Here is a 57,671-nt window from a genome sequence, read left to right as displayed (position 1 = left end):
TGCGAGGAATTATCAAACACCTGAAAGGTATCTCCGATGAAGATATTGTAAAACTGAATCTACCGACTGCTGTGCCTTATGTATTCGAATTCGATGATGATCTGAATTTGATGAAGGATTATTTTCTGGGAGATCCGGAGGAGATAAAGAAGTTGATGGAAGCGGTGGCGAACCAAGGAAAGAAATGATTAAAGATTAAAAAGAGGAATGATGAAGGGAGCGTTCATCATTCCTCTTTTTATTATCCTGCCAGTTCGTGAAATATCGTAATGCTCAGAAATATTCCGATTGCTAGGCAGAGTGCTATTAATATCCAGTTGGTATATTTGGCACTTGGTTTTGTTTCCTTATGCAGATTCTGGTCGAAGTAGTTCTTGAAGAAGAGATAGATGGCAGGTACGGTTGCACTGGCCAACAATAAATCTTCCGGAATTTTGTAGACGTAAACTTTGGAGAAAGCTATGAGTGCCCAGTGACAAAGGAAAAGGATCACCAATAGATTGACCTTACGGGAAAACGCCAACAACAATCCGATAGTGAATACGGCTACGGAACAAGGCATCACACAGGTAGTCATCATCGGGAATTCCATGCCCCGTGCCCATGAGAGGAGAGGGTAAAGGAACGGCATGGCATACAATATGTAAGTCAGCTTGTCATATTTATGGTAACGTTCAAACGGAGTATAGTTCGTAATGAGGTCCCATAGCCAGATAAGTGCGATTATGCCCCAAAATATGGCAAGTATATAATTGTAATTCCGGTCACCACAATAAATCATGTAGTAGACGATAGAAATCCAGCTATTTAAAAACACCATATATCCCTTCATCAGCCGCTTGACTAGTAGTGTCGGTTTCTGATAGAGAAGTATGGTCAGCAAGATGCCTACAACGGTTATAACGATCTGGGCTATCCAGGTTCCTTCATTATATTGTGCGATTGTTTTCCAAAAAACTTCCATACGCAATCTTTAAATTTTTAATTTTCAACTTTTATTTTTTCTCGTGTCTTGTCATGGAGAAGGCCCGTTTGATGAACAGGAACAACGGTATAGTAGCGCCCACTGCCAACATGAAGATAACACTACAGGTAATGATTGAATTCGTAAATAAGTCAATCAGATATTTTTCCTGTAATTCGGGCACTTTCAGGTTCTGCATGAACATGATGAGCGAGAATACTATTTTGTAGGCATACATACCCGGAATCATTGGTAGCAGTGCAGGGATATATAGCACAGTCATAGGGCAATAGATGCGTTTTCCCAGAACCAAACTTCCCATACCGATACTGAAAGAAGCACATAGGGACGCAGTAGCAATATCCACTCCCAGATACGTCATCAGGCAGAAGCGCAGGGCATGACCGATGGCGGCAAGCAAAGCAATGGAAGGGAAAGCACGCAAAGGAGGATCTGAAATCGCTCCGAAACCGATAGCGGCGACAGCGGCGAATATGCCGTCTGTAAGTATATCGACAAGCATCATAATAAACTATTTCTAATTAACATAAGAGTACAGGAAAGTCCTACAGAAATACATAGTACCAGCAATAAAGCCTGAATAAGGCGGGTGCATCCGGTGAGTACGTGCCCTTCTACAATGTCGATAACACCATTCAGCAGAGGTACTCCGGGTACCAGGTAAAGAACGCTTGTAGCGATGGCAATTTCGGCGGTGGTTTCCAGTGTCAAAGCTGAAGAAGCAACCATGGAAGCGATGAATGCAGAGACTATGAAAACAAGGTAATGGTTGATTTTCTTTTTCTGCATAATTTGTTTGACGTAGAAACCTATGAGAGTGGCAGAGAATACAATGAGACGTGCAGTCCAGTCGCCACCGAACAAGGCGCAGAATGATGCATTGGCAAATCCCACTAGGAACAGTGTGCAAAGTGGGTCCATTTTGGGGCGTGCAATGATTTTCTCGTATTTTTCCCACAGGGTGTCGAGAGGCAGATGATTGTCATAAGCTTCCCAGCTAAGCGCGCTCAGTTCGGCATTCAGTTCAAAGCTGATGGGAAAAGCGGGGATGATGGCTACTTCATTATAGACTTCAGTGCTGTCAATGTCGCATACGCTTACTACCATGGTCTTTTGAAAAAGGCTCATTTTCACGTCTACATCCAGTGACTTTCCGATGCGGCGAGTGTTTCGTATCACGCGAGAGGTGTGTACACCGGAACCCATAAGACGATTGGCATACTCCAGTAAAAACCGGGTAATTTCTTTTAATTCGTTTGGCGAATTCATATTATAAAAATGTTATCCTACTATTATACCTATTCTTGAAAAGCGCCGCAAAGGTACGGCTTTTTGAGAAAACAAAAAAGTGATGCAAGGTATAATTACAGGAATTTTTGAGAAGGTGGGCAGGGAAGGAGATGCATCAGAAGCATCTCCTTATGTTTGCTGATTATTAAGCGATACGAGGTACAGGGTTATAGTTGTAGGCCACTACCTCTTCTGTCTGCAATGAAGCCTGTACATCGATCAGACGCTGGTTTTTACTTCCGCGGAAGCACAGGCTTTCATCCCGCAGTTCTTGTTTGAATTTTCCATCCACCAGTACATCTATGTATTGCAATAGTTTGGTCTGTAGAGGGTTACGCAGCAGAGTTTCAAATGTATATCCAGTATAGCACCAGATATTTTTACCGCTTTTTTCCTTAATGGCGCATGCCAGTTCTGCAAATCCTTCCGGCTGGTACATCGGGTCTCCGCCACTGAATGTTACGTCTGCAAAGTCGTCGGCAAGTACTTTTTCCAATATTTCGTCTGTTGACATCCAATGCCCCCGGTCGATATCCCAGGATTCAGGATTGTGACAGCCCGGGCATCTGTTCGGACATCCGGCAGCATAAATGGAGGTCCGGAAGCCCGGACCGTCCACTGTGGTATCTTCTATAATATCAAGAATGGAAAGCATGATTCAATTAAAAATTACTTAGTTATGAATGACACGGTCGTTCAGTTCCGCCAATTTAGCGTTGTTCCAGCGGTCGGTAGTACCCACCAGATAACCGGTGATACGCTGTAATTTATCGATGTGGGTGCTTCCGCATTTAGGGCAAGCTTCCAGATTCGGAGTTGAATTTTCGTAGCCGCATTCCAGGCAACGGTTACGGTTATGGTTTACTGAACCGTATCCGATGTTATACTGATCCATCATATCCACTACACGCATGATAACTTCGGGGTTATGTGTTGCATCACCGTCTATTTCTACATAGAAGATGTGTCCGCCACGTGTCAGATCGTGATACGGAGCTTCCACTTCAGCTTTATGACGGGCACTGCACTTATAATATACGGGTACATGATTGGAGTTCGTATAATAATCCCGGTCTGTAATGCCTGGCAATACCCCGAATTTCTTACGGTCGGTACCTGTGAACTTACCTGATAAGCCTTCGGCAGGCGTGGCCAGCACACTGTAGTTATGGTGATACTGTTCGGAGAACTGGTTGGCACGATCGCGCATATAGGTTACTATCTTCACTCCCAGTTTTTGTGATTCTTCCGATTCTCCATGATGTTTTCCTGTAAGGGCTACCAGGCATTCTGCCAGACCGATGAAACCGATACCCAGTGTTCCCTGATTGATGACAGAAGCAATCGTATCGTTAGGTTTCAGCTTTTCGCTACCCACCCATAAAGCAGACATTAACAGCGGAAATTGCTTGGCAAATGCTGTTTTTTGGAATTCCATGCGTTCGTGGAGTTGGCGGGCTGTAACTTCAAGCATTGCATCCAGTTTGGCGAAGAATTTGGCTATACGCAATTCTTCGTCTTCTATCTTCATGCATTCGATGCCCAAGCGTACGATGTTGATGGTGGAGAAAGAAATATTTCCGCGTCCGATGGATGTTTTCGGTCCGAAACGGTTTTCGAATACACGTGTGCGGCATCCCATGGTTGCCACTTCGTGCTGATAACGCTGAGGATCGTCCGCTCTCCATTCTTCACTCTGGTTGAATGTAGCGTCCAGGTTCAGGAAGTTCGGGAAGAAACGGCGTGCGGTTACTTTGCAAGCAAGTTGGTAAAGATCATAGTTGCGGTCTTCCGGTAGATAACTTACGCCACGTTTCTTTTTCCATATCTGGATAGGGAAGATGGCAGTCTCGCCATTGCCTACGCCCTGATAGGTGCTTTTCAGTAACTCGCGGATGATGCAACGTCCCTCGGCTGATGTATCCGTGCCGTAGTTGATAGAGCTGAATACGACTTGATTGCCTCCGCGTGAGTGAATGGTATTCATATTATGGATGAATGCTTCCATGGACTGGTGTACACGTGCTACAGTTTTGTTGATGGCATGTTGTACAATGCGTTTTTCGTCGGACAAGCCATCCAACGGCTGTTGCAGGTAGTCTGTAAGTTCCTTCTGATAAAGATGTGAATAATCTTTTCCGTTCAGCTCTTCCAGATTCTTGATTTCTTCGATGTAGCTGTTGCGTACATAAGGTGCCAGATAAAAATCGAATGCAGGAATAGCCTGGCCACCATGCATTTCGTTCTGGGCAGTTTCCAGTGAGATACATCCCAGGATACTTGCTGTTTCGATGCGTTTGGCAGGACGTGATTCGCCATGTCCGGCAGAAAAGCCACAGGACAAAATGCGGTCCAGCGGGTGCTGAACGCATGTCAGACTTTTGGTAGGGTAGTAGTCCTTATCATGAATATGCAGATAATTGTTGTGTACAGCTTCCAGTACCTCGTCGCTCAACAAATAGTCGTCTACAAACGGTTTGGTGGTTTCACTGGCAAACTTCATCATCATGCCCGCCGGAGTATCGGCGTTCATATTGGCATTTTCCCGTGTCACATCGTTGGACTTGATCTCTATAATCTCCAGAAACATATCACGCGTCTTGGCTTTGCGGGCAATGCTACGCTGGTTGCGGTAAGCAATATACTTTTGTGCCACATCTTTCCGGCTACTTTTCATCAGCTCCATTTCTACTGCATCCTGAATGGCTTCCACCGTCATTTGTGCACTTCCTTTGAAAGATATATGATCTGTTATCTGGCGTATCAATTGTAGATCTTCACCTTTGTCCGTGTGTAACATTGCTTTACGGATCGCAGTTACTATTTTCTCTTCATTAAAGCCAACTATGCGTCCGTCTCTTTTGATTACAGTCTGTATCATGGTCTCATTCTTATTAATTTAGTTATCCATTTAAATTGGGAATACAAAGGTATAAACTTATCTGTGAGTTTTTGTTTTTGGAAAACTTTTGTGTGTATAAAATATGTTAATCAATTGGTAATCAGTGGTTTTTTTGAAAGAAATGGAAACTTTTTGTTTTATGCGTCTTTTGAAAGTTGTTCAAAATGGAAAATCCTATGTAGTAGATAGATACAAAAAACCTCCCCTGCTACATGTGTATGTAACAGGGGAGGTTATACTATAAAAATAATTTCTGAATAGAGAATATTCTTTCCCGTACGAAAATTATTTCAAAACTTCTGCCAATTTTGTTTGCAACTCTTCACCGTGCAGTCCGCGTGCGATGATAGTTCCTTCACCGTCGATCAATACAGTGTGAGGAATGCTGCTTACTGCATACAACTGAGCGCCTTCGCAATTCCAGTATTTCAGGTCAGACATTTGCGGCCAAGTGATGTTCAGTTTCTCGATAGCATCTTTCCATGCTTCGCCACTTTGATCCAAAGATACACCTACGATTTCGAAACCTTTGTTCTTGTATTGAGCATAAGCTTCTACCAGGTTCGGCATTTCGCGACGGCAAGGACCACACCAGCTTGCCCAGAAGTCGATGAGTACCACTTTGCCTTTACCTACATAGTCAGACAGTTTCACCGGTTTTCCATCAGGAGTTGCCATTTCGAAATCTGTGAACTTCTGGCCTACAGCAGTAGCTTTCATCTTTTCTACGTTTCCTTTGATCTTGATGATTACTTCATCGTTAGCAAATTCAGCGGGAATTTGCGGCATCAACGGATCCAGTTCGTCTACTTCAAGGTAGTAGTAGTTATTCTTCAGCAAATGAACGCCCACCAGGTTAGTGATATTCTTAGCAATACCTGCCTTAGTGATTTCCATTGACTTTTCTTGCAGATCGTTCATTTCCTTCATTTTGGCTTCACGCTGCTCGTCAGTCAGTGTAGTATCTGACATGGATTCATATATAGTCATCATTTGCTTGTTCAGATCATTCAGTTGAGCTCTGATTTCCTGATAAGCATCGTTGCTCGGCGTACCGGTAGCAGAGTCATTATCGCGGGTCAAATTGATCTTGATATTACCGTTTTCAAGGAAGAAGTCCATCAGGATACCTTCTTTTCCTGCCGGTCTGTAGGTTACGTAACGGTTTGCAGCAGTATCTTGTACGCCTTTAAAGGTGAATGTACCTTTGGTGATTACTGCGGAGTCTACTTTTACAAGATTTCTTCCGTCTACTTTTTGCAAAAATACAGTGTCGCCGTCAGCTCCACCCTCTACGGTTCCGGTTACCACGTAACCTTTGTTTCCGCTACAGGCAGCAACGATGGCAGCCACAGCGAGCAGATAGATAAATTTTTTCATTGCTTTTATTATTAAGTAAAAATATATGGCTACAAAGATAGTCAATAAAAAATCCCCTCCGGCATAACCGGAGAGGATTTTATAGTTTTAATCCCATTTTTTGTAATCGTACTGTGCTTACTATTATTCAGCAGCAGCTTCAGCAGCGGGAGCCTCTTCAGCAGGAGTCTCTGTTGCCTCTTCAGCAGGAGCTTCGGCAGCAGCTTTTTCTGCTTCTTCAGCAGCTTTCTTTTCAGCCAATGCTTTTGCTTTTTCAGCATTTACTTTCTTTTCAGCTTCCAGACGTGCTTTTGCTTCAGCTTTTTTAGCTTCTTCGTCTTTAGCTTTCAAAGCAGCCAGACCGCTTTGTTTGTTGTTCTTCCAAGCTTCGAATTTAGCTTCTGCTTCAGCTTCGCCAAATGCGCCCTTGGTAACACCACCCATGAGGTGCTTTTTCATGTAAACGCCTTCGCGTGACAAGATGTTACGAACAGTGTCAGTCGGTTGTGCACCTTTCATAACCCAGTCAAGTGCGCGGTCGAACTTCAAATCTACTGTGGCAGGATTGGTGTTCGGATTGTACGTACCAATCTTCTCAATAAATTTACCATCACGTGGTGCTCTTACATCTGCAATAACGATAGAGTAGAAAGCGTAGCTCTTACGTCCATGTCTTTGCAATCTGATTTTTGTTGCCATTTTAAATAATGTTTTAAATAAATGATTTGAATTATGCTACTATCTCGTAATAGCGGCTGCAAAGGTATGGTTTTTATTTTGATTGACAAAGAGTTCGCTCGTTTTTTCTATGAGGCCGTTGTATTTCGGGCAATTGTATTACCTTTGTCGCCACGAAAACGATAACTGCTATTATGAAGCAAAAACTACTACTTGGAACTATTATTGCGTTGTTATTTGGAGCTTGTGGCCGTACTGACGTTCGTTTGCACCGTGCGGATGAACTGGTAGAACAAAACCAGAAAGACAGTGCAAGCCTGATACTTGCCGGAATAAAGCACCCGGGATCTTTTTCTAAATCCGATCGCGCCCTTTATGCTTTGCTGGCTGCCGAAGTGGCCCGTAATGAGGAGCGTTTGGATGAAATCGACACTTTGCTTACTGTAGCTTTGGATTATTACCGTGCTTCTGTGGATAGTGTGCATCTAGTTCGTACCTTGTTTTGTGCGGGGCAGGTGGCACGTTCTTTTCAGCGCAATGAAGAGGCGATGAAATTTTTTCTGGAGGCTTTGCCCTATTCGGAGGGGCAACAAGTGGGTGATTACTGGCGGTATTTAGTAAATACCTGGGCGGGGATAGTGGCAGCAAAAGAACGTCTGTTTGAGGATAAAATACGATATTCGCAGAAAGCGCTGGAGATAGCCCGTCGCATGAAGAATGCTTCCTATGAATGTCTTTCACTGGGAGACATCGCTTACGGTCACCTCTTCTCCGGCCGGTATGACAGTGCCTTGCATTATACTGAAGTCATGCACGAAATTGTTCTTCGTGATTCTTTGACGAGCCAGTTACCTTATATATATATACGCGTTTTCAGGGAATTTATACTCAGAAAGGAGACTATGCCCTTGCTTTGCAATATGTGGATAAGGCTCTCCGGCATCGTGCACCCGCGGATTCTGTGAATATCACCGGCCATTATGCCGAAAAAGCCGCGATGTTCGGTAAACTGGGACAATATGATTCTGCCTACTATTACTTTCATAAATCCGAACCTTGTCCTGACCCTTTCACCCAGGAAGCCCGTTACTATAATATGGCAGATACTTACTATGCCATGAAGCGTTATAAAGATGCTTATGAATACCTTTTGCGATACACTCAGATAGATGACTCCATAAAAGCTGCCACCAAAAGTTCCGAATTGATAGCTTTGCAGAGTCTTTATCAGCATGAACGGCTTCGGGCGGATAATCTGCGTTGGCGTGCGCAGGTGGCCGAGCATAAACACCGGGTGTATTGGATTATAGCCGTATCCGTAACTCTTCTGTGGGTGGCGGGAGGTATTTATTTGATTTTTTACCGTCGTAATCGTCGCCGTCTGATTATCCAGCAGAAGCAGCTTATCGGTCAGCAGGAACAAATCATTGCCCAGCAAGAGGAACTGCGCCATCGCAGTGAAGAACATCTGGGGAATTTGCAAAAGATAAATGAGCTTCAGCAGAAAGAGGGAGAATTGAAATGCGCCTTTTTCCGGCAACTGAATTTTAGCATTTTGCAGCAAATTGGGGAGATCAGAAAGAACGGTAACATCATCTTTTCGGATAAGGACTGGGATGTGATAACTGAGAATGCCGATGCTATATTCAATAATTTCACTTTGCGTTTGCAGGACTCTTATCCCGAACTGAACAAAGAAGATTTGCGCTATTGCTGTATGGTGAAAATGCAATTATCACAGTCTGAAATGGCGCAGATCATGCACCTGGAAAAGGATTCCGTCAAGAAGCGCCTCAAACGTATTCGCGTTGATAAAATAGGCTCGGGGAGTGGCATGACTTTGGAAGAATTACTGCGGAATTTCTGATTTGTCCCCCTGGCTTTTAAAGAATAAATTCTACTTATTTAACTGAATGCCAGACTTGTAGTTGGTGCTTTTTATCCTCTTATTTGTCCCCCGGTTTTATTTTCCGGTTTCATTGTTACCCCTTAATTTTGCGGCATAAACAAAATTAAGAACACACATGAGTATGACAATGAAAAAAGTTTTAGCTATATGCCTATTACTGGTATGTACTTTTCCTCTATTAGCTCAGAAAATCTATCAGGTTAATGAGGTTTCCGAAATAAATCTGGGTGACGGACGCTTTCTCTACCGTGATGCCAAAAAGGAAAGACCTTTGAACGGTGAATTCCGTATAATCGATGGCTATCGTTCGCAATATGTGCAGGCGGAATTCAAGGAGGGTATGTTCGATGGAAAATATCAGGAATATTCCCGCAATGCACTTCGTCGGGAAGGTTCTTATAAGGAAGGGCGTAAAAACGGTTTATTCCGCGAATATGTGGGCGGGGCACTTACCCAGGAGTACACTTTCCGCAACGACACCCTTGATGGGGCGGTTATTTCTTATTTCCAAAATGGAAAAGTATCCCGTTCTGCATTCTTCAAAAACGGTAGGGAGCATGGCAATTTTAAAGAATATAACCATGAGACCGGTGAAGTGCGCTCGGACAATAACTATGAAGATGGTTTGGAGCATGGCCGGCAGTGGGCTTATCTGCAAGCCAGATACGACTATACCAGGACTTATACCTGTGAGCATGGCAAACGTATGGGAAAGTATGAGGAGCGCTTTGTTGATACAGACACTCCGAAGGTGCTGGGGCAATATGAGAATGGGATGAAGACCAGCTGCTGGTTGGAATTCAATGACCTGGGTGATACGCTTTCTGTTGAAAACTATGCAAACGACTTGCTGGATGGTGAAAAAGTAGTCTTTGCCGGTGGTGTACGCGAAGAAATACAGCATTACAAAGCCGGAAAGAAAGACGGACTTTTTGTTCTATTGGATTGTTCTACCGGTAAGCCAAAACGCGAAACGAATTATAAGAACGGACGGAAAAATGGTATGGAGCGTGTTTGGGTAACCAGTAACCGTAATGATTTCATTGAGACTTATACTTATGTCAACGACCGTAGGCATGGCCCATACGAAGCTGTTTATCAGGGAGACAAGCAGCAGAACATCAAAGCGGGTACTCTGAAAAGTAAAGGGCAGTACCGGAGTGACAGCCGCTCGGGACATTGGATCTCTTATGATACCACCGGAAAGATTGAGAAAGAATGGGATGAATAAAACACTTATTATAAACTATTTAAAAATTGAATGTAAAATGAAAATCTTAGTATCATTATCTGTTGCAGGTCTTTTGTTGCTTGCTTCGTGTGGCGGTAAAGGCAAGGATGCAGCCTCTATGAGTTATAGTCAGGAAGATGCGAATGAAGTTATCGCTTACTACAACATCACTGTCGATTTGATGAAAAAACTCGTAACGACGGATGACATTTCCAAAACGCTGGCGTACATGAAAAAAGACGGTAAAGGCTTTGTTATAGCTCCCATCGTCAATCGCTCTTATTTTCAGGCTAAAGATACGACGGCATTACTAAATCCGGGCAACTGCTTCCCGGATGCGGTACGTGATAGTTTGAAAATGCTTTGCCTGGCTTATATGGATGCGTCAAACAAAGTGTATGCTAATTATGAAGAGTATTGCCAATATATTAAGGCAGAAGACTATAAGGACGACAAGTATGCCAAGGGGCGTGAAATAGCTGCCGATCAGGAAGAACAGGGAAAGCGGATACAGGAACTTCGTACGCAGATTTATGCTTTGGTGACGCCTTATGCCGATAAGGCAGAAGAGGCGACTTTAAAGGATAATCCTCTGAAAGATCATATCATGGCTGGAAAAGCATTGATTTCTTCTTTGGAGGCAGTGCTTGAAGGTTATGATTCGGATGTTGCCAAAGAGCGAATGCAGTCTTTGTATAATGCTGTGAATACTCAGAAAGAGGCGGCTTCAAAGGTAGAGAAGTTGAAAGACTATTCCAGTGAAATGATGAGTTATGAAGACATGGTTAACGATACTGATAAGTTCCTGGGTGAGCTTCGCAAACTGTTGCGCAATGGGAAGTTTACCGAAAGCGGATATAAGGAATTGCTTTATAACTATAATCATGTAATCGACGATTACAATCGCTTCATAAATTGAGGGTTATAGCATTAAAAAAAGGATGGATTTCATCAAAAATCCATCCTTTTTTTAATAACGTATTATCGTGAGAATAATTAATTCTTCGGTAATGCTTCTTTAACTACCATCGGACGGCCTGCATATTCTGCACCGTTCAATGCATTGATAGCGTTAGATGCTTCTGAAGAATCCGGCATTTCGATGAATGCGAATCCTTTAGATCTTCTTGTTTCACGGTCAGTGATGATTCTTACTGAGTCTACTGTTCCGTACTCTTCCATAACTTCTCTTAAATCTGATTCTTTAACCCTGTAATTCAGGTTACCTACATACAAATTCATAAATCTAAATAAAATAATAAATTAATAATTCAATAAACAAAGTTTTTGGAAGTTGTTAGGTCAGAGATGGAAATACTCAATACAGAGGAAATACATACGTGAAATAATCAAATCAAATAAACTTCTTTATTGTTCGGGCACAAAGTAACGCATTCTATTTCAATAATGCATCATCTTTTACCATATTTTTTTGCGATAATTTCATTTTTTGCCGAATATGGGCGAATATTTACGAATATCGTTTCGGATATCTCACTAATATTGCCAATAATGCACAAATTCCCATTGTAAACGGATAGTACAAGCTGCCGATGATACTGATGGGAGAGATGCCTGCCAATCCGGCGGCAATGAGTAGTTGCGCACCGTAAGGAATGATGCCTTGTACCAGGCAGGAGAATGTGTCCAGGATGCTGGCCGTCTTCCGGCGATCCAGGTGGAAACGTTGGGCAATGTCTTTGGCTATCGGTCCGGTGGTAATAATGGCGATGGTGTTGTTTGCCGTACAGAGGTTGGCGATGCTGACAAGTGCGGCGATGCTCAGTTCCGCCCCTCGTTTGCCTTTTACATGGCGCGTCAGGCGGGAGATGATGAAGTCGATTCCACCATTGTAACGGATCGTTTCCAGCATACCACCGGCAAGCAGGGTGATGATAATCAGTTCACCCATTCCTGTGATGCCGGTTCCCATGGAGCCGAACCAGTCAAAGAAAGCTGAACTCAAGTCTGTTCCGCTTGTGAAGATACCGATGATACCTGTACTCAGGATACCTAAAAGCAGGACTAACATTACATTTACCCCTGCCACAGCTGTGCCCAGCACGATGAGGTAGGGGATAACCTTTATCCATTCTATCTCTTGTGTTTGTGCAGGAGCTGTGATGGACAATCCCTGGAATATATAAATGCAGAGCACAATCAGTGCTGCCGGAACCACAATCATGAAATTTACGCGAAATTTGTCCCGCATCACACAATCCTGTGTCTTGGTGGAAGCTATGGTGGTGTCCGAAATAAACGAAAGATTATCTCCGAAGAATGAACCGCCCACTACAATGGCAACCATATATGGCAGGTCGATTCCGGTCTTTTCCGCTAATCCGATGGCTACAGGGGTGAGGGCTACAATCGTTCCCACACTGGTGCCTATGGAAAGTGAGATGAAACATGCGGCTATAAAAATACCTGCCAGTAGCAGGTTATCCGGCAGAATACTCAATGTCAGATTTACTGTGGCATCGATTGCTCCCATTTGTTTGGCGCTTTGCGCAAAAGCTCCGGCAAGAATGAATATCCATATCATCAGTATGATATTCTTGTTGCTCGCCCCCACGGAGAATTGATACACCCGTTTTTCCAGGCTCAGTCCGCGCGTCAGTACAATGGCATAGCAAGATGACAGAAGAAATGCGACTGTAATGGGTACTTTATAGAAATCATTTACAATCAGTGACGTCACCAGGTAAAGGCATAAAAATACTGCCAGCGGGCTTAGTGCCCACCATCCACCCTTTCGTTTATTTGTTGTATCTGTCATCTTAATATATATTTATGAATAAAGTGTGATAAAGGAATAGGGTGATAAGGTGATAGAGTGATAAGGTTGTAATGTGATAGGGCGATAAAGTAGCTGCGCTATATATCACAGGGCATTACCCCGCTATCACCTTACCCCCCTATCACCCTACCACCTTATCACCTTACCACTCTCTTATTCCTTTATTAATTCGCTGCAAAATTATAAAAAAACAAAGAGCGGAGCAAAATAGTTTTTGCCCGCCCTCTATCTCTTAATAGTCAATTAGCTATCTTCTAATTGTCAATTGTCCATTGTCAATTTATAGCGTTACTCCCGTTTTGAAGATCGCAATTTCCTTGTAACCTTTCTTTTCGTTGTTTACGAATTCTCCGCTTGCTACTTGGATTATATAATCAATGAACCGTTCACAAGTCTTTTCCATCGGTTCATTTTCTACGATGACTCCTGCGTTGAAATCAATCCAGCCCGGTTTGTTTTTTGCCAGTGTGGAGTTCGTTGAAATCTTCATGGTCGGTACGTAGGTTCCGAACGGAGTTCCGCGTCCTGTGGTGAACAATACCATGTGGCAACCGCAGGAAGCCAGTGCTGTGGCAGCAACAAGATCATTTCCCGGTGCCGACAGTAGGTTCAGACCTTTCACTTTCAGACGTTCACCATACGGTAATACGCCTTCCACATAGCTCTTGCCACATTTCTGCGTACATCCCAGTGCCTTGTCTTCCAGGGTAGAGATACCACCCGCTTTGTTTCCCGGAGATGGGTTTTCGCCTACCGGTTCGCCATGTGAGAGGAAATATTCCTTGAAGTCATTAATCAGTTTCACTGTTTCTTTAAATAGTTCCTCGTTGCGGCAACGGTTCATTAATATGGTTTCCGCACCGAACATTTCCGGAACTTCCGTCAATACGCTTGTACCGCCTTGTGCCACCAGGAAGTCGGAGAACATTCCCAGTAACGGATTGGCTGTGATACCTGAGAAGCCGTCCGAACCACCACACTTCAAGCCCACGCGCAATTCACTCAGAGGAACATCCACGCGTTCGTCTTTGCTTGCTTTTTCGTATAACTCGCGCAGCAACTTCATACCTTCTTCGTACTCGTCGCCCACCTTTTGAGTAACCATGAATTTTACGCGATCTTCATCGTATTCTCCCAGGAATTCGCGGAATACATCCGGCTGATTGTTTTCACAACCCAAGCCCACTACCAGAACTGCACCGGCATTGGGATGCAATACCATGTCACGCAGAATCTTCTTTGTATTTTCATGGTCGTCACCCAACTGTGAGCAGCCATAATTATGCGGATAAGCCATGATTGCATCCACACCCTTGCCACCTGTTTCCCGGCGCAAACCTTCGGCCAGTTGGTTGATGATACCGTTCACGCAACCTACAGTCGGTATAATCCAAACTTCGTTACGAATACCGACGTCGCCATTTTTGCGGCGATACCCTTTGAATGTCAGATCTTTGTGCGGAATATCCAGCGTAACGCTTGTCGGATTGTAGGTATAGTCCAGCAATCCTGCCAGGTTCGTCTGAATATTATTTTCGTTCATCCAGTCCCCTTGTTTCTTTGCCATACGTGCATGGCCGATAGGGTACCCATATTTAATGACGTTTTCGCCCTCTGCAAAATCTTTTAATGCAAATTTGTGTCCGGCGGGTACTTCCTCGTTCAGAGTGATTTCCACTCCGTCCACAGTGAGTTTTTCTCCTGCTGGCAGCGTTACAATAGCTACGGCTACATTATCAGCAGGGTTGATTTTAAGGTACTTAGTTTCCATAATTACTCTTATTATTTATTATGATAAAATTCAATATTTTCCTTCGTCAACAAGTCAATCGGCATAAAGTTCTCTCTTGGAATTTCCTTTTTGAAAATCAGGTAATCACATAGCGCCTTGATTCCGTCGAATCCCTGTAACTCCGGCTGTTGGGCTATGAGGAAAGATACGCTGCCCTCCATCAGACATTTCACGTTACGTTCCAGCAAGTCATACCCCATCAGGTTAAAAGCTGTTTTTCCTTGTTTCAACAAGTACTCTCCAACGATGTACACTTTTGAATTGAAAGTGATACCATTCTTCACGTTCGGATGTTTTCTGAAAAAGTCGTCCAGCATCTGTGCATCATCACTGTCCCGCTTGGCATGTAAGTCCAGTTCCCAAATGCGGCAGTGGGGGTGATGCTTCAACATATACTCCCGGAAACCGATTTCGCGGCGTTCCTGCTGGTTAGATCCCACAATACCCTCGTTTATCTTGCGGAAGATTACTACTTCCTGCTCGTTTCCTGCAAGTAGCATCAGCATTTTGGCGGCGAAGTATCCGCTTTGGTGAGAATTCTGTCCAAAGAAGGAAAGGGCGGGTTGATCTTTCAGATTTGAGTCTATATATATATAAGGTGTAGAACGTCGGTTCAATTCCTCCGTGAAAGATTTCGTATGCTGCGGCACGGTGGGGGCAAACATGACGCCGTCCGGTTCCTGTTCCAAGATGCCTTGGGCAACATCTACGAATGAATGATAATCGAACGGATCGTAATAGGAAAGGTCTACGGAAATATTGAAATCCGAATACGCTATCAGTGCATCGTGAATGCCGGCTTCTACCGCAGTCCAGTATTCGCCTTCCTCATGTTGCGGCAGCAGGCAGGAGAATGCGTATTTCTTGTTGGATGCCAGTGCGCTGGCGTACATATTAGGCTGGTAGTCCAGTTGCTTCAGGATTTCTTCCACCCGTTTCCGGCTGGCTTCCGATACACCGCTACGGCCGTGTATCACACGATCTACTGTCCCCACTGATACATCCGCCATTTTGGCGATATCCTTGATTCTAATTCTTTCTGCCATCAGGTTATTTACAATTTACAATGTACAATTTACAATTCTGTGGTTTATCATTTACGCATTTCACAAGTTATCATTTACACATTTACCATTTATCATCTGCGCTTTTTACAAGTCACTGCCTGTCTCAGCTTTCATCTGCATAGCCAAATTGTACATTGTAAATGGTAAATTGTACTTCCTCTTGTGCTCGCACACAATAATAATCTTAATATTTTCAGCACAAATATATGACAATTTTTGTAATTACGAAAATTGTTGTATCTTTGTGCCCGCACACGAAGACTATGAAGAACGAACCGTATTTTAGTTTACTCTCCATAGTATCAAGTGATTAAGGCTATTTTTGGCTCTAAAATGATAATTTGAAAGTTCTAAATTAATCACATATTAAAAAATAAATAAGATTATGGGAAAGAAAGTCGTTACATTAGGCGAGATCATGTTGAGACTGTCCACTCCGGGAAACACTCGTTTTGTTCAGTCTGATTCATTTGACGTAGTATATGGTGGTGGTGAGGCAAACGTTGCTGTCAGCTGTGCCAACTACGGACATGATGCTTACTTTGTGACTAAATTGCCGAAACACGAAATCGGACAATCTGCTGTAAATGCATTGCGCAAATATGGTGTAAAAACAGATTTCATTGCCCGTGGCGGCGATCGCGTGGGTATCTACTATCTTGAAACAGGTGCTTCCATGCGTCCCAGCAAAGTAATCTACGACCGTGCACATTCTGCTATTGCTGAAGCTGATGCAGCTGATTTCGACTTCGATGCTATCATGGAAGGTGCCGATTGGTTCCACTGGTCAGGTATTACTCCTGCTATCTCCGATAAAGCTGCCGAACTTACCAAATTGGCTTGTGAAGCTGCAAAGCGTCACGGTGTTACGGTTTCTGTTGACCTTAACTTCCGTAAGAAACTCTGGACAAAAGAGAAAGCTCAGTCTATCATGAAGCCTTTGATGCAGTATGTAGATGTTTGTATTGGTAACGAAGAAGATGCAGAACTCTGCTTGGGCTTTAAACCCGATGCTGACGTAGAAGGTGGAAAGACGGATGCTGAAGGCTACAAGGGCATCTTCAAGGCAATGGCTAAAGAATTCGGCTTTAAATATGTAATCTCTACTTTGCGTGAATCATTCTCTGCAAGTCACAATGGCTGGAAGGCAATGATTTACAACGGTGAAGAATTCTATGAATCCAAGCGTTATGATATCAACCCGATTATCGACCGCGTAGGTGGTGGTGACTCTTTTTCTGGTGGTATCATCCACGGTTTGCTGACGAAACCTAATCAGGGTGCAGCTCTTGAATTTGCAGTAGCCGCTTCTGCTTTGAAGCATACTATCAATGGTGACTTTAACCTTGTATCAGCCGAAGAAGTGGAAGCATTGGCTGGTGGTGATGCAAGTGGACGCGTGCAACGCTAAAAAATAATCCTTAAAATTAAAAAGAAACATGGCTAAGTTTGATAAAATAGCAGTATTAAATAAGATAGGTTCTACCGGCATGGTTCCTGTATTTTACCATAAAGATGCAGAAGTTGCAAAAAAGGTAGTGAAAGCTTGTTACGAAGGTGGTGTTCGTGCATTCGAATTTACCAATCGTGGTGATTTTGCTCACGAAGTATTTGCAGAAGTTGTGAAGTTTGCGGCAAAAGAATGCCCGGAGATGGCAATGGGTGTAGGCTCTATTGTAGATCCTGCGACGGCTGCCCTTTATTTGCAATTGGGTGCTAACTTTGTTGTAGGTCCGTTGTTCAATCCTGAAATCGCTAAGATTTGCAACCGCCGCTTGGTGGCTTACACTCCGGGATGCGGAAGTGTGTCGGAAGTTGGCTTTGCACAAGAAGCAGGCTGCGATCTCTGCAAGATATTCCCGGGTGATGTTCTCGGTGCAAAACTTGTAAAAGGCTTGCTGGCTCCGATGCCTTGGTCTAAGTTGATGGTGACCGGTGGGGTAGAACCTACTCAGGAAAACTTGACTTCCTGGATTAAAGCAGGTGTATTCTGCGTAGGTATGGGTTCAAAACTCTTCCCTGGCGATAAAGTTGCTGCGGAAGATTGGGCTTATGTTACTGAAAAATGTAAAGAAGCGCTGGCTTATATTGCAGAAGCCAGAAAATAAGATATTTCATTTTGTTTAAAGGTGTTTAAAGGGGACAACCATTGGAGTTGGCAGATTGTTGCTACTCCAATGGTTTGTTTTTTTATAATATATATGTTTTTTTCGACAAGCTGTTTTTAGAATTTATCAGGTTTTATAGCCTCTATTCGGGAAGCTCTCATTAAATCACTCTTCTTACTGATAAACTTGTATATTTTATACTGCTTATCTTCTTATAAGTTGTATATGCTACTTCTTTATCTGAACAAAAACTTGTATATCTTGTTATTTGTATTTATATTTGTAGCCAAATAAGAGTTTGTCGAATTGTAGTACTAATATATATAGGTATGAAACAACGAAAGATGAAACAGATTGTGTTCCTGTCCCTTATGTCAGTGCTTCTACTGGGTAGCTGCACGGATAGAGATGTGTATCAGGGAGGAGGAGAGGAGACCGGTAAGAATACCCCTCTCAAGCCTTCGGAAGTTTTTGACTTCAGCATGATGCAGCAGGTAAAAGTAAATGTGGACTACGGGTTTACAAGTGATTATTATATCACTTTTGACCTTTATAGTCAAGCCCCTATGAAGGAAGAAAATGATTCATGGGTAAAAGATGAATCACTGTCTCCCGTTTACTCGGCTCCTACTGACAAGAAAGGACGATATTCAGGTACAGTTGAAATCCCTTCAGATATTACGGAAGTATGGCTCTACACTGATTATTTAGGTGCTATTTCACCGGTTAAGTTGACTATTTCTAATGGTGAGATAAACTATAATCAGAAAGCGTACATTGCTGCGTTGCAAGCTAAGACAAGAGGTACAACGGCCGGTGGCTACAAGTACCTGGATGATTGGAGCATTCTGCCTGGAGTGGATTGGGACATGTATGGTATGCCTAATAATGTGGAAGCTGATTTAAGTATTCCGCCGGCCGCTACCTTGTATAGCATCAAAGAAATCTACGCTAAGAAAGCTGGAAAGACGATAAAGGACTTTTATCCGGCATGGTTCGAAGGTAATATCACGTCCGAAATTAAAATTATTAAAGAGACAGAGTTGAGTCTTGTCTTCATTGCAAGTAGTGCCAGCTGGAATAATGCTGTAGGCTATTTCTCTTATCCTACAGGTTCGATTCCGACTCCGGATAATGTTAAGAAAGTGATAGCATTTCCTAATGCTTCCGCTATTTCTAAAACATCCGATGGTCAGCGTGCAGGGGCATTACTGTGCGGACATGAAGTGAAACTTAAATATTGGAATTCTGAAAAACAGCAGTTTGAAGATAAATTTCCTGCTAATGTTTCGATTGGTTGGTGTCTGGAAGGAAACGGATTTAATAATGGTGATATTGTGAGACGCTCCTATGGTGGAACCCGCTATTCATACAGTTCGATGAACTCGGATAATTCACAACGTGTAGTGGCACTGCGTGATTCGGAAACAGATCAACTTGTAGCTATCGGTTTTGAAGACAACGTCGATTTTGATTATTGCGATGCAACATTCTATCTGAAGATTGCAGAATCGAGTGCCATTGATCCGGGTGGCCCGGAATTGCCTCCGGTGAATCCTCCCAGCAATGTTACCACTACTTATAAGGGAACTTTAGCTTACGAAGACCAATGGCCGGCACAAAGAGACTATGACATGAATGATGTGATGGTAACTTATCAATCGACTCTTTACCGGAATGTTCTAAATAGTAAAATATATAAGATTGTAGACGAGTTTACCCCTCTCCATAGTGGCGGTACACACATTTGCGGTTTTGGATATCAACTCCATAATCTTGCACCCGATAGAGTAAGAAGTATCGAAGTTTCGGGTCCTGACGGTTGGAAAATAGAGACGGATCAATCGCATCCTACTGTAATCCTGTTTGATAATATGAAAAGTGTTTTAAATCAGAAGTTTACCGTAACCACTGAATTGGCAGATGTAGATTTGAGTCAGGTGACACCTCCCTACAATCCTTTCATATTCGTTAATGGTAGAAGCAGGGAAGTGCATTTGGTAAATTACGCACCTACGGATAAGGCTGATGAGTCATTCTTTAATACGAGTGATGATATGTCAAATATCAATGAAGGTATCTATTATATCACCCGTTATGGAGAAGAAGTAGATATCATGCCATTTGCTATAAATCTTCCAACTCTTGATTTTGAAGTTCCTACGGAGTCTGTAAAGATATATGATACTTATTCTGGTTTTATTGATTGGGTGAAATCAAAAGGTACTACAAATAAAGATTGGTATAAGAAGAAAAAATAACTAAACGTTTTTTCGATAGAAAAAGAGTTTTATCTATGTTTTATCATAGATGAAACTCTTTTTTTTTATACTTTTGTTTAGTTAATGTCAATCAACCGAAAAACACTATTGATATGAAATTGCAAACACTACTTTCCGTTTTATTTTATAGCGGACTTATTTACGGATTCTTATCTTGTACTGGCAATGCTCTCTCATTGCGTGCCCGTAAGGAGGCCTTAGGTAAACTCATTTTTCAGGATACCCAACTTTCTGAACCTGCCGGACAATCTTGTGCCACTTGCCACACTGCTGCTAATGGATTTGCCGATCGTGATTTCCGTATCATTTCCGAAGGTGCAGTTTCCGGACTCTATTCCCAACGTAATGCCATGACCATCTGTTACTCTATGTACGTTCCCCCTCTCTACTTTGATGAAGATGAAGAAACCTATGTGGGTGGACTCTTTTGGGACGGTCGTTCTCCTTCCTTGCAGAATCAGGCAGGCGAACCTTTTCTTAATCCCGTAGAGATGGGCAATCCTGATACTTGTGCTGTTGTTATGAAAATCCGCCGTGCTCCTTATTATTCCGAATTGGTCCGTATTTATGGTGAAACCTCCAATGCGGATTCCCTTTATGCTCACATCACAGACGCACTTGCTGCTTACCAGCAATCTGATGAAGTGAATCCCTTTTCTTCTAAATACGATGCCTGGGAAAAGGGAGAATATGCTTTTACTGATTCCGAACTTCGGGGTATGAATCTTTTTAAGGATAAAGGAATGTGTGCCGAATGTCACGTTCTGGATAAGGATGAGCGTGCCGGACGAGTACTCTTCACCGATCATACGTATGATAATCTGGGCATACCGCGTAATCAGGAGAATCCCCATTTACGTGTTCCTGCTGATTATTTCCTTTTGACTTCGGATAGCATCGACCTCGGTTTGGGAGCTATTGTAAGTAAAGAAGAAGAGAACGGCAAGTTTCGTGTACCCACTTTGCGCAATATAGCTTTGACGGCTCCCTATGGACATAACGGTTATTTCAAAACCCTCAGGGAGATTGTTCACTTCTATAATGTGCGTGATGTCAGTGATGAATTTCCATCTGCTGAATATCCTGCTACGATTAATCGCGATGAGTTGGGAAATTTGGGTCTGACTCCGGAAGAGGAGGAAGACCTCGTAGTGTTTATGGAAACGCTGACAGATGTAGCGTCTCAAAAGTAAATACTGGAAGTTTATGGCTATTATTACTGGGGGGAGGAGTTGATAGTCGATTTGCTTGATATATGCTTTGTCAAGCATGCGCAATTGCAAACAAAGCTGGATAAACTTAAAAATATGTTATAAAATACATGCTTTTTCGTGCAACTGTTTGCGCACACGGAAAATCTTCTTACCTTTGTATCGCAGTTGGGAAACTGCTCATGATTTTGACTTTTTTTTAAATAATTTTAGTTTTAAGTTTTCAATAAAGGATTAGTTAGGGTAAAAAGATTAGTTAATAGTTTTTTCATAGGCTAAAATTTGGATTAAGAAAATAGGTAATTAGGTATATAAAGGTAAAAGAGAAAGTTTGTTTTTATAGGTAATTAGAAGTTTTATTTTTGGTAAAAAGAAGATTGATTTTTAGGTAACAATGATGCAGTTTAAAAGAAAAGCCTCTAAGGCTTTTCTTACAGAGGCGAGAGGTTCGTGAGAGCTTGCTCGTTTTTTTTGTTACATACTTCTCTTTTTATAACTATTGTTCGGTTTTTATTTCTTTTTTGTATCTTTGTTGCAATTGTATTCAAATGAATACTTTAAAGCAAAGATAGACGAGTATGGAAGAAATAAGCAGTCAAGATATACGTTGGAAACAACGTTTTCAGAATTACGAGAAGGCATTCAAACGTTTATCTCGTGCTATAGAAGTTGTGAAAGCCACTCCCGATGATGATTTGTTGCAATCCGGGCTTGTTCAGACTTATGAGTACACATTTGAGCTGGCATGGAAAACATTGAAGGATTATCTCACATTAGAGGGGTTTGAAGTGCGTTCTCCTCGTGAAGCGATTCGCCAAGGTTTCCAGAGTGGATATATCATGAATGGCGAAGATTGGTTGCAGGCATTGGCCGACCGTAATCTGACCACTCATATTTATGATGATGAAATTATTATTCGGGTATTGAATGATATCTTTGAGCGTTATTTTTTTCTGCTTCAAGACTTCTATGTTTCTTTTAAAGGAAAAACGGATGAATAAGATCCTGTGGCAACAATATGGATTGAGTGAAATAAACGGGAAGCGTATCATTGACGTTCTTTCTCGTTTTTCAGAGGTGCAGGAAGCTGTCTTGTTCGGTTCGCGTGCCAAAGGTAATTATAATCGGGGATCGGACATTGATATTGCTGTAAAAGGCATCATTTCTAAAGATGTGTTGTCGGCATTGCTTGTTGCTTTCGATGAAACGGTTCTGCCCTATTTTGTGGATATAGTGGTTTATGGACATATCAAAAATTTGGCGTTGAAGGAGCATATTGATAGAATTGGAGTTTGCATTTATTCAGTGGCATGAGAATGCATACCGGACGATATGCGTGTCATCCGGGCTTGCTCGTTTTTTTATGTCCCAAAGTGAAAAATGGGACATTTTCTTTTTTTAAGAAATGATGATTATTTCAGTCATTCTTTGTATATTTGTAGCATCATCTACATAAAAGATTAATTTTGGAACAGATACTGCTTATACTCGATTGGATTCTATACGTATTGTTTGCAATAAACATATTGTATTTATTGGTTTATAGCTTGGCATCGCTCCGACGCAGACCAGCTAAAATGGCTCCGGCTGAGGAACATAAACGGATTGCATTATTGATTGCGGCATATCGGGAAGATGCTGTTATAATGGATACGGTACAAGCCTGCCTGGTACAAGATTATCCGAGTGACAGATATGATGTAGTGGTGATTTCAGATCACATGCGGCCTTCTACGAATGAGAAACTGCGTGCATTACCTATAAAGCTGCTTCAGGTAGATTTCGAGAAAAGTACGAATACAAAATCTCTGAAAGCTGCCCTTGAATATCTGGGTAAGGATTCCTATGATATTGCTTTGATAATAGATGCTGATAATATAGTCAATTCCTCCTACCTTGTGGAACTGAATAATGCTTTTGCTGATCCTAAAGTGCAGGTGGTTCAAACGCATCGTGTTGCAAAGAACCTGAATACTAATATGGCCTATTTGGATGCTATCAGTGAAGAAATTAATAATTCTATATTCCGTTTAGGACATGTCAATTTAGGTATGTCGGCAGCTTTGATAGGTTCCGGCATGGCTTTCGAGTATTCATTGTTTTATAAAGCTATGATGAGCAACACTTCAGTTGGAGGGTTTGATCGGGTTTTGGAAATGAAGCTGCTTTATCATCGCATCTTTTTTCATTATTTGCCAGATACCTATGTGCTGGATGAGAAAATACAGAAAACCAAGAACTTCTATCAGCAAAGGCGACGCTGGTTGTCTGCCCAATACTATAGTTTTGGTGAATTTGTGAATCATCTGTTTCCGGCTATTCGTGATCGGAAATGGGATTTTTGTGATAAACTTTTTCAACAAGCCTCATTTTCGCGGGTGTTATTGTTGGGGTTTACCTTTATCTTTTCAGTGTGTCTTTCTATCTGGATTCCGGCATTGGCTTATAAATGGTGGGTGATATTTGGGGTGCTATTATTGGCGTTGGCTGTTGCTATTCCCCGTCGTTTCTGGAAGTGGCGCCTGGTAAAGGCTATTTGTTTTGTTCCTTATTCATTTTTGCTGATGTTTATCAATTTGTTCCGTTTGAAAGAGGCGAATAAGAAGTTTATTCATACGGCACATGGGATAGAAGAATAATAGAGAAAGAGGGGTTTACCACCCCTCTCTCTCCACTTCAAAGCACGGACATTCCTTCGTCCATTCCATCGGTTCCACTTCCCCGTTTCCATTCACATCCGGGCTCAAATCCCGATGTCCCACTACCCGTGCATCCGGATAATCCATCTTCAACGCCCGCACCAGTACCCGCAACGAATGCCGTTGCCATTCCGTCCGGGTGTCCTTTGCCAGCCCGTGACTGTCTAGTCCACCCTCATAGCAGATACCGATTGATTGAGCATTGTACCCACGCGCGTGGGCACCGACCCTCTCGACCGCGCGTGTGGACTTGATATCACCGTTGCGGCGAACGTAGAAATGATAGCCAATGCCATCAAAACCACGGAGGCGGTGGGCGGTGTCCAAGTCGTGCTCGGTAAAGGGGCGGTCCTCGCGGGTGGCACTGCAATGGATGACGATTAAATCGATCTTCCTCATACGTGTTTACAAATTCATCGCATTCGCACTAAAAGCGCCTATTATAGCCGAAGCCACTGCGATAACTACTTTCAAAATTTTGTCCCAAGTCGTTTTTTTCATAAGAGAGTTTTTTAGTGATTAATGGTTAGTAATAAATAATCAGCAGGCTGTGTAGCCTTTAATCTTTAATTTCTGAAGCTGTAGGCTTTAGATCCTATCCCAGCGGATCATCTTCAATACCGCCATCGCCGCCGGAATTTCCGCCACCGGAATTGCCGCCGGACGAGCTGCCCTCTTCGGACACTAATTCGAAGGTGATGTTGTTGGCACCCCCTTTGGTACTGGCATTACTGTCGTTCACCAGACGCAAGGTGTTGGCTACCTTGAAACGGATATTGACACGTTCGATATTTTTCACCGTACAGTCCTTGGCCACTTCGGTGGCGCGGCATTTGAAGGTGGTATGGAAAATTCCGAAACCGTCCAGGCGGACACTGTTACCGTCGGTCATCACTTGGCGCATCTGGCGCACAATGGCTTTACCGACGTGTACCACATCCTCGGCCGACATTCCGCCCAAGGCTTCGATATCCTGTGCGATGCGTTCAAGGTCGAAGATCTTTGCATCTTTCGATTTACGTTTCAGGGTGAAAACCATCGGAGATGCTGCGTCTCCGATTTTCTTGTGGCGCTGTGTGCGCACTACTAAAGCGTTTGACATGTTGAGTAATGTTTAATAGTTTGATAATCAATTTTTCAACGTTGATGCAACAAAGGTACAGCATGAGGCAAGGGAGGAGGAACGTTAAGGGACGTTACAGGACGTTATGGGAGAATAAGGGACGATAAAGTTAGATTTGAAGTGCAAAAAAAGGGGAACCTTAAGGTTCCCCAAAAACATTGACGATGAGCTGTACCTGTGCAGGCGTATAGTGCCTGCTACCGCGCTTCATTCCCGTGGCCAGCAAACGTTGTTCCAGTCCCGGAGCCGTGCGTATCCACTCGTTGAATTGCTTGACAGCGGTATGCTGGCACACCCCGCGAATGTAGCACATTGCCAGTTCGCCTTTCCCGTAAGTACGTATCGGGAAGTGGGCGTCAAGGTTTGAATCATCTTCTTTCTTCATGTGTTAAAGTTTAGGTTGTTTACCGCTATAAAATATGTGCAAATATACTGATTTTTAATCGAATAAACGACCTTGATCCGAATTATTTTTTAACCAATTTTCATTATCGAATTTGGTGTTTACCGGTCCCGGTTTGTCACCGTCCGGTCCATGCACGATGTCTTCCTCGCAGGGCCAGTATCGCCCGTTGATGCGGTTGTAGACAAACTTGGCATGGGTATAACCGCTACCCAAGTGCTTGAAACGGACTTTGTCGATGTAGACGGTGACGAGTTGTTTGGCATCGTCGCGGTTCACGCAGAGACAGTAGTCGGACATATTACCGAAGTTGGCCGAACCGTTGATGTCGTTCATCTCCACCCGGCGCAGTTCTCCGGTGGCGGTGTTGCGGTTCATCTTGCGCGGGTGCGCCACAAGGATGACCAGGCATTTATGTTGCGCGGCGAAACGGCCCAGCTTGCCCAGCAGTGAAGTGATGTACATCAGTTCCGTCTGCCCCGACTCCAATTGCTGATCCAGGCGATTCAGCGGGTCGATGACGAGGATGCGCACTCCGCGGCGGTATACCAGTTGGCGGGCTTTCTCCAGGATATGGTCGATGGTGCAGGCCTCGGTTCCCGGCAAGATGTGCGTCACGTTGGCTGTCAGCCAGTTCACAGCGTGGTTGTAGAGTTCTTCCGTCATGCCCGGACCGGGGCCGAATTGCAGTCCGGTCAACTTTTCAATCAGCTTGGCATGATGGTAATTGACCGGCAAGTTTTCGGGGCTGAAGTAGGCTATCTTCCACTCATGGCGCAGGCAGAGGCGCAGGACAAGTTCGTCGACGAATTCCGATTTCCCGTGTCCCGCCATTCCCGTAATCACTACGTTCCGTCCTGTCTCGAAAGTGCAGTTCGCATCAAAGTTTTCCCAACCCGTATCGGCACCGCGGCACAGCCCGTTTTCGAAGAGCGCACGCAGGTCTTCCCGGTAGTCCTCGGCGGTGAATACGCCTTCCAGCGGGATCTCTTCGGCTTGCGCCAGAGTGATGAGAAGACTTTCAGCGCCGTAAAGAACCAAATGTTCATTGGCGTCCTTGCATTCGGGGCCGAAGTGTACCAGGCGGCAACGTTCCGCTCCCAGGCGGCGGACGAGCTCATGGCGCAACGCTTGTCCGGCTCCGTCCTCGTCGGCAGCGATGTAGATTACTTTCTTGGGTTCGAAGTGCGTCTCTACGAACCTGTCCATCCATGTGAGGTTGCTCTGCGCACCGGCAGGCACGGAGATGACGTCTTTCCGCCCGGCAGTCATGAAGGCGCAGGCATCGAATTCGCCTTCGGTGATGATGCACTCCGGAGTGTCGGCAATGGCGTCGATATTGTATGGGATGAGTTCGGCGCCGGTCACCATTCTGAAGTGTTTCAGTGCGCTGCGGTACTTGGTATTGATGAGTACACCATTCTCGAAGTAATTGAAGCAGAGGCAGTTTTCTATTTCATTGCTACCCGGTAGTTTGATGCATTCTTCAGTGATGTGCAGTTCGGCGAGCAGGTTCTGGGCGAGACAGCGTTTTTGCGTCCAGTATTTTTCCAGTTTCTCACTCAACTTTGCTTTTGCAGGGTCGAAGGTGGGGCGGCGGAAGTGTGAGGGCAGTTGGCTGGCTTTCCGGCGTTGTTCCTGGCGTTGTTGGCGTTGGCGTTCTTCGGCATCGTCGGGCACGTAGAGTTTGTAGCCGCAGTGGTGGCAGTAGCAAAGTCCTTCGTTCAGGTTGACGGAGAGCGATTTGTCTCCTTTGTGTCCGCGGGTGTCGTTGCACTGGGGGCAGATGGTTTTGATTTTGCCGCTGTTGCGGCCTTTGGTGTCTATTCCGTACTGGTGAAAATTTCTCATTGTTCGTTTATTTGTTTTAAGTTTATTTTTTTTATCGTTTGTTAATGCCGCACTTCAACGCCCGCGATATCACATTTCGCGGGTGCCGGTGCCACACTTGGATGACCGCGAAGTGTGGCATTTGTCTTGCTGAAGTGTGGTATTGGAGGTGTTCAGGTGTGGCGTTTACTCCGTTCAGGTGTGGCGTTTTGGGGGCTTAGGTGCGGTGTTTTGTGAGTTCCACGAATGCGTTGCCTCGTTCCAGAAAGCGGTAGCGTCCGGTCGGGGCGGGGCATCATCGGGGATGGGGCAGCCCAGATAGGTGCGTTGGCCGTTGACGAGCTGCTCGTAGCGGTGGAGGTCGGGTGGGGTGGCGGATTGCTGCTTGGCGTCGAGGGCAAAGAGCGTTGCACGCAGGATTTGCGAGGTTTGTGCGGTCTTTGTGTAGTTGACGAAATAGCGGCGTGCATCGCTTTGCGTCAGCAGGTCATGCCATTTGTCGTAGATTTCAATATGCCGTTTGAAGCAGCTTACGGCCTCTTTGATGTGGCGCATCAGCAGCGTTCCGTACTCACTTTGCATGCAGACCGCTTCCAGCCAGGGTGTTTTTTCCGCCAGTTCGTCCACCAACTCCTGCCAGGGACGTACGGGTTGCAACGGTGATTGTGGGCGGCCGGAACCAGTTTCTTTTTCTTTTGCTGATGATGTTATTATATCTTTTATATTCCCTTTAAATGAATCTGTCGCTTGTTTTGCAGAATCGGTGTCTTTCAGTGAGTTAGTTGAATCTGTCGGCTGATTTTCCGCATTATTCTGAGACGTTTTTTGCTGTTTTTCGTCATTTTTTGGCTTGGAATCGGCAGATTCCCCGTCATTTTCAGCCGTTTTTTTCTCTCTTTTTTTCACGGGATTCAGCTCTTCGGCGGAGAAATATCCGTCCTCTTCAAGTTTGAAAAGTTTGTATTCCAGAATGATTTTTGTAAGGTAGGCAAAGGATATTTTTTTGCTGCTGCAGAAAGGGCGCAAATATTCCAGTTGCGCTCTGGGTTCGGGCAGCAGTGCCAGCTTTTCAATAATAATCCAGTAAGCGCCGAGACCTTTCAAGCCCTCTTTTTCGGTCAGGTTCCTCATTCGGGGATCATTCATAGCCATAAGCGAATGCTGTAGATAAAAGTTTCTTTTCATTTTTACACCATTGATTAGATTAAATATTATGGAAAAATTCTTGCGTAAAGCGGGGTTGCTTGTGGCGGCGACGGCGTTTTTTCGTAGGGTTTTCCTTTTTTGACGGTGCAAAGATAAGCACTCGATATTCTCAAATAAGCCAATTTAGGTACGGTGTTTTTTTGCTTTTTGTATTGATATATAGCAAAGTACGTTTTCTGAACAGGCAAAAAACGTACTTCTGCTAAATGATGTTAATGAGGGCTGTTTTTTTTCTTGTTTTTCATGGCTTCCTCTATTCTTTTGATCTTGTTCTTGATGGGTTCTAACTCCTTGAATTCCCGAAAGCTGGTGTCATTGTCTTTTTTGTATAACGTCTTGAGAATCTTTTTAAGGATTTGGGTTATAACTAATCTTTTGTCTGTGTGCGTGGTTACTCCATCGAATGTCCATGGTCTACTGTCTTCAACCTGGACGGTAAGTTTGAATTTTTTTCCATAATAATCATTTTTTTTTTGAACGCGGCAAAGGTAATGTTTGTCAGTCGGTATATTCCTACTTTTGGACGTTTTTTAATGACATTCATTCGCTATAAGTTTAGAAATACCTTTAGAATAAGGTATATTCAAGAAGAAATCTTATATTTGTACTCATATCTCAAAAAAAAACAGAATAGGAGGGTTATATTTATGAAATTAGTATATTGTATTCCCACGTTGTACATTTCCGGTGGCATGGAACGCGTTTTAACACTGAAAGCAAATTATTTAGCAACGTTGCCAGGATATGAAATTACTATTGTTATTACGGATGGTGGGGACAAGAAGCCCTATTTCCCTTTGAATCCTTCCATAAAAGTTAAGCAGTTAGATATAAATTTTGAAGAAATGTATCGTTATCCATTCTGGAGACGTTTTGGATTGTATAGGAAAAAACAGAATCTGTATAAGCAACGGTTGGAAGCTTTTTTAAAAGAATACAAACCGGATATCACAATTTCTATGCTGCGACGTGAAATCAATTTCCTGAATTCCCTGACAGACGGTAGTATTAAGGTGGGCGAACTGCATATTTGTAAGTTATATTACAGGAAAGTTCCGGGAAATTATCTGCCAAGATGGATCGGTAAATGGGTAGAAGACTACTGGATGGCACAATTAGTCAGGGAGTTGCGTAAACTTTCTGCCTTTGTGGTATTGACAGAAGAAGATAAACAAATGTGGACAGAAGTGAAGAATGTGTGCAATATTCCTAACCCTGCACCCTTTTTGCCACAAGTAAAATCTACCTGCGAGGCAAAGCGTGTGATTGCTGTCGGACGCTATTTTGAGCAGAAAGGTTTTGATTTATTGATTCCGGCTTGGGAAAAAGTGGTCAAAATCCATCCCGATTGGGTGTTGAGTATTTATGGAGATGGTGCGATGCGTCCTCTGCTTCAGAATATGGTGGATGAACGCCGCCTGACCAATCAATGTGTGTTGGAAGAACCAGTTTCCAATATAGAAGAAAAAATGCAGGAAAGTTCTATTCTTGTATGTAGTTCCCGCTTTGAGGGCTGGGGGATGATTTTAGTTGAAGCTATGGCTTGCGGAGTACCTGTAGTGTCGTTTGCCTGTCCTTGCGGACCGCGTGATATAATCTCGGATGGGGTTGACGGTCTTTTAGTAGAGAAGGAAAATATAGATGAACTTGCTGAAAAAATTTGCTATTTGATTGAGCATGAGGATGAGCGTAAGCGGATGGGGCAGGAGGCTGCAAAGTCTGTTCAACGTTATCGTATGGATGCTGTGGGAAACCAATGGCACAATTTGTTTGAGAAATTAATGAAGGAGAAAGAAAACGAAAAGTAATTTTATAAGAAATACAAGATTATGGGAATGTGGTATAAACCTTATCTGGCAATTTTCGATAAAGAGTGGACGAATGTTCCGGCAGGCATCAAAGATGAAATTCGAGAAAAGGTGTCACGCTTTTGTCCGGCAGAGCCCTTAGTATCCATTGTACTTATTGCGCATAATGAGGAAAAGCGTATTGCTGCTTGCTTATGGTCACTGTGTAATAATGTCTACCATTTTCCGACAGAGATTATTGTAGTAGATAATATGTCTACAGATCATACCGTTGAAGTACTCTCTGATTTGGGTGTGACTTATTTTGAGGAGCAAAGAAAGAGTCCGGGTTTTGCTCGGGCTTGCGGGCTTGAGCATGCTCGTGGTAAATATCATCTGTGTATAGATTCTGATACTTTATACCCGCCGCATTATGTTGATACGCACATCAGGCAGTTGCAGCGAAAAGATGTTGTTTGTACTTATTCTTTATGGAGTTTCTTACCGGATGAAAACCACTCATTCTGGGGGCTATTGGGTTACGAATTTCTGAGAGATATCTATTTGAATATTCAGAATATCAAACGTCCGGAAAAGAATGTGCGTGGTATGGTTTTGGCTTTTCATACGGAGCCTGCCCGTGAAGTAGGATTTCGCACCAATATAATTCGTGGTGAAGATGGCATGATGGCATTAGGCTTGAAGAAATATGGTAAACTTGTATTTATTAGGAGTAGGAAGGCAAGAGCAGTGACTTGTAATAGTACGCTTGATGGCAAAGGTTCTCTTTGGCAGAATTTTTTATTTCGCTTGAGAAAAAGTACCAAGGAATTTGCGGGCTTGTTTCATGCGCAGGAACATTATGCAGACACTCCATCTAACATGATTGAACAAGATAATCAGCAATCAAATCAAAAATAAAAAGAAAAAGGCACTTGACGGCTGAATGACTGAGGAAATAGTAGAGTTTTTTGATATATAAGAAACTTAAGTCGCTCTAATGAGAAGGCCAAACAAATAGTTGTATATTAGATTTTTGTAGTCCTGAGACTTTTTGTTTATTTTTAACTGACCATGTTTTTGTCAGTTAAAAATAATTTAATACTTTTGAAAACGGATAAAAGGGTCATATTTTATGTATGCAGCCTCTGGCAAAGTCCTGTTTTTTGGGGAAGACAGCGTTTATGAGGCTTGGCTATTGTTACTCTGTTTTCACGAGTAGTAATATCTATATAGTATTATGTCTAAGCATACTGTCTTTTTTTGCAGACATAAAGTTTTGATTTGAAATTTCAAATTTATATTGAAGACAAAAAGAATATGTGTGCCCACTAATTAGCCTAAGTGGACGCGCTTTTTATAACCGATAGTTATTACGACAGGGCTAGGTGTTGAGTTGTATATAACTGCCATGAAAAGTAGGTATGAAAATTGTCTATGTGTTTCCTGCTTTGAATACTGTGGGAGGAGCTGACCGGGTTATTACTGAAAAAGTTAACTATTTTGCAGAGAATTTTGGTTATGAAATGTATGTAGTAACTGCACATCAGAATAATGCCCCCTTATTTTTTCCGTTATCTTCCAAAGTAAAGCATATTGATTTGGATGTGAATTTCCATCAACAATATGGACTACCCATCTGGAAGCGTGTATTTATTTATTTTAAGTTACTGCATCAGTATAAGCGAAAGCTAAAAAAGCTATTGTTTACTATTCGTCCGGATTTTACTATTACAACTATTAGCCGTGATATTGATTTTCTTTGCTCAATACATGATGGAAGCAAGAAAATAGCAGAGGCGCATGTTGCTAAACCATTTATCCGTAATTTACATAGAATGGCAAATGAAGGACTCGTATATAGAATGATAGGTAAAATTTGGACTTATAAACTGGAACGGGCCATAAGAAACTTTGATGCATTGGTTGTGTTGACTGAATATGATGCGGAAGGTTGGAAAAGAATAAAAAAAGCTGTTGTGATACCCAATTCTATGCCTTTCTATCCCCCGGTAGGCAGTACTTGCACGTCGAAGAAGATTATTAGCGTAGGCCGTTATGATGAGCAGAAAGGCTATGATATGCTGATTGATGCGTGGGAAATTGTACATCAGACTTATCCGGATTGGAATTTATACATTTATGGCAACGGTGCTCTGCAAAAGAACTTTGAAAATCGTATTAAACAGAAACAGCTTGGGCAAAGCCTGTTTTTATGTGCTCCGGTGAAAGATATTGAACAGAAATATCTGGAAAGTTCCATGTATGTCATGAGTTCGCGTTTTGAGGGATTTGGTATGGTATTGATAGAAGCAATGGCTTGCGGGCTTCCATGTGTTTCGTTTGATTGTCCGCATGGACCATCGGATATTATCGAGGATGAAGTGGATGGCTTGTTGGTTGAGAATGGGAATGTACAGCTGTTATCGCAAAAAATAGGTCGTCTGATTCAGGATGACACATTGAGGCGTGAGATGGGAACTCGTGCAAGAAAGAGTGTCTTACGTTACTCAAAAGAGAACATAATGCAGCAGTGGAAAGATTTGTTCGAACGGTTGCAGTGTTAATTGAATAATAAACTTTTTTGGATTTCGTAGTCTTTCGTCTGGATACCGCAAATATCCATAATTGTATGAATGATATTTGCTGTATTGAAAGGCTTGTTTGTTGCATTCTTCATTTGTTCGACTATGTTGGGATGTTTCCTTTTGAACATCTCAGATGTCCATATCAGAAAAGGTATTTCCTGCATAGGGGAGCTTGGGTTGTGTAATCCGTGGCCACACATATTGCGGGTATCGTAGACTTCTTCACCATGATCGGGAAAACTAAAAACTATGGCATCCTTATTTTGGAACCGTTGTATTATTTGGTCACAAACAAAGTCATTGTATAATACTGAATTATCATACTCGGCGATAGTGCGTTTTTTTTCATTACTTATGTCTTTTGCGATATCATTGATACTGAATTTATTGAATTCAGTGGGATATCTATTAGTATAGCGGCGATGTGATCCCATAAGATGTAAACAAAAAAAGGCTTTTTCATGAGGTTTTCTGAGCTCTTGATCTAATAATGTTAGTAGTTCTCCATCGAAATAGCCATATCGCTCTTCTGAAGCGTGTCGTTGGTGAGGAAACCTGACACAATCAGAAGTAGAAGCAATGCCAGCGGTAGAGTTGTCATCACCTGCAGTAAAACTGTCTTGGTTGGAAAGCCAACAAGTATAGTAACCAGCCTGCTTCATTACAGCCGGAAGTGTGTGATATTGATACCAAGGTGCTGCTGATTTGTCATCAAAGAAAGTCATTATTTGTCGAATGGATTCTGATGTAACAGTGCGGGAAGTTTTTACACTGTCAAATTTTAAAGTTTTGTTATCTTTTATCTGTTGGCTTAACTTTGGGGTAGTGGGCAATTGATAACCGTAAGCATCCATGTGGAGCTTAGAAAGAGATTCTCCTAATATTATTATTACATAAGGTACTTCAGAGGAATTACTTATGAGAACTGGGGCATCTTGTTTTACCAATTGAAGATATTTACTGTATTCGGCTCTGTCATGTATTGCATTTTGTGATGAATGCCAGACGCGCTCTATACCGGTCAATGCCTGGTAAGAAGTCATGTGACGTATATGCGTGATGTAATAGGTAAGACCGACGTATATTAGGAGAGTTAGGGTACAGGTTGGTATTAAGATTGCTTTTTTGTGCAACCATGCAGGGAGAGGGATATTCAACAGCTTCTTATAATAATAGAAAAGTAATATACCAACGATTAATATAGAAAATAATACCATGCATGTATGTATATCAAAATAGGAGGCAAAAAATTCGGATGCTTCTGAATGGTTTGTCTCTATAGTAACCATAATGATGGAAGGAGTTATTAAAGAATAAAAGTTTAGTAATAGGAAACTTTCTATAGCAAAAAAGAAATAAGCTATGAATAAAACAATTTTTGTTAGATTGATATGAAAAAGTTTATGTATATAGTGTATAGCCAGTACCATTAATAGCGTTACACCTGCTCCATTGATGAGAGCAGCTCCAAGTCGTATAGGCATCATTAGCCATATCTCATTGCAAAGATTATAAATGACTGCCGTTAAGGTGTTTAATATAAATAGAATGCAAAATATTATCAATGAAGGATAAGCTTGTTTCATACTTATGATTTCTTATATTTTGATATTATACCATTAATTGTGCCGTGTAGTACAGCTTTAGATAAGTTTAGCTCTCCATGAAGTAAATATAATAATGCTTTTTTAGGGGCAGCTATACTGAAAATATATATACAAGATAATAGCTTTCTAATACCGAAAAAATTCCTACGAGCGAATAGTATCCGGGCACGTGAAAGATAAAATTCTCTCAGTGGCGACCCTTTTCTGGCAGTCATACCTTCTTTATGATAAACTACGGCGGCTGGTTCATACCATAACCTATATCCTGTATGTAATATTCTTGCGGACCAGTCAAATTCTTCATAAAAAAGGAAATAATCTTCACTCATGGGACCTGCTTTCTGGAGTACCTCACGAGAAACCATCATTGCGGCACCATGCAATGATGCCGTTTCACAAGCTTCATGATAGCATGGTTGGTCTTTGTCATTATATCCTATAGCACTATTTCTCAGAGTAATATACGAGAATGGAGTGAATCCTGCATATTGCAAGATGTCAGGAGCGTAAGCATATTTTAGCATCGGAGATACTCCGCCGTTTTTCTTATCACTCTCTAGCCTTTGTATTAATGTATTTAATACCGGAGCTTTAATTAGTGTGTCGTTATTGATAAAAAACAAGTACTGTCCTTTTGCTATACTCAATCCTGCATTATTTCCGCCTGCAAAACCTGTATTTGTATTTTTTATTACTACAATATCAGGATATTTTTTTTGTAATTCTTCACCTTCCGGCATATGTGAACCATTGTCTACGACAATGATTTCGTATGGGCATGTTTCGTACTTATGAAAAGATTCTATCATCTCACAAGTATCGATGAAGCCATTATAATTGACTGTGATAATAGAGACAATTGCTTTCATTCTTTTTCCTTGTTTTTTTGAGAGAGGTTATGAGAACGTTTGAACCAGAATACCAACCAATGCCTGAAAGTAATGTATTTATTAAAAGATAAACGTCGGAAACGACAGACTGTTTCTATTTTTTCTAGAAAAGTCATTCTATGGGCATTCCATATAATGGCATTTAAAGTTTGCAATAGATATCGATCTATAATAGAACTCCATTCGGGATGTTGTTGACTTAATAATAGAGCTTTGGAACATACGATACTGTATCCCTCTATGTTACGCATACTGAATTTATTGGTCATAGTTGAATTTGACCGTACTCTGCGTTTAAAGAAAGCTTGATTGATGTATGCAACTTTTTGTGCATTTAGGTGAATTTGTATTACAAAAATATGATCTTCATGAATGATACCTGCAGGGAATCCATTGAAATATTTCTGAATGAATGAATGACGGGTAAAACATAGGCAACATGAAGCTGAAAATATATATTGCTCTAATTCATATTCCAAAAGTTCTGTACCTTTCCATATCTTGTCACTGATCTTATCTTTTCTGTTATAACCTGGTAGATAGGCAGATGTTTCCATGATTTTCTCTGCATCGAAGAAAACGAAATCTAAGCTTTTAGACTCGCAAGTATCATAGCAATGTTGTAATGCCGTTGTGTCTAATATATCATCACTGTCCATGAAGTAGATATATTCTCCGGTAGCATATTGTAGGCCATGATTACGTGCTACCCCTTGCCCTTGGTTGGGTTGTATATGCCATTGAATTCTTGGATCACAAGCTGCGTACTTTTCAATGATATTCTGACTTTGATCAGTGGAACCATCATTGATGAGAATTATTTCCAATTCCTGTAAGGTTTGATTGCAAATACTATCTAGTGCTTCGCACAGATAAAGTGCGGTATTGTATATTGGCATAATGACAGACACTTTTGGGAGGACAACCGTTAGGATCTTGGTATTCATTTTCTTTTTCTGTTTAAGATACTTTTTATTTTTGCAAATATATCATATTCTTTGGTGAACTGTATGTATACGATCCACAAAATGAAGCTAATAATTGCTTTAGAAAATAAGGATAGAATGATGTTGTAATCTTTAATAAATATTGATACAAGATATAATGTGCAACCTATAATACAGCTTAATATTGATGGTGATAGGAGTTGGCGATAACACAAAAGGAGGCTTCTGTGAAGCATAAAGCGATATAATTGCCAGTAACATTGTATAAAATTTAAACAAAATGAGATGAAAATACACCAAGCTATGGCTTCCAATGAGTGAAAATAAAAGATCCCAATGAGGAGGCCAATTATACTTGTTAATGCGGAAAATGCTCCACAAATGAAAAGTCCTCGAGTATCATTACCTGCTTGATAGAATGAGCCTGAAGAAGATAATAATAACTGTAAACCTACAGTGAGTGACAATATTTGGAAAACAGGAATGGAAGGTAGCCATTGTTCTCCAAAAACACATAGTATAAGTTCCTTGGCACAAAAAAGAAGCACTATACTAAGCGGAAAACCAATGAAAGCCAGCAGACGCATAATACGTTCTTGGGTATGTCCTAATTTGTTCATGTCATTTTGATAATCACTCAGGATAGGGTGCATTACAGGAGTAATGATATATGTTATATTTTGCAAAGGAAGCATCATCAGACGATATGATTTTTCGTAGTATCCAAGTGGTGTTAGCCCCATATATTTTCCGATTAAAAGTTTATCCAGATTACGGGTGAAGTAGTTTACAATGCTGAACAAAAATTGATACATGGAGTAATTCCAGATTTTTTGAACACTTCCTATTCCCATAGTCCATTGAAGTTGTTGGGGATATTTTTTCAATGAAATTATCCAAACAAGTAAACCGGATAAAATTGGTTGAATAACCAATGTATATAAACCTACCCCTTTAATAGCTGCTAAAATGGATAATACTCCTGCTATTACTTGTACAATGCATGTGCGAAATGCGATGAACTTGAAATCTTTGTCTCTGTAAAATAAAGCATTGGGCACAATAGAGGCGGCAGTAAAAAAAAGGCAAATAGATAATAATTGGCAGATGAGAACAAGTCGGTTATCCTGATAAAAAGTTGCAATGCCCCATGAAGATAAGAAAAATAACACACTTAATATTCCTCCTATCCATATTGTAAACATATATATGCTGTTCATATCCTTATTTGTCAACTCTTTATTCTGGATAATGGCGGCAGGTATGCCGATATTGGCAAATATACCGAAAAAGTTGATGATAACGGTAGCTACAGCTACGATGCCAAAATCATCAGGACTTAACAGACGTGCCAATATAGCTGTTATTATCAAAGAAATGACGATGCCTGAATATCTGGCAATTGCCGTATAGAATACGCCCGAGAGCATTTGTTGCTTGATGCTTGCCATAACTATATATTTTGTAAGTTTCGGAATATCCCGTCTTCATGTACCTTTTTCATTTGCTCTTCCCACGATAAGTGTCGGATAGAATCTCTTATCATTTGTGGAGACATAGACTGTGAATGGCAGAAAGAGATTAATTGTGGAATGTTGATGGGGCTTTCGTCAGCTGCAGCTTTCAGTACATAAGGCATTTGATCAAAGTCTTCATCTGTCTCAGAATAGATGAAAGAAAAGCCTCGTGCAGCATACTCTCTGTTTTTTAATGTTTTAATATTATATATTCCGCTACGATGGCGTGCTAAACTGCCAATTGCAAAATCTGCTTGCTCAAAAAGAGCATCTAGTGCTTCGCCGTGTTGCGCTCCATATAGAATGACGTATGGCTCCAATCCGTATTCACGTATGGGCGTCATAATTTCTTGATATTCTCTTTCGCCAGTTATATTCCCTACAAGGTGGAAAAAGACTTTGTATTCGGGATGATTACTGTAGTATTCTCCAAGCCCTTTGATTAAACGATCAAAACCATGCCAAAAGTGTATTTCGGCTACACCGATTAAATGCAGTTCATAATTTAAGCTACTTACTTTTGTTCTTAGCGGAATTTGGCTAAAATCTATGCCATTGGAAATCCGTATGGTACGACAGCCAAAAATTTCTGTATCGTTGGAGAAAGTGATAACGGCATCGATATATCTGCAAAATGCACGACGGAATAATTTATCGGTATATAGCTGTATCTTCTCTTTCACAGAACAATACTCATGATCGTAAGGATAGGTAGGTATTTCCAAGAGGATTTTTACATTCCTTTTTTTAAGTTCTCTCACAAAATGTATTGTGAAAGGATTAGCGTTATGGTAGGAGCGTATGTATATCAATGAGATATTTTCTTTCTCCACATATCGGATGATGGGACGGAATGAAACACGCTTTTTAAGTTTGGCTATCACTCCTTTGCCAAGATCCGCCAATATTTTATTGTCTATTAACCATTGTCTGCTCCCATCGGGCGTAACTTCATAATAGCAGGTTGGGACATCCAAACCGCATTTCTTTAAAGCGTTTACCTGATATTTGATTTTCTTGCTGATTCCGTTATACTCTTGAAAACCGTAAAAGACGAGAAAAAGAGCTTTCATATTTGGTTGATTCAATTGGTTTATAATCTCAGGTTGCGGTATAGTTGGACTAATTCATCAGCAGTCTTTGCCCATGAAAATTGTTGTGACCGAAGTAATCCGTAATCTTTTTGTTTTAGATATAATGTCTCATCTATCTCTAATTTTAATAACATATTTGCAATCTCTTCCGGTTTGTACGGATCAACAGCTAATGCACCCGGACCGGCAACTTCGGGCATTGCGGAAGTATTTCCGATAATGATGGGCACCCCACACGCCATCGCTTCTATCATTGGAATACCAAAACTCTCACGGAGTGATGGGTAGAGGAATGCAAAAGCTGCATTATAAAGTGTTGCCAAGTCATGGTTGGCAATGTAACCTGGATAATATAGATATGATTTAATATCAGAGATTCCCTCTTGCTCTAGCAAGTTATCAATATATTCTTCTTTCAAATCAGCGATTAGGAGCGGTCGCTTTATGCTGGACCGTTGCAGATATAGACTATATGCTTTCAAAGTACGCACAGCATTCTTTTTAGGATCGGTATTACCGAGAAAGAACAGGAAGTCCTTTTCTGGAATATATTGGTGGACTATACGCATGTCAATTTTATCCTGTGGGAAAAAATGAGTATTATATCCATTATATATTGCTGTAATACGTTCTGTTGAAATATTTAATGCTTTACGGATACGATTACATTCAAAATGTGAGACCGTTATTATTTTCTTGCATTTCTTTAGAATATGTGGTACTACGATTCGACGATAATGCCAGCCTAATTCCTGATAAAGGGAAGGACTTCGGTGTTGTCTCGGTTCCAAATAGATTATATCATGCAGTGTCAGAACCAGAGGTACGGGACACCATAAAGGAGCTGTGTTTGAAGTACAATGAAGTAAATCGACTTTTAAACGTTTTACTACGCGCGGCAATGCTACCTGTTCCCAAAGAGGATAAGTTGGACATTTTAGCTCTATGATGGATAGATTAGTCGACTCTTCCAAGCAGCGATCTTCCCCGGGAGCGACAATAATGTAATATTCATTACCGTCGTCCCTTTTCTGCAATTCACGTATGGTTTCTAATGCAACAAAGTCCATACCGTGTTTGTTGGGGCGAAAAATACGTTGCGCTTCAATAGCTATCTTCATGTTTTCTATTTATTTTCTGACTCTTCTGTCTTTTTGTCTTTGGGAGTTTTCTTTTTTTGGAAGAAACGTGTAATATGACTAAATAGACTTGCAAATACTAAGATTGGCAATGCCCATATGGAGTGTTTGAACCGTTTGTTTACTTCTCCATCCGGTAACGCCATTATAAATGTAATAATAATGACACCTAAAAGGGTATACCATTTAAAGCTAAGTGTGAAATCGAGGAGGGTAATGCCGATGGCACACAAGGTGATAAGAGCGATAAGTAGAAAACGTGATGGCATTAACCATTGGAAAAGTTTGAGCGCATAGTCCCATTCGCCTTTAAGCAGAGTTATCGGTAGTTTTTTTAGTGCGAAGATAGTACTGCTATATTGTGAACGGAGCCAACCAATACGTTGGGCCTCATATCCATTGGCACTTTCTTCTTTCTTACTATAACATACTACTTCTTCCATATATTCCGTGTAGATGTTCTGTTGCAACAGTGCTGTTTCCATCGATTTACTTAAATCAGAACCTTTCAGCTTAGGTGCTATTTCATGGAACATTGGAAAATCAAATGCCATAGCTGAACCTATTAGGGCAGAAGAAAATCCCATGCGTGTATGCGCTTTACGGAAGATATTATTATTAATTTCTTCACTGGTGGCATTTAATACGGCAATACTGGTAGTTAGATTTTCGGTCATTCGGTGCGCCTGGATAGCATCGCATCCGGAATAGTATGCATTGTTGAACAAGTTTAATGCATTAGGAACAATTCGATTATCAGAATTAAAAATAACAACCATGTCGTATTCTGCAGGAGAATAACGCTCCATAACTTGCTGGATAGCATAAACTTTCGTACATTGTTCTTTATCGGGAACAACAATGTTGACTGGCATCTGAAGCAGAGTTACTAAATCTTCTTCCGGCAATTGAGTTGCTGCAACGGCTATGTCATACTTATCACGTGGATAAAGTTGAGTATCCAAGAAACTATTTATAGAGTGAATCACTTCTTTGCCATTACGTAATACTGTAAACAATACAAGAAAACGGTGGTGTACTTTAGCAGGAGGATAGGGATTCTTGTATTTCCCCAACGAGAAAAGTGCACAAATAAAAAGATACAACACCGGAATGCTTAGCAACAAGAACAAAATGGCATCTGCAATTTGTAAAGCATTGTTGTTTTCATCTACCCACCAATCGGGATTGAATATGGAAAAAATCTCGCTCATGATATGATATTACTTGTTTTTATATTGATTTTTCTTGAGTAATCTGTTTGTCTATATAAGGGCCGTTCATAATGAATGCTAATGAAGCTATAACGAGAAAGTCAGTGGGGGCGGTATTCATAGCTTCGCCTGTATATCCGTTGATCCATACCCCAAAGACTCCACAAGTCATAGCTGCCAGTATATGATATAATTCCTTGTTCTTGATGCGGAACATGACAATGTAGCAACATCGGAGCAGTACTACAACTAATATGGCAAGGTAAAGATTCAATCCCATATAACCGGTTTGTATCCATATTCTTACATAATAAGAGTCGGGCGGGAGAGTTCCTTCCTCATATATATCTCCTCTCTTCCATAACTTAGGAATGCTTTCGTTTATACCAACTCCCCATGGATGTTTTTCCAAATATGCTGCAACCTCTTTTCGGTTTTCGACACGAACATTAAAAGATGCATCTTCTGTAGGACGGAAAGCAGTCCTCATACGTCGTATAAAAGCATTTCCTTCTCCAATATTAGTGAGAGAAAAAAATGAAACTACCAATATACCGATGAGTGCTGTAGTTGCGAATATTTTTATATTTTTACAGAGCAGACAGTAGAGTGCTGTTCCAGCTATAGGAATAATAATAGCACCACGTGTACCAGACATAAACATGCCGATTAGCCCCATTAGGGCTACTGCTAAGTAATAGTATAATAATCGTTTATTACGTGTATGTATGCCGATAATAGTATATACAAGTGTTATGAGTCCCATACATGCTCCAAAATTGCTGGCATCAGTGAATATGGAGAAATAGCGTATTCCTGTATTTATAATATGGGTTCTCCAGCTATCACTACTTACAAGCCACTCTCTTTCGGCGTAATCAAAACCAAAATGTTTTTGCCACCATAATTTGAAGAATGCGATTGATACGAATACTCCTACAGTTATTAATCCTATTTTTAACGTCTTAGGTTTGTCGGCCAATAAAGATGAGACTATGTAAAGAACAAATGTCTCCAATATTATGATGCGAATTCCTTTTGTGATACCTTCATCCTGTATTCCAGGATTGAGAAACTGGAATAAAATGAATAGGATCCAAGGAATATAACTAATGGTCAATATATTTACAGCATTTGTTAATCTTATATCCGCCTTGTTTCGGAGAAAGGAAAAAAGTATGGATATCACCATATATACTAAAAGTATATCCAAGATAACGCTAAGTCCCGTGGTACGAGTATAACGCATAATTGCAATAAAAAAAAATGCATATGTTGCATATATTAGATAACCGAAGCGGGGAGCTTGGAGGCCATAAAATAATATAATAGCAGCCAAAGGCAGGCTAATAATGATAGCAGCAATTAATAATTTTTGAGTAATGATGGCATACGCAATAGCCACTAACCCAATGAGCAGCAAAGAAGCAAGTGCTGCTTGTGGAGGAAGTTCGCGGACAGGGTATCGACTATTATATGCCATTTTAGTTCTCTTTAAAGTTATTATTTTACTTCATTTTTCTTAGATGTAAGACCTAGTTGAGCCAACCTGCTGAAGAATGAATGAGTTGGAGTTTTGGGAGGTAATTCGCCAGTGAAAGATTCCACTACATCTCTATCCGCATTATTTAGATAAAGCATAAATGGAGTGTCTTTCAATGCTTCTTTGATGGGAGCAATTGTTGTTTTATCACTATTGCGCCATAAACGGCAGGCATTAGCCACCAATAAATTCACATCAGCCTTTTGAAGTACTGGTAAGGGAATAGCTGCATCTTTAATAGGGGGATATTCTACTATGATGATATCCGGTATTTGTTCCGCTTCGTTCAGATTCCAGAAGTCTGATAACTGTTCCGCTTGTATATACTTACTGCTGCTTACTTCAAAGTCAACGTCGTAACATACCAAACGTACACGTAAGCCTTCCGATTTCCAATGTTCCATAAAGTATCTAGAAAGGAATGATTTTCCTTCACGGCTATTAACGCTAATCATGTTGATGACATTAGGACGATTAGGTGATAAATATTGGTTTAACCGATGGCAACTATAAGCAGCGGCAATACGATTACATACTTTCAAAAAGCCACGGAATTTTAAATTACTAATGCCATTGAAAGCTGCAATCACTGGTAAGCCACTGAGACGTTTACTGCGAATCGGATCACGCAAAGTGCGATCTAATAACTCAATTAGTAAGAAATAAGTTATGATAAATACAATACTTCCTATAAAGGCAAGTAGAATATAGAGCATTCGGCTGCGTCCATTATCAGTTAATGGAAAGTCCGGTGGAGCTACAGTTTGCAAATTACTAGTACTCATTTCAATGTTTTTCAGACGAAGATTTGCGTCGGCCAAGCCTTTCAACTGAGTACGGTAATTATCTTCTGCAATACCGATTGCACGTTCTTTTCGATTAACTTGCGTTCCGATGGGGGACATGTGGCTATATTGATCAAAGATGTCCTGTTGTCGTTTTTTTAGAACTTCACGTTCAGCTTTAGCCTTAGCTTCATTTATGCAAGCTGTCAACCATTCTACTACCATTTCTTGAATGCCAACACCTTCTTTGGTGAAATTGAACTCATTTAAATTGTCTGATATATGACTGATGTTGTCTTCTGCTTTTTTTAGTGCTTCTTTTTCCTTTCGTATATTTTCGTCTGTAAGCCTGGAGTCATCAGAAGTGAAAATTTCTCGTTCCATGATACTTTGATTCAAAGCACTAACCTTGTTTAATTCTTGTAATAGGTTTGTATTATTACGAATAATCTGAGCCCGTATGTCCATTTTATCTTCCAGCATGTTGCGCAAGCTTACTGCAGCTTCGTAAATACGTTCGGCTTCTTCCAAGCGGTCTTCAACCTCATAACGAGTTCCTGCTAAAGCTTTAGTTTCTTCCGGATAGTTAATGATACGTTCTTGTACATTATAATGCATTAAATCATCTTCTTCCTCGTTCATTTTCTGTTTAGCAAGTCGAACTTGTTCCATGAAATAGGCAATAACATCATTGGTTGACTTATATCGAAGAATTTCATAGGCTTTGATCAGCTCGTCTATTAAAATAGCAACGGTCTTTTGAGTAATACCAGGGTCGGCAGATGTATATTCAATTTCAAGTATATCACTATTTCCAACACGTTTTATTTTAATGCCATCCAATGCTTTTGCACTGTAAAATGCAACGGGGCGGTTAAAAATTGAATAGATGAAATTATTATCGTTCGGTTTACGATAGGCAGTTAGGTTGGCTAATGTCTTTTCAACATCTTTTCGGTCAACTAATGCCAACACTTCTTTTGGGGTAATTTGGAGTAATTGTCGATAATGCTTGGCTTGGATGTATTGGTTATCTTTCCATTCTTCACCAAAGGTTAATGAGTTTGCCAATAGACGCAAAGATACTTTTTCTAATGTTCCGCGTGACTTACCGAGGTTGATTAGATTATCAAAGGTACTATTTATAACCATATAATTAATAGAAGAGCCATCAAGGGAAGTCGAATTGGTTACGCCTGCATAGATGCTACTTGTAACAGTGTAACTATAGGGCAAGAATTGGGTGAAGTAAACCACCAATCCCGTAACAAAAAGAGTTCCCCACAATAACCAGTAGCGAATGCGGTATAGGAACTGTGATATGAATAGCATTATATCCATAGGGCTCTATCTTTTTTCTTTTAAAATTTTTACATTAGTCAGCATCTCTAATAACACAATTGAGTTGTGTAGAGCTACTCGGCTCTGTTCGTAACTAGTTACAGCGCCTGAACGTCGCGCACGCTCTAAAGAAAGGGAGATAATATCCATTTTCCCTTGTATGAAGTTGTTTTCAGAGATTTTCATCTGTGCATTATATAAGGCAGCGGTTTCAGCCTTTGCTCTAATTGTAGCTAATTGCTCCGTCACTGCATTGTATGCTTCTAGAACAAGTAAACGACGGTCTTCCATAACCTCTTCTTGGGTATACTTCAACTGTTCTATCTGGTAACGATAATCTTTCAACTTTAATGGACGATTTATAATATCACCGAGGCTGATACCGATATTAGCTCCTACATTAAAGTTATGTTGTGCACTTGACATCGTTGTTTGATACATAGGAGTAAACTCATCACTGGCATTACCGATGACATTATATCGACCGTATGAATACATGCCATTAAGACGGAAGTAGTTCCACCAATTTCGTTTCTCTAATCGGTATTTGGTTTTAACTTGTTCTACTTGCGACTGGGCTCTTTTCACAGTAGCATTTTCAACTACAGCATCTAAAAAAACAGAAAGCGGAGGCAGTTCTAATTTCTCTATTTCTATAGGTGTGTTTTTTGTAATTAATCCCGTTGTATTTGCCTCTATTTTTTCATCTTCCATCTTCAACCTTTCTAACGCTTTGATACGCTCCTCACGCGTCATACCCTCTTGTGATGATGCATATGGTGAAAACGCACACAATCCGATAAAGGATATGCTGCAAATTATAATTTGGGTATATTTTCTTATCATTTTTCTTATTTGCAATTTAACAATTCTTATTCTATTGTTGTAGTTATACATTTTCTTTTTGGACAAATGCAGTTAGAGTTCTGAATAATATTTTCATATCCAACCAAAACGAAAAGTCTCTTGCATATTTAATATCCAATTGTTTCCTTTCTTCAGCTGACATTTTGCCTGCACCACCACGCTTTTCCACTTGCCACAAACCTGTAAGGCCTGCCGGAGCCATAAAACGGTCTATATAGGCATCACTGGTCAACAGCTCTGCTTCATAGAGTGGAAGTGGTCGATTTCCTACAATACTCATGTCGCCCTTCAGAACATTGAATAACTGTGGCAATTCATCAATACTGTATTTACGTATAATACGCCCTACGCGTGTTACACGTGGATCGTTTTCCAATTTAATGAATGTGTTGTTCAGAGCTTTTTCTTTCTTTTTCGCGAAATCTTCTTCGGAAATTACAAAATCGTCCGAAATCAACAAGCTTTCTTCTTCATCCAGTGTTCCAGAAAGGTCATCGAAACGAATTTCAGGTTCTTCATCAGAACTTTCAACTTCTTCTATCTGATATTGATTAAGCGCATTTAATTCTTTCAACCGCTTATCCGCGTTAGTGTACATGGAACGAAACTTCAGAAAGTTGAAAATCTGATAATTAGAACCTACACGTTGCGATTTATAAATAATCTTCCCTTTACTTTCTATGCGGATGGCAATGGCAGTTCCTATCAATACAGGAGAAAGAATGATAACGGCTGCACTTGCAAAAAGTATATCAAACGTACGTTTCCATAGAGGAAGATGAAATGTATTCAGTACCTTGCGGTGTGTTTCGCTAAATTCTTTCAGCTTACTCTCTTTGCGTGCTCTGAGGTATGTATTCATACGTTGAATACTATCTTCTTCGGCATGTGGTGGAAGTGTATTGTTCACTCCTGCTTGCAGATAAGCCTTCCGGTTTTCGGATTTCAGTTCTTCCGTTATGAGAGTGATGTAAACCCGGGGATAACGCTTACGTAAATAGGATATCTCACTACAATCTACCTCACGTGTATCTGTTTGTTCGTAAAGAATGGATATGTTATACCTCTCCCGAATACCATCGATTACTTTGGCCGCTTTTTGGGGGGAAGAGACGGCAACGAACATACCCCCTGTAACTTTGCTCAGATGATCGATAATAATCCGATTACTCCCTATATAGATGTAGTATAACATGTCCTTTTATGCGTATTTGTTGTTGATTTAAATAAACTTTTTGAGACGTACTTTCAACTCCATAGGGTTGAAAGGCTTCAAAATGTAGTCTACCGCGCCTTCCTCAAGCAGACGGATACGCTCAGTAGTACTTTCCTCGCTTGAAAGCATCATAACGGGGATATGTTTGAAGAGTTCGTTGTCCTTGAGGTATTTAAGAAACTCCGAACCATTCATTTTAGGCATACGTATGTCTGATATGATCAAGTCGGGTTCATTACCTTCGTGTAACCACTCAATTGCTTTTAAAGGATCTTCGCAGTACACGAAATCATACTCTTTTCCTAAATACATAGAGAGCACTTTGCCTATAGAGGCCTTATCATCTACTAATAATATCTGTTTCATTATTGCCATTTATATTATTCTATTACCTGCTTTGTATATTATAAGTTTTCTGTTCATAAAAAAAACTGCTTTCTTTATAGGCTTTACAAGCGATGAAGGCAGTTTTATCTTATTACTTTTCCGTTAATACATTTATTTCGTTTGAGAATAAGCAAAAATACGTTTATTTGCGCTAATAGTGTTTGTATAGGGAGAGAAAAATCATTTAATTAACTCTTTTTAAGAGATGTCTTCGGTTAGATGAAACAACTTTCTCTTTAAAATCATCAAATAATATTTTTCTGCTTTTTAAGCTCTTGATAAGGGGAGAAAAAGTATGATTAATAAGTTTTGTAAAGCAAGGTATAAAAAAGTCAGATATTTTCCGACTTTTTTATACCTTGCTTTACAAGGGTGATTAGGGTTTTACATAAATGTCATTATTATGATTGGATATCCAATCTGTATTATTGGCTCCACCGCTTGTGACCCAATCTTTGAAATCGGGGTAGACATCTGTAATCATTTTCCATTCTTTGGGCCATTCCCAGACTTTTGTACTTGGTATACAAATGCCCCATGCTAAACCTTCAGTACTGATATAGTAGTCTTTTTGGTCAACACCAAGCATGCTATTGCGTGCAGAAGCGTCGTTGCCCATTCCAAATAAAGCAGTAGTGGCTAATTTTGTAGGAGCATAATTGGGCATGTGTATTTCTGTACGCCCTATATTATTTTCTTGGCTTTTTGGGGCGAAAAGAATATTGTTTTTCTGGTGATTGTGATAAAAAAAGCCGGAAGTATACTTCCGGCTTTAAAATAAAAGTTGTTTTGATGTTCGCTTATCAAGGTTTTACAAAGATATCGCTGGTGTGGTTAGATGTCCAACTTAAGTCCTCAGCTTGTCCACCATTGATTACCCAGTTTTTGAATCCGGGATAAACAGTTGTGATTATCTTATATTCTTTTGGCCATTTCCATATTTCTGTACCAGGAATACAAATACCCCATGCCAAACCCTCAGTACTAATATAGTAGCCTTTCTGGCCGACATTAAGCATACTATTGTGTGCAGAAGCGTCATTACCCATTCCAAATAAAGCTGTGGTAGCTAAATTGGTAGGAGCATAGCTAGCCATATGTATCTCCGTACGCCCTACATTTCCTTGGGCTTCTTTACTAATAATGAATACATCCAAGTTCTTGACATTCATGGCTTTCTTTGCTTCTTCAGCTGTAGAGAAGGTCATTGCGATTTCAAACGCAGCTCCATCTCCTGAATTGTAGCTACTTCCAGCGGTTGGATCCGTGCAATAGAACGTAAAGTCATCATCCGCAATAGAAGGATTGCAATATTTATGTGCATTAGTACTGAGGATTACAACCGGATTGCTTTGTCCGCTTTCAAAAACTGGAGTTCCGCTTTGTACTTTTCCACTTAAGGTTACTCCGCTGCTACTCACATTCAGGAACTGGATTCCCACACCAGTCTTACGGCTGGAACCAACGGCGCGTATGTTTCCTTGAATGGTTAACTTCTTGCTATCGGTAATGGCCATCTTATTGATAGTAACAACAATGTCATTCATGTCGAAGTCGCCATAAGCAGGCCATTGATCTTCAAAGGCGTAAGTATAAATTGTTTTATCCTCTACGTCCGGTTTCTCAGGATCTTCCGGATCAGGATCACCTTCATTACCAGAATAGTAATAGCCACCACAAGTAGAGAATGTATTCTTTGATCCTCCCCATCCGGTAGTTGAACATCCGCTTGTAAGCCATCTGGCATTATTTACGCCATTGTAAGGAGGATCATAGGTAAATGCGTTTTCAGGCATTTCTATAACCAGGTCCTTTAAATTAGTATCGCCACCTTGAGATATACGCACTCCTCCAACCTGCAGCAAAGAGGGATTGTTTCCTTCTCCCCTGAAATTGCTTGGAGTCCTGTTGATATGTAACAAAGTAGCTTTGATTACTGAACCGTTCTTCAGAATGTATTGTATCGGACTATCATTACTCATAACTACTGGAACCGGCTTCCACTGGTCGGCATTACTTCCGGAGGTATTCAGGTTCTCGGGTTTCTCTCCAGTGATGGAGCCATTGTCGAGTGTCACATTTCCCCAATTGAATTTCTCCTTTACTATTAGTGCACAACTATTATATAGCATGTCAACTGAGGAATTCTCGAATATTGTGAATTCGCCATAACTGTCATTATAGACGGAAACTCCTCCACTCAGGTGATATCCTTTAATAATGCCTTTGTCATGATTTACTATGAAGCTGCCATTTGATGTGTTATTAGTCTTTATGACACCGGTTTGTTCGTCTACTAAAATTGCTCCATAATTGCTGAAGGTACTGGTGGTGAACTCAAGGTTCAGGGATGAAAGCTGACCTTTGTTCAGTACTTTGCTGTTATCTACCTTAAACCATTGTCCAACTGTAAGTTCACCTTTATTAATGAAGTTCATTTTAACAAGATCCATGACTCCGGTAACCTCGATTGTGCCGGCATTGTAAATCTCCGGATATGAACCCATATTTGCAGTAATAGTGGCAGCCGTAATCGTACCAAAATTCTTATAAACCTTACTACATGGTTTGAGCGTACCGTTGTTGATGGACATAGTTACATCGGAAGCGATAGTCACTGACGAAGTTGATGCTCCGAATGTTACGTCGCCATTTGCGATAAAGTCTCCTCCAATGAACCAATCACCATAATTGGCAGCAAAATTACTTGTACATTCAACTGTACCACCTTTTTCTACTACAAATTTAGAAACAGTTGTAAATGTCTTACTACTTGGAGTTGCAATTTCTATTTTACCTCCGTTTAATACGTAAATGTCAAAGTTAGAATAGATATTAGTTACTTTCCATGTACCTTTTACAAAAATCGTACCTTTACCGCTGGCCATCTGGTAGATTACAGTGCTTACTTCTCCAGCTGGGACAACGATTCTGGCTCCATCATTGAACTTATTTTTATCGTATTGGCTCACAGGATCGTCCGATTTGTCCGGAGCTGTCGGAATATCAGGGGTTTCTACTGTGTAATTGTTGTCTTCCAATTCTTTAAAACCTGCAGCAATAGCAGCATTAGCGGCCGAAGTGCTACCAGTACCAGCTCTTGTAGTGGTACCTCCTGAATAATACAGTTTACAATTTAATGTCTCTCCATTTCCCGGAACTACGAATTCATAGACTTCCTTACGTTGTTTCGGATCAGTTTGACGGACATAAACTCGCTCTATGGATTTAGGAATGCTAATCTCTACAACATAATTCTTTCCAGCCTTTGCATAGTCTGCAGCAATAGGAGTTGCAGTTGCATTGGTCAGCGGATTAGTAGTGAAAACTTCTGCCAAATAGTTGTACATTCCGTTGAACTCGTCTTTGACTTCAATATTCAACTTGACAGTAGTAATCATTGACCAGTCGAAACCAGTTGGAGCTACAAAGTCTTCTCCCAAAGGATTCTCAACGGGAGGTACAGGGCGCACCTTGTCGGGGTCATACACATCATTGTCCGCGCAAGCCGTTAATAAAAAGGGAGCTACGAGAGCAATAACTGCGTAATAGCGTTTTAAAATTTTCATACTTCTCTTATTTTAATGTTATATTGGTTAGCTTTTGCGGTTCAAAGATAAATAAATTATTCAAGTTTTAGTTGTAAATTATGTCTTTTAACAACTTTGTCTGCGTTTTACTTAAAATATGTTTAGTGAACATTTCAGCCTATGTAACAGCTAATTGCTCATTTTTCCTTTTAACTTTATAGTTTTATAGTTATCGGAATTTTGAAAAGAGGAGGGAAAGTTGATTTTTTTGGCCTTTAAGATCTAGCTATGGCTTATGCTTTGGTGATTTCTCCCGCAAGGTCGGAGTTCATGCGGTAACGGATTTCTGCCTGGCTGAGACCATGGCCGAGAAGGAACATAAGTTTGGTGACTGCGCATTCGGGGGTGCTGTCATAACCACTGATAACGCCTGCCTGGAGAAGTTTCAGGCCGGTCTCGTAACGTCCCATTTCAACTATGCCACGTTGGCATTGGGTAATATTTACAATAATGATACCGCGCTCGGTAGCATCTTTGAGTTGCTGGATGAACCACTCCTTTTGAGGGGCATTACCGGAACCGAAGGTTTTGAGTACGACTGCTTTCAGACCGGGGACGTGAAGAACTGAGTTGATGATACTTTCCTGAATGCCCGGAAAGAGGGTAAGCATAACTACATTGGTATCAAACAGATAATGAGGCTTCATGGGGCGTGTCGGATCAGGACGGCGGATGATATGTGCATCGTACTTGATGTGGATGCCTGCATGAGCCAGTGAGGGATAGTTGAATGAACGGAATGCGTTAAAGTTTTCAGCATTAATCTTTGTAGTACGGTTGCCACGCATCAGTTCGTTCTCGAAGAAGATACACACTTCGGGCACTATGGGAGTACCGTCGGGATTTTTTGCGGCAGCTATCTCAATAGCGGTAATCAGATTTTCTTTTCCGTCTGTGCGCAAGGTACCGATAGGGAGCTGGGAGCCTGTGAGAATGACAGGTTTAGCCAGGTTTTCGAGCATGAAGCTGAGGGCAGAAGCTGTGTAAGACATGGTATCGGTACCATGAAGGATGACAAAACCGTCGAAATAGTCATAATTGTAGTTGATAATCTTTACGATTTTTGCCCAAAGCTCAGGTTCCATATCAGAAGAGTCAATGGGCGGATTGAACTGATAGGAAGAGATGCGATAATTGAAACGTTTCAGCTCGGGAACATGTTTGAGAAGATGATCGAAGTTGAAATTTTCAAGCGCACCTGTCTCCGGGTTTTCTATCATACCGATGGTTCCGCCAGTATATATCAGTAACACAGATGGGTAGTCGATCTTCATAAACATAATCGGGTTTTGATTATTCTGAGTGCAAAGATAGGAAAAAAAGTGATAGGGTGGTAGGGTGGTAAGATGATATTGCTGCCTTTATCACCCGATCACTCTATCACCCTACCACCTTATCACCTTCCTACATTTTCTTTCAGCTGTGTGATCGCCTTTTCCGCATCTCCTTCAGCTTCATTCAGCAAGGTGACGAATCGGCTACCGATGATAGCACCGGAAGAGTTGGCACAAGCGGCGTCAAATGTCTGTTTGTTACTGATGCCGAAGCCAACCATGCGGGGATTGCGCAGGTGCATATCCTGTATCTTTTTGAAATAAGCTTGCTTCTGGCTATCGAAATCTTTTTGGGCACCGGTAGTAGCAGCGCTGGACACCATATAGATGAAGCCGTTGGTATGTTCGTCGATTTCGCGGACGCGAGCCTCGCTGGTTTCGGGGGTGATGAGCATGATGACACGGATGTCGTAACGGTCGGCAATAGGTTTATACGTTTCTTCGTAATCTTTGAAGGGAAGATCGGGAATAATAACGCCGTCGATACCACATTCTACGCATTTCTGACAGAAAGCCTCGAACCCGAATTTCATAATAGGGTTGAGATACCCCATCAGGATGAGAGGAATACGGACATCGTTACGGATATCGCGGAGTTGCTCAAACAAAATACGCAGCGACATACCGTTGCGGAGAGCACGGGTAGCAGCTTCCTGAATAACGATGCCGTCAGCCATCGGGTCACTGAAGGGAATACCGATTTCAATCGAATGGACCCCATTGCGTTCGAGGGTACGGATGACGTCGGCAGTACCTTCCAGGGTTGGGCAACCGGCACAGAAGTAGATGGACAGCAAGTTTTTAGGGCTGTCCTGAAAAAGTTGATTTATACGATTCATGATGTTATTCTAAATTTAATTCGTTCTTAATTCTTTGAGAAAACGTTCGATCCGTTCCACATCCTTGATGCCCGGAGATGTCTCGAAGCGACTGTTGATATCGATACCGGCAAGGCGGGGATGGTGGAATTCTTTCAGGGCTTTGACGCTGTAAGAATTGATGCCACCGCTAAGCAGGAAAGGGGTACTGCCAGTGTAACGTTGCAGAATGCTCCAGTCGAATTGCTGTCCGGAACCACCATAGTGGACGGTACGTGTATCGAACAGATAGTAGTCGCAGAAACCTTCATAATTGAAAATGGCAAGAAGATCCTTGGGCAAGGCGATGGAAAACGCTTTGATGATCCGGATACCCTGTGAATGAAGGGTGCGGCAATATTCGGGTGATTCGTCACCGTGCAGCTGGACATAGTTCAGACCGAAACGGTCGACATACATAAGGATGTTTTCTTTGGTTTCGTTGACAAAAACACCGACACGTTTGGCAAGCGTAGGCAGGTACCTGGGTATCTGGTACAGGTATCTGGGGGATTTGGGGTAGAAGATAAAACCGATCATATCTACACCTAATACTTCTACATCGCGGATGTTGTCTGCATCGGTCATTCCGCATACTTTGATCATTGTATTCATGGGCTTATACCTTAAAAATCACGAATATATGAAATCATGTGTGGATTTCCAAATTTATATACCGTGAATGAGTTCTTCCAATGTGCTCCCGGGATCGTCTGTACGCATGAATGTCTCTCCCATAAGGAAACCACGGAAGCCTGCCGAGCGTAGTTCACGGATGGTTTCAGGGTGCGAAATACCACTTTCGGAAACGAGCAGCGGAGGCGTCTGAAAATCAATTTCAGCAATAGCCTTTTTTAACTCTTCTGCAATGCGGAAAGAGTTTTCTATATTGGTGACGAAGCTGCCCAGATTACGGTTGTTGACGCCGACCATATCCGTCTCCTTATATATATAGGAGAGTTCGGAGGTACTATGTACTTCGAGCAGAACTTCAAGCCCCAGTTCGTGTGCCTGTATGGTGAGCGTGTGGCACTCATCAGGTGTGAGGCAGGCGGCAATGAGCAGTACTGCATCGGCACCTACAATGCGGGCTTGCAGAAGCTGATATTTGTCGATGATGAAGTCCTTACGCAGGATCGGGATGTTGACCAACGGGCGTGCTGTACGGATGTCACGCAGAGTTCCGCCGAAGAACTTTTCATCCGTGAGGATGGAGAGGGCGGAAGCTCCGGCTGTTTCATAAGCAGGGGGAATGAGATCGGCCTGTGCGTTTTCCTTGATCCAGCCTTTGGAAGGGGAACGGCGTTTGAACTCGGCAATGATGCCGGATGAAGAGTTTGCGAGTGCACGCTTCATGCTGCGGACGGGCGTTGTGCCGGAAACTCCGCTTCCGACAGCTTCCTGTATCATGGCAGCAGCTTGCTCTTGCAATTGACTGAGGGAGACTGCTTGCTTTTGCTGCTCAATCTCAATCCGCTTGTGGGCGATGATTTCGGATAAAATATCTTTCATAAATTGGAATTTATGGATTCTTACTGATTGATTTCTATAAACTTCTTCAACGTCTCCAGCGCCCGTCCACTTTCCAGCGATTGGCGAGCGATGGCAATGCATTCTTCGATTTCCTTTTCAGGTTCCATCACCTGGATGGCAAAGGCGGCGTTGACAATGACACATTGCGTTTGGGCACGTGTGGCACGGTTATTCAGAATGTTGTCAAAGATGCGGGCGGCATCCTCTTTGCAGGCTCCGCCGAAGAGCTCTTCGGGTTGTGCGGCATTGAAACCCAGCGCTTGCGGACGGTAAATCCGTTCGTAATTGCGCGTCATAACTTTGAATTCGTCCGTGAGGGAAATTTCGTCGTAGCTATCGAGACTGTTGACTACCGCAAAGTCGATGCCGAGTTTGTAAAAAACATTTGTGTAGAGTCGCATCTGTGCAAGATCGGCCACACCGAGCAACTGGTAAGTAGGCTTGCAAGGATTGACAAGCGGGCCAAGAAGGTTGAACAGTGTACGTACTCCCAATGCCTTGCGCACAGGACCGACGAACTTCATTGCCGGATTGAAAAGTTGGGCGTGCAGGTAGGCGATGTTACACTCGTCCATGCTGCGTTTCAACTTGTCGGGATCATTGGTGAAACGGATGCCGTGTTGCTCCATGACATTACTTGCCCCACTGACGGAAGTGGCACCATAATTGCCGTGTTTGGCAACTTTGTAACCGGCTCCGGCCACCACAAAACAGGCACAAGTGGAAATGTTGAACGTGTTCTTTCCATCACCTCCCGTACCTACGATATCGATAGGCCGATAAGGCGCGAAGTCGATAGGTACTCGAGTCTCCATAAGGGCTTCGCGAAAGCCGATTAGTTCATCCACTGTGATGCTACGCATTTGAAATACAGTGAGTAATGCGGAAATCTGTGCTTCGGGGTAAGCTTCCCGGGTGATGTTCAGGAGAATTTGCTTGGTTTCTTCCGAAGTAAGCTCTTCGTGGTTGAAGAGGCGGGTTAATATATCTTTCATTTTCTTATCTACGATTAGACGATTTACAATTTACGATTGAAAATTCTGTTATGTTCGGAATGCCTCACTTCAGCGTTCCGAATGCCACATGTTAACGATCATGAGGTGTGGCATTCCGACCTGTGAAGTGTGGCATTTAGCCTCATGAGATGTGGCATTTCAGACGCCTTTCAGCCAGTTGCCTACAATCTGTTTTCCATCGGGAGTCAGTACCGATTCCGGGTGAAATTGGATGCCGTGAACATCGTATTCCCGGTGTTTCAGTGCCATGATTTGACCTTCGGAGCTGATGGCGGTGATAACCAATTCTTCGGGAAATTCTTCCGTATCCACTACCCAGGAGTGATAACGACCGACTGGAATTTCAGTAGGAAGACCGGAGAATATGTAATCTTTATTCTTTATTTTCACATTCGTTTGTATGCCGTGAAAGACTTCACTCAGATTGGTGAGCTTCCCGCCGAATGCTTGTCCGATGGCCTGTTCACCCAGGCAGACGCCAAGTATGGGTTTTCGTCCTGCGTAAGTGCGGATGACCTCTAATAGTAAGCCTGCCTCCTCGGGGATGCCGGGACCGGGTGAAAGGATGATCTTATCATATTTCTCCAATTCCTCAAGCTCAAATTTATCATTGCGCAGCACATCTACTTCTGTGCCGAGTTCTTTTACCAGATGGGCAAGGTTGTAGGTGAAAGAGTCGTAGTTGTCTATGATTACTGTTTTCATAATTTTATTTACAATTTACAATTTACATTTTCTCTGCCATTACGATTGCCTTTTTCAGTGCTCCCAGTTTGTTGTTCACCTCTTGCAACTCGTATTCTTCATTGCTCTTGGCTACGATGCCGCCGCCTGCCTGAAACCAGAGTACGCCGTTGCGACTGACGAAAGTACGGATGGTAATAGCTTGGTTCAACGAGCCGTTCAGTCCGATGAAGCCGATGCAACCGCCGTAAGCGCCGCGATTGTGCGGTTCCAGTTCGCTGATGAGTTGCATGGCTCGTACCTTGGGCGCACCGCTCAGAGTGCCTGCCGGGAAGGTGTCGATGAATGCTTTGATGGGGCGGGCATCTTCGTTCAGCGTACCGCTGACGCGGCTTACCAGGTGGATAACATGACTGTAATACTGCATTTCCTTGTAGAAATCCACTTTTACATCGTGGCAGTTGCGGGAAAGATCGTTGCGGGCGAGATCGACCAGCATGACATGCTCTGCATTCTCTTTGGGATCATCGTGCAGGTATTGGGCGTTCAGTGCATCCTGTTCGGGATCTCCGGTGCGCTTGGTGGTGCCGGCGATGGGGTCGATGTAGGCGTGGCGGCCTTCGATGCGGCAGTGCGTCTCGGGTGATGAACCGAAGATGCGGAAACCTCCGAAATCAAAATAGAACAGATAAGGAGAGGGGTTGATGCTGCGCAAGGCACGGTAAAGTTTGAAATCATCGCCTACGAAACGTTGTTCGAAACGGCGGGAGAGAACAATTTGAAACACATCCCCACGCAGGCAGTGGGCAATTCCCTGACGGATATTTACTTTATGCTGTTCGTCGGTCAGTGGGGAAGTG

Annotated in this window: 53 protein-coding genes (2 of these 53 cut by a window edge); 15 read left to right on the top strand and 38 right to left on the bottom strand. The window is 41.8% G+C overall.

Features of this window, described 5'->3' with window-relative positions:
• Positions 1 to 188, top strand: the 3' end of a protein-coding gene (gene gpmA, locus DW182_RS17775; RefSeq protein WP_118296376.1) for a 2,3-diphosphoglycerate-dependent phosphoglycerate mutase. 556 nt of this gene lie to the left of the window's left edge; only the last 188 of its 744 coding nucleotides appear in the window; its start codon lies off the left edge, out of view; its stop codon occupies positions 186 to 188.
• Positions 189 to 241: 53 nt separating this feature from the next.
• Here the strand turns inward: gpmA and DW182_RS17770 are convergent, their stop codons facing one another.
• The 7 genes from DW182_RS17770 to DW182_RS17740 form a co-directional block, all read right to left on the bottom strand.
• Positions 242 to 964, bottom strand: a complete 723-nt coding sequence (locus DW182_RS17770; protein ID WP_007662247.1) for a DUF6064 family protein — start codon at positions 962 to 964, stop codon at positions 242 to 244.
• A 31-nt stretch (positions 965 to 995) separates the two neighbouring features.
• A complete protein-coding gene (locus DW182_RS17765; RefSeq protein WP_007662250.1) occupies positions 996 to 1,490 on the bottom strand; it encodes a threonine/serine exporter family protein in 495 nt (164 codons plus the stop codon).
• Positions 1,487 to 2,254, bottom strand: coding sequence for a threonine/serine exporter ThrE family protein (locus DW182_RS17760; RefSeq protein ID WP_007662252.1), 768 nt, complete (start codon positions 2,252 to 2,254; stop codon positions 1,487 to 1,489). Before DW182_RS17760 ends, DW182_RS17765 begins: the two co-directional genes overlap by 4 nt.
• 166 nt (positions 2,255 to 2,420) lie before the next feature.
• Entirely contained in the window at positions 2,421 to 2,930 is a 510-nt protein-coding gene (gene nrdG, locus DW182_RS17755; RefSeq protein WP_118296375.1) for an anaerobic ribonucleoside-triphosphate reductase activating protein, read from the bottom strand.
• 18 nt (positions 2,931 to 2,948) lie between these two features.
• Complete coding sequence (locus tag DW182_RS17750) at positions 2,949 to 5,156, bottom strand: anaerobic ribonucleoside triphosphate reductase (protein ID WP_118296374.1); 2,208 nt, start codon at positions 5,154 to 5,156, stop codon at positions 2,949 to 2,951.
• Positions 5,157 to 5,462: 306 nt separating this feature from the next.
• Positions 5,463 to 6,557, bottom strand: coding sequence for a TlpA disulfide reductase family protein (locus tag DW182_RS17745; protein ID WP_007662263.1), 1,095 nt, complete (start codon positions 6,555 to 6,557; stop codon positions 5,463 to 5,465).
• Positions 6,558 to 6,680: 123 nt separating this feature from the next.
• Positions 6,681 to 7,235 carry a 30S ribosomal protein S16 gene (locus tag DW182_RS17740; RefSeq protein ID WP_118296373.1) on the bottom strand — a complete coding sequence of 185 codons (555 nt, stop codon included), beginning with the start codon at positions 7,233 to 7,235 and terminating at the stop codon, positions 6,681 to 6,683.
• Positions 7,236 to 7,408: 173 nt separating this feature from the next.
• On the opposite strand from DW182_RS17740, the gene DW182_RS22575 reads away from it, so the two are divergent.
• The 4 genes from DW182_RS22575 (at position 7,409) to DW182_RS17725 (ending at position 11,273) form a co-directional block, all read left to right on the top strand.
• Positions 7,409 to 8,179, top strand: a complete 771-nt coding sequence (locus tag DW182_RS22575; protein WP_233564181.1) for a hypothetical protein — start codon at positions 7,409 to 7,411, stop codon at positions 8,177 to 8,179.
• Positions 8,137 to 9,081: a hypothetical protein gene (locus DW182_RS22570; RefSeq protein WP_233564180.1), complete on the top strand. Its 945-nt coding sequence runs from the start codon at positions 8,137 to 8,139 to the stop codon at positions 9,079 to 9,081. Before DW182_RS22575 ends, DW182_RS22570 begins: the two co-directional genes overlap by 43 nt.
• Before the next feature lie 169 nt (positions 9,082 to 9,250).
• On the top strand, positions 9,251 to 10,354 hold the full coding sequence (locus DW182_RS17730) for a toxin-antitoxin system YwqK family antitoxin (RefSeq protein ID WP_233564179.1): 1,104 nt from the start codon (positions 9,251 to 9,253) through the stop codon (positions 10,352 to 10,354).
• A 37-nt stretch (positions 10,355 to 10,391) separates the two neighbouring features.
• Positions 10,392 to 11,273, top strand: a complete 882-nt coding sequence (locus tag DW182_RS17725) for a DUF3829 domain-containing protein (RefSeq protein ID WP_118296382.1) — start codon at positions 10,392 to 10,394, stop codon at positions 11,271 to 11,273.
• 77 nt (positions 11,274 to 11,350) lie between these two features.
• Here the strand turns inward: DW182_RS17725 and DW182_RS17720 are convergent, their stop codons facing one another.
• From DW182_RS17720 to DW182_RS17705, 4 genes are all read right to left on the bottom strand, one after another.
• Complete coding sequence (locus DW182_RS17720; protein WP_007662267.1) at positions 11,351 to 11,596, bottom strand: RNA-binding protein; 246 nt, start codon at positions 11,594 to 11,596, stop codon at positions 11,351 to 11,353.
• Positions 11,597 to 11,825: 229 nt separating this feature from the next.
• Complete coding sequence (locus DW182_RS17715; RefSeq protein WP_118296371.1) at positions 11,826 to 13,133, bottom strand: Na+/H+ antiporter NhaC family protein; 1,308 nt, start codon at positions 13,131 to 13,133, stop codon at positions 11,826 to 11,828.
• Positions 13,134 to 13,434: 301 nt separating this feature from the next.
• Positions 13,435 to 14,925 carry a UxaA family hydrolase gene (locus DW182_RS17710; RefSeq protein ID WP_117706223.1) on the bottom strand — a complete coding sequence of 497 codons (1,491 nt, stop codon included), beginning with the start codon at positions 14,923 to 14,925 and terminating at the stop codon, positions 13,435 to 13,437.
• An 11-nt stretch (positions 14,926 to 14,936) separates the two neighbouring features.
• Positions 14,937 to 15,992: a LacI family DNA-binding transcriptional regulator gene (locus DW182_RS17705; protein WP_199678615.1), complete on the bottom strand. Its 1,056-nt coding sequence runs from the start codon at positions 15,990 to 15,992 to the stop codon at positions 14,937 to 14,939.
• Between the two features lie 406 nt (positions 15,993 to 16,398).
• On the opposite strand from DW182_RS17705, the gene DW182_RS17700 reads away from it, so the two are divergent.
• The 7 genes from DW182_RS17700 (at position 16,399) to DW182_RS17670 (ending at position 24,253) form a co-directional block, all read left to right on the top strand.
• On the top strand, positions 16,399 to 17,424 hold the full coding sequence (locus DW182_RS17700; protein WP_025834291.1) for a sugar kinase: 1,026 nt from the start codon (positions 16,399 to 16,401) through the stop codon (positions 17,422 to 17,424).
• Between the two features lie 28 nt (positions 17,425 to 17,452).
• Positions 17,453 to 18,121 (top strand): bifunctional 4-hydroxy-2-oxoglutarate aldolase/2-dehydro-3-deoxy-phosphogluconate aldolase, encoded by a 669-nt coding sequence (locus tag DW182_RS17695; RefSeq protein WP_007662277.1) that lies wholly within the window; start codon positions 17,453 to 17,455, stop codon positions 18,119 to 18,121.
• 329 nt (positions 18,122 to 18,450) lie between these two features.
• A complete protein-coding gene (locus tag DW182_RS17690; RefSeq protein ID WP_118296369.1) occupies positions 18,451 to 20,382 on the top strand; it encodes an LruC domain-containing protein in 1,932 nt (643 codons plus the stop codon).
• A gap of 113 nt (positions 20,383 to 20,495) precedes the next feature.
• A complete protein-coding gene (locus tag DW182_RS17685; protein WP_118296368.1) occupies positions 20,496 to 21,596 on the top strand; it encodes a cytochrome-c peroxidase in 1,101 nt (366 codons plus the stop codon).
• 596 nt (positions 21,597 to 22,192) lie between these two features.
• Positions 22,193 to 22,615: a nucleotidyltransferase substrate binding protein gene (locus DW182_RS17680; protein WP_118296367.1), complete on the top strand. Its 423-nt coding sequence runs from the start codon at positions 22,193 to 22,195 to the stop codon at positions 22,613 to 22,615.
• Positions 22,608 to 22,928 carry a nucleotidyltransferase family protein gene (locus DW182_RS17675; protein ID WP_182427899.1) on the top strand — a complete coding sequence of 107 codons (321 nt, stop codon included), beginning with the start codon at positions 22,608 to 22,610 and terminating at the stop codon, positions 22,926 to 22,928. The genes DW182_RS17680 and DW182_RS17675 overlap by 8 nt, the downstream gene beginning before the upstream one ends.
• A 152-nt stretch (positions 22,929 to 23,080) precedes the next feature.
• Positions 23,081 to 24,253, top strand: coding sequence for a glycosyltransferase family 2 protein (locus DW182_RS17670; protein WP_118296365.1), 1,173 nt, complete (start codon positions 23,081 to 23,083; stop codon positions 24,251 to 24,253).
• A gap of 15 nt (positions 24,254 to 24,268) precedes the next feature.
• Here DW182_RS17670 and DW182_RS17665 read toward each other — a convergent pair whose 3' ends face one another.
• The 6 genes from DW182_RS17665 to DW182_RS17645 form a co-directional block, all read right to left on the bottom strand.
• Positions 24,269 to 24,712, bottom strand: coding sequence for an N-acetylmuramoyl-L-alanine amidase (locus tag DW182_RS17665; protein WP_118296364.1), 444 nt, complete (start codon positions 24,710 to 24,712; stop codon positions 24,269 to 24,271).
• A gap of 6 nt (positions 24,713 to 24,718) precedes the next feature.
• On the bottom strand, positions 24,719 to 24,814 hold the full coding sequence (locus DW182_RS22185; protein WP_158580815.1) for a smalltalk protein: 96 nt from the start codon (positions 24,812 to 24,814) through the stop codon (positions 24,719 to 24,721).
• Between the two features lie 94 nt (positions 24,815 to 24,908).
• Positions 24,909 to 25,415 (bottom strand): DNA-binding protein, encoded by a 507-nt coding sequence (locus tag DW182_RS17660; RefSeq protein WP_118296363.1) that lies wholly within the window; start codon positions 25,413 to 25,415, stop codon positions 24,909 to 24,911.
• A gap of 160 nt (positions 25,416 to 25,575) precedes the next feature.
• Complete coding sequence (locus DW182_RS17655; RefSeq protein WP_118296362.1) at positions 25,576 to 25,821, bottom strand: DUF4248 domain-containing protein; 246 nt, start codon at positions 25,819 to 25,821, stop codon at positions 25,576 to 25,578.
• Positions 25,822 to 25,875: 54 nt separating this feature from the next.
• The gene (locus DW182_RS17650) at positions 25,876 to 27,690 is read right to left on the bottom strand and encodes an AAA family ATPase (protein ID WP_118296361.1); all 1,815 of its coding nucleotides are present in this window, start codon (positions 27,688 to 27,690) and stop codon (positions 25,876 to 25,878) included.
• 174 nt (positions 27,691 to 27,864) lie between these two features.
• Positions 27,865 to 28,821: a DUF4373 domain-containing protein gene (locus tag DW182_RS17645; protein ID WP_233564178.1), complete on the bottom strand. Its 957-nt coding sequence runs from the start codon at positions 28,819 to 28,821 to the stop codon at positions 27,865 to 27,867.
• Between the two features lie 701 nt (positions 28,822 to 29,522).
• On the opposite strand from DW182_RS17645, the gene DW182_RS17640 reads away from it, so the two are divergent.
• The 3 genes from DW182_RS17640 to DW182_RS17630 all read left to right on the top strand — a co-directional run bounded on the left by DW182_RS17640 (position 29,523) and on the right by DW182_RS17630 (position 33,229).
• Positions 29,523 to 30,683 (top strand): glycosyltransferase family 4 protein, encoded by a 1,161-nt coding sequence (locus DW182_RS17640; RefSeq protein WP_118296359.1) that lies wholly within the window; start codon positions 29,523 to 29,525, stop codon positions 30,681 to 30,683.
• Positions 30,684 to 30,704: 21 nt separating this feature from the next.
• Positions 30,705 to 31,583, top strand: a complete 879-nt coding sequence (locus DW182_RS17635; protein ID WP_118296358.1) for a glycosyltransferase family A protein — start codon at positions 30,705 to 30,707, stop codon at positions 31,581 to 31,583.
• Positions 31,584 to 32,086: 503 nt separating this feature from the next.
• On the top strand, positions 32,087 to 33,229 hold the full coding sequence (locus DW182_RS17630; RefSeq protein ID WP_118296357.1) for a glycosyltransferase family 4 protein: 1,143 nt from the start codon (positions 32,087 to 32,089) through the stop codon (positions 33,227 to 33,229).
• Here the strand turns inward: DW182_RS17630 and DW182_RS17625 are convergent.
• From DW182_RS17625 to DW182_RS17525, 21 genes are all read right to left on the bottom strand, one after another.
• On the bottom strand, positions 33,226 to 34,836 hold the full coding sequence (locus tag DW182_RS17625; protein ID WP_118296356.1) for a phosphoethanolamine transferase: 1,611 nt from the start codon (positions 34,834 to 34,836) through the stop codon (positions 33,226 to 33,228). The genes DW182_RS17630 and DW182_RS17625 overlap by 4 nt on opposite strands.
• Before the next feature lie 2 nt (positions 34,837 to 34,838).
• Entirely contained in the window at positions 34,839 to 35,726 is an 888-nt protein-coding gene (locus tag DW182_RS17620) for a glycosyltransferase family 2 protein (protein ID WP_118296355.1), read from the bottom strand.
• Positions 35,723 to 36,694, bottom strand: a complete 972-nt coding sequence (locus tag DW182_RS17615) for a glycosyltransferase (protein ID WP_118296354.1) — start codon at positions 36,692 to 36,694, stop codon at positions 35,723 to 35,725. The genes DW182_RS17620 and DW182_RS17615 overlap by 4 nt, the downstream gene beginning before the upstream one ends.
• The gene (locus tag DW182_RS17610) at positions 36,691 to 38,145 is read right to left on the bottom strand and encodes a lipopolysaccharide biosynthesis protein (RefSeq protein WP_118296353.1); all 1,455 of its coding nucleotides are present in this window, start codon (positions 38,143 to 38,145) and stop codon (positions 36,691 to 36,693) included. The genes DW182_RS17615 and DW182_RS17610 overlap by 4 nt, the downstream gene beginning before the upstream one ends.
• 2 nt (positions 38,146 to 38,147) lie before the next feature.
• Positions 38,148 to 39,284: a glycosyltransferase gene (locus tag DW182_RS17605; RefSeq protein WP_118296352.1), complete on the bottom strand. Its 1,137-nt coding sequence runs from the start codon at positions 39,282 to 39,284 to the stop codon at positions 38,148 to 38,150.
• A gap of 20 nt (positions 39,285 to 39,304) precedes the next feature.
• Positions 39,305 to 40,426 carry a glycosyltransferase family 1 protein gene (locus DW182_RS17600; protein WP_118296351.1) on the bottom strand — a complete coding sequence of 374 codons (1,122 nt, stop codon included), beginning with the start codon at positions 40,424 to 40,426 and terminating at the stop codon, positions 39,305 to 39,307.
• 5 nt (positions 40,427 to 40,431) lie between these two features.
• Positions 40,432 to 41,658 carry a glycosyltransferase family 2 protein gene (locus DW182_RS17595; RefSeq protein ID WP_199678613.1) on the bottom strand — a complete coding sequence of 409 codons (1,227 nt, stop codon included), beginning with the start codon at positions 41,656 to 41,658 and terminating at the stop codon, positions 40,432 to 40,434.
• A 19-nt stretch (positions 41,659 to 41,677) separates the two neighbouring features.
• Positions 41,678 to 43,141: an O-antigen ligase family protein gene (locus tag DW182_RS17590; protein ID WP_118296349.1), complete on the bottom strand. Its 1,464-nt coding sequence runs from the start codon at positions 43,139 to 43,141 to the stop codon at positions 41,678 to 41,680.
• Positions 43,142 to 43,161: 20 nt separating this feature from the next.
• Complete coding sequence (locus tag DW182_RS17585) at positions 43,162 to 45,327, bottom strand: hypothetical protein (protein ID WP_118296348.1); 2,166 nt, start codon at positions 45,325 to 45,327, stop codon at positions 43,162 to 43,164.
• A 6-nt stretch (positions 45,328 to 45,333) separates the two neighbouring features.
• Positions 45,334 to 46,173 carry a TolC family protein gene (locus DW182_RS17580; protein ID WP_118296381.1) on the bottom strand — a complete coding sequence of 280 codons (840 nt, stop codon included), beginning with the start codon at positions 46,171 to 46,173 and terminating at the stop codon, positions 45,334 to 45,336.
• 43 nt (positions 46,174 to 46,216) lie between these two features.
• Positions 46,217 to 47,389 carry a sugar transferase gene (locus DW182_RS17575; protein ID WP_118296347.1) on the bottom strand — a complete coding sequence of 391 codons (1,173 nt, stop codon included), beginning with the start codon at positions 47,387 to 47,389 and terminating at the stop codon, positions 46,217 to 46,219.
• Between the two features lie 27 nt (positions 47,390 to 47,416).
• On the bottom strand, positions 47,417 to 47,776 hold the full coding sequence (locus tag DW182_RS17570; protein ID WP_044534803.1) for a PleD family two-component system response regulator: 360 nt from the start codon (positions 47,774 to 47,776) through the stop codon (positions 47,417 to 47,419).
• Positions 47,777 to 48,173: 397 nt separating this feature from the next.
• Entirely contained in the window at positions 48,174 to 48,518 is a 345-nt protein-coding gene (locus tag DW182_RS17565) for a DUF4842 domain-containing protein (protein WP_255421302.1), read from the bottom strand.
• An 82-nt stretch (positions 48,519 to 48,600) separates the two neighbouring features.
• Complete coding sequence (locus tag DW182_RS17560) at positions 48,601 to 51,366, bottom strand: LruC domain-containing protein (RefSeq protein ID WP_118296345.1); 2,766 nt, start codon at positions 51,364 to 51,366, stop codon at positions 48,601 to 48,603.
• A gap of 254 nt (positions 51,367 to 51,620) precedes the next feature.
• Entirely contained in the window at positions 51,621 to 52,661 is a 1,041-nt protein-coding gene (locus DW182_RS17555) for an asparaginase (protein WP_118296380.1), read from the bottom strand.
• 122 nt (positions 52,662 to 52,783) lie between these two features.
• The gene (gene trpA / locus DW182_RS17550) at positions 52,784 to 53,560 is read right to left on the bottom strand and encodes a tryptophan synthase subunit alpha (protein ID WP_021966947.1); all 777 of its coding nucleotides are present in this window, start codon (positions 53,558 to 53,560) and stop codon (positions 52,784 to 52,786) included.
• Positions 53,561 to 53,575: 15 nt separating this feature from the next.
• The gene (locus DW182_RS17545) at positions 53,576 to 54,193 is read right to left on the bottom strand and encodes a phosphoribosylanthranilate isomerase (protein WP_021966946.1); all 618 of its coding nucleotides are present in this window, start codon (positions 54,191 to 54,193) and stop codon (positions 53,576 to 53,578) included.
• A gap of 54 nt (positions 54,194 to 54,247) precedes the next feature.
• Positions 54,248 to 55,090, bottom strand: a complete 843-nt coding sequence (trpC, locus tag DW182_RS17540; protein ID WP_115503423.1) for an indole-3-glycerol phosphate synthase TrpC — start codon at positions 55,088 to 55,090, stop codon at positions 54,248 to 54,250.
• Positions 55,091 to 55,110: 20 nt separating this feature from the next.
• Positions 55,111 to 56,106 (bottom strand): anthranilate phosphoribosyltransferase, encoded by a 996-nt coding sequence (trpD, locus tag DW182_RS17535; protein ID WP_007662332.1) that lies wholly within the window; start codon positions 56,104 to 56,106, stop codon positions 55,111 to 55,113.
• A gap of 159 nt (positions 56,107 to 56,265) precedes the next feature.
• On the bottom strand, positions 56,266 to 56,832 hold the full coding sequence (locus DW182_RS17530) for an aminodeoxychorismate/anthranilate synthase component II (protein WP_007662334.1): 567 nt from the start codon (positions 56,830 to 56,832) through the stop codon (positions 56,266 to 56,268).
• A gap of 22 nt (positions 56,833 to 56,854) precedes the next feature.
• Positions 56,855 to 57,671, bottom strand: the 3' portion of a protein-coding gene (locus DW182_RS17525; RefSeq protein ID WP_118296344.1) for an anthranilate synthase component I family protein. Its footprint extends 584 nt past the window's final position; 817 of the gene's 1,401 nt are visible here — the last part of the coding sequence; its start codon lies off the right edge, out of view — the gene reads right to left on this strand; the stop codon is at positions 56,855 to 56,857.

Origin of the sequence: Bacteroides sp. AM16-24 (assembly GCF_003471885.1) — a bacterium.
GTDB lineage: Bacteria > Bacteroidota > Bacteroidia > Bacteroidales > Bacteroidaceae > Bacteroides.
The sequence above is the reverse complement of the archived record's forward strand: the minus strand, read 5'-3'. Positions and strand labels throughout refer to the sequence as shown.

What these genes read in the sequence shown, in the direction of transcription:
- DW182_RS17660 (WP_118296363.1), bottom strand. Translation starts at nt 25,415, where the DNA reads ATGTCAAACGCTTTAGTAGTGCGCACACAGCGCCACAAGAAAATCGGA.
- DW182_RS17635 (WP_118296358.1), top strand. Translation starts at nt 30,705, where the DNA reads ATGGGAATGTGGTATAAACCTTATCTGGCAATTTTCGATAAAGAGTGG.
- DW182_RS17685 (WP_118296368.1), top strand. Translation starts at nt 20,496, where the DNA reads ATGAAATTGCAAACACTACTTTCCGTTTTATTTTATAGCGGACTTATT.
- DW182_RS17695 (WP_007662277.1), top strand. Translation starts at nt 17,453, where the DNA reads ATGGCTAAGTTTGATAAAATAGCAGTATTAAATAAGATAGGTTCTACC.
- DW182_RS17580 (WP_118296381.1), bottom strand. Translation starts at nt 46,173, where the DNA reads ATGATAAGAAAATATACCCAAATTATAATTTGCAGCATATCCTTTATC.
- DW182_RS17585 (WP_118296348.1), bottom strand. Translation starts at nt 45,327, where the DNA reads ATGGATATAATGCTATTCATATCACAGTTCCTATACCGCATTCGCTAC.
- DW182_RS17765 (WP_007662250.1), bottom strand. Translation starts at nt 1,490, where the DNA reads ATGATGCTTGTCGATATACTTACAGACGGCATATTCGCCGCTGTCGCC.
- DW182_RS17640 (WP_118296359.1), top strand. Translation starts at nt 29,523, where the DNA reads ATGAAATTAGTATATTGTATTCCCACGTTGTACATTTCCGGTGGCATG.
- DW182_RS17705 (WP_199678615.1), bottom strand. Translation starts at nt 15,992, where the DNA reads ATGGCAGAAAGAATTAGAATCAAGGATATCGCCAAAATGGCGGATGTA.
- DW182_RS17730 (WP_233564179.1), top strand. Translation starts at nt 9,251, where the DNA reads ATGAAAAAAGTTTTAGCTATATGCCTATTACTGGTATGTACTTTTCCT.
- DW182_RS17680 (WP_118296367.1), top strand. Translation starts at nt 22,193, where the DNA reads ATGGAAGAAATAAGCAGTCAAGATATACGTTGGAAACAACGTTTTCAG.
- DW182_RS17555 (WP_118296380.1), bottom strand. Translation starts at nt 52,661, where the DNA reads ATGAAGATCGACTACCCATCTGTGTTACTGATATATACTGGCGGAACC.
- DW182_RS17710 (WP_117706223.1), bottom strand. Translation starts at nt 14,925, where the DNA reads ATGGAAACTAAGTACCTTAAAATCAACCCTGCTGATAATGTAGCCGTA.
- DW182_RS17725 (WP_118296382.1), top strand. Translation starts at nt 10,392, where the DNA reads ATGAAAATCTTAGTATCATTATCTGTTGCAGGTCTTTTGTTGCTTGCT.
- DW182_RS17620 (WP_118296355.1), bottom strand. Translation starts at nt 35,726, where the DNA reads ATGAAAGCAATTGTCTCTATTATCACAGTCAATTATAATGGCTTCATC.
- nrdG (WP_118296375.1), bottom strand. Translation starts at nt 2,930, where the DNA reads ATGCTTTCCATTCTTGATATTATAGAAGATACCACAGTGGACGGTCCG.
- DW182_RS17665 (WP_118296364.1), bottom strand. Translation starts at nt 24,712, where the DNA reads ATGAGGAAGATCGATTTAATCGTCATCCATTGCAGTGCCACCCGCGAG.
- DW182_RS17675 (WP_182427899.1), top strand. Translation starts at nt 22,608, where the DNA reads ATGAATAAGATCCTGTGGCAACAATATGGATTGAGTGAAATAAACGGG.
- DW182_RS17715 (WP_118296371.1), bottom strand. Translation starts at nt 13,133, where the DNA reads ATGACAGATACAACAAATAAACGAAAGGGTGGATGGTGGGCACTAAGC.
- DW182_RS17750 (WP_118296374.1), bottom strand. Translation starts at nt 5,156, where the DNA reads ATGATACAGACTGTAATCAAAAGAGACGGACGCATAGTTGGCTTTAAT.
- DW182_RS17600 (WP_118296351.1), bottom strand. Translation starts at nt 40,426, where the DNA reads ATGAAGATAGCTATTGAAGCGCAACGTATTTTTCGCCCCAACAAACAC.
- trpC (WP_115503423.1), bottom strand. Translation starts at nt 55,090, where the DNA reads ATGAAAGATATTTTATCCGAAATCATCGCCCACAAGCGGATTGAGATT.
- DW182_RS17650 (WP_118296361.1), bottom strand. Translation starts at nt 27,690, where the DNA reads ATGAGAAATTTTCACCAGTACGGAATAGACACCAAAGGCCGCAACAGC.
- DW182_RS17625 (WP_118296356.1), bottom strand. Translation starts at nt 34,836, where the DNA reads ATGAAACAAGCTTATCCTTCATTGATAATATTTTGCATTCTATTTATA.
- DW182_RS17615 (WP_118296354.1), bottom strand. Translation starts at nt 36,694, where the DNA reads ATGAATACCAAGATCCTAACGGTTGTCCTCCCAAAAGTGTCTGTCATT.
- DW182_RS17595 (WP_199678613.1), bottom strand. Translation starts at nt 41,658, where the DNA reads ATGAGCGAGATTTTTTCCATATTCAATCCCGATTGGTGGGTAGATGAA.
- DW182_RS17590 (WP_118296349.1), bottom strand. Translation starts at nt 43,141, where the DNA reads ATGGCATATAATAGTCGATACCCTGTCCGCGAACTTCCTCCACAAGCA.
- DW182_RS17655 (WP_118296362.1), bottom strand. Translation starts at nt 25,821, where the DNA reads ATGAAGAAAGAAGATGATTCAAACCTTGACGCCCACTTCCCGATACGT.
- DW182_RS17700 (WP_025834291.1), top strand. Translation starts at nt 16,399, where the DNA reads ATGGGAAAGAAAGTCGTTACATTAGGCGAGATCATGTTGAGACTGTCC.
- DW182_RS22575 (WP_233564181.1), top strand. Translation starts at nt 7,409, where the DNA reads ATGAAGCAAAAACTACTACTTGGAACTATTATTGCGTTGTTATTTGGA.
- DW182_RS17690 (WP_118296369.1), top strand. Translation starts at nt 18,451, where the DNA reads ATGAAACAACGAAAGATGAAACAGATTGTGTTCCTGTCCCTTATGTCA.
- DW182_RS22185 (WP_158580815.1), bottom strand. Translation starts at nt 24,814, where the DNA reads ATGAAAAAAACGACTTGGGACAAAATTTTGAAAGTAGTTATCGCAGTG.
- DW182_RS17605 (WP_118296352.1), bottom strand. Translation starts at nt 39,284, where the DNA reads ATGAAAGCTCTTTTTCTCGTCTTTTACGGTTTTCAAGAGTATAACGGA.
- DW182_RS17575 (WP_118296347.1), bottom strand. Translation starts at nt 47,389, where the DNA reads ATGTTATACTACATCTATATAGGGAGTAATCGGATTATTATCGATCAT.
- DW182_RS17630 (WP_118296357.1), top strand. Translation starts at nt 32,087, where the DNA reads ATGAAAATTGTCTATGTGTTTCCTGCTTTGAATACTGTGGGAGGAGCT.
- DW182_RS17760 (WP_007662252.1), bottom strand. Translation starts at nt 2,254, where the DNA reads ATGAATTCGCCAAACGAATTAAAAGAAATTACCCGGTTTTTACTGGAG.
- trpD (WP_007662332.1), bottom strand. Translation starts at nt 56,106, where the DNA reads ATGAAAGATATATTAACCCGCCTCTTCAACCACGAAGAGCTTACTTCG.
- DW182_RS17745 (WP_007662263.1), bottom strand. Translation starts at nt 6,557, where the DNA reads ATGAAAAAATTTATCTATCTGCTCGCTGTGGCTGCCATCGTTGCTGCC.
- DW182_RS17645 (WP_233564178.1), bottom strand. Translation starts at nt 28,821, where the DNA reads ATGGCTATGAATGATCCCCGAATGAGGAACCTGACCGAAAAAGAGGGC.
- DW182_RS17740 (WP_118296373.1), bottom strand. Translation starts at nt 7,235, where the DNA reads ATGGCAACAAAAATCAGATTGCAAAGACATGGACGTAAGAGCTACGCT.
- DW182_RS17770 (WP_007662247.1), bottom strand. Translation starts at nt 964, where the DNA reads ATGGAAGTTTTTTGGAAAACAATCGCACAATATAATGAAGGAACCTGG.
- DW182_RS17545 (WP_021966946.1), bottom strand. Translation starts at nt 54,193, where the DNA reads ATGAATACAATGATCAAAGTATGCGGAATGACCGATGCAGACAACATC.
- DW182_RS17530 (WP_007662334.1), bottom strand. Translation starts at nt 56,832, where the DNA reads ATGAAAACAGTAATCATAGACAACTACGACTCTTTCACCTACAACCTT.
- DW182_RS17720 (WP_007662267.1), bottom strand. Translation starts at nt 11,596, where the DNA reads ATGAATTTGTATGTAGGTAACCTGAATTACAGGGTTAAAGAATCAGAT.
- trpA (WP_021966947.1), bottom strand. Translation starts at nt 53,560, where the DNA reads ATGAATCGTATAAATCAACTTTTTCAGGACAGCCCTAAAAACTTGCTG.
- DW182_RS17560 (WP_118296345.1), bottom strand. Translation starts at nt 51,366, where the DNA reads ATGAAAATTTTAAAACGCTATTACGCAGTTATTGCTCTCGTAGCTCCC.
- DW182_RS17570 (WP_044534803.1), bottom strand. Translation starts at nt 47,776, where the DNA reads ATGAAACAGATATTATTAGTAGATGATAAGGCCTCTATAGGCAAAGTG.
- DW182_RS17610 (WP_118296353.1), bottom strand. Translation starts at nt 38,145, where the DNA reads ATGGCAAGCATCAAGCAACAAATGCTCTCGGGCGTATTCTATACGGCA.